The following is a 57,671-nucleotide window of genomic DNA, read 5'->3' as shown; positions in this document are numbered from 1 at the left end:
ATTCCCGAGGAGGACCTGGCCGACCTGCGGCACCGGCTCGATCGGATCCGCTGGGCCCCGGAGCCGCGCGGCGGCGACACGGGCTACGGCGTACCGGTCGCCAGGGTGCGTGAACTGGTCGAGCACTGGCGCCACCACTATGACTGGCGCCACTGGGAGAACCGGCTCAACGCGCACCCGCAGTACACGACGACCATCGACGGCACGAACGTCCACTTCCTGCGCGTCCGCTCGCCGGAGCCGCACGCGCTGCCGTTGGTGCTCAGCCACGGCTGGCCCGGCTCCGTCACGGAGTACCTGGACGTGGCCGGCCCGCTCAGCGACCCGCGCCGGCATGGACTCGACCCGTCGATCGCCTTCGATCTCGTGGTGCCATCGCTGCCCGGCTCCGGCTTCTCCGGTCCGACGACCGACACCGGCTGGGGCCCTCGGCGGATCGCCAAGGCGTGGGCGGTGCTGATGCGACGCCTCGGCTACGACCGGTACGGCGCGGCCGGCAACGACTGGGGCTCGGGGATCGCGGTCGAACTCGGCAGGGAGGCCCCGGAACGCGTGGTCGGTGCGCATGTGACCCAGACCTGGGACCCGCCGCCGGACGACGACCCGAAATGGGTGGCGGAGCTGGGGCCGAAGGACAAGGCGGCGTGGGACGCCTTCCAGAACTACGTCGACAACGAAGCCGCCTACGGGGTCGTGCAGGCCCAGCAGCCGCAGACCCTCGCGCATGCGCTGGCCGACTCACCCGTCGGGCTGCTGGGGTGGAACGCGCAGGCCATGCACGAGCACGGCCTGGACAACGACGCCATCCTCACCCATGTCACGATCCACTGGCTCACCGGCACCGCCGGCTCGGCCATCCGGATCTACGCCGAGCACGCGCGGGAGGAGCCCGCCACCGGCCCCAGCACCGTCCCGCTCGGGGTCGCGCAGTTCCCGGGCGACCTGCCGTCGATCCGGGTCTTCTCCGAACACCACCACGACATCGCGTCCTGGAACGAGTACGACCGCGGCGGGCACTACGCCGCCCAGGACGCGCCGGACCTGCTGGTGCACGATATCCGCGGGTTCTTCACGGGTGTGGCGCCGGACTGAGCCCGGCCGTGCCGCGGGGCGGCCGGGCCTGTGGGCGGGCGGCCGCTCTGCTCAGGCCGCCGCTGCGTCGTCTGAAGGGGCGGGACCGCGCCAGAGGTCGGGACGCGCCCTGTGCAGCGCGTCGGCCAGGCGGCGCAGGTCGCGCCGCATCTGCCGGCCCGGGCCGCCGAAGCGCACCCGGTATCCGCCGGGATCGGCTCCTTCGGACGTGCCGCCCCGCACGTAGCCGCAGGCGGCGAAGAGCGGCAGGCCGGGCACTGGCCGGTGCAGGTGGACGTCGACCGCGGCGCCCGCGCCGTGTGCGGCACCGGGCGTCGCCCGGAACAGGGCTGCGCCCGCGTCGACCGCCCGCACGTCCGCCCAGCCGATGCGGGTGGCCGTGCCGCCGAACCACCACACGGGGCGCTCGACCACCGTGAGCCCGGCGTCGTCGACCGCGACCGCGCGGCGGATGAGGGTCCGCGGGATCCCGAAGGTGTACACGGCGCTGAGCGTCGCGAACAGCAGCACGCACACCGACAGGGCGATCGTCAGGTTCCGGGTGCCCGGCTGCCACAGCGCCGCGGCCAGTCCGTGCCCCTCGTCGAGATGGTCCGGCACGACAAGGGTGAACAGAGGCATGGCGAAGAGGACGCAGAAGACCCCGACCCCCACGAGGGTCCAGAAGCGGAACTCCAGGTCGCTCACCCTGCGGGGCGGGACGCAGCGCAGGCGTATCGACCGTGCGCGTCCGAAAGGCGGGGGGAGGCGCATGAGATGGTCCCTCCAACGGGGCGGAGGCGGATCCGGCCGGCACGGGCCGGGCGGGACCGTCGCCCGGCCGGGGAGACCGCGGCAGGACCTGATCTTCGCCGACATCGCCCCCTGTCCACAACACGTCCGGCGACGCCTCCCGGGTCCGCGACGCCGCCTCGGATCGTGGGTCGTGCATGAGGATGGCGAGAAGAGGCGGCCATCGGATCGCCGCACCGGCGGACCGGATGGCGGAGTGCGGCGCCCCAATATCGTGGATCGCGGGGCCTGGAGGCGCCCGGCGGCACGCCGACCACCATCACCCGCATGCCGCCTCCCCGCAGACCGCTGCCGACCGCGGCCGCATCACCACAGGAGGCGTATGACGATGATCCGTACCCTGGACCTGCGCGTCGCCGTCGACCCCCATTCCGACATCGACCCGGCACCGGACATCACCGCCGCCCTCGACACCGACCCGGTCCGCGACCCCCGCTACCGGTGGTGGAGCCACGGGCACGGCACCGCGCCCAGTACCACCCTCAGCTACGACCCGGGCAGTCTGGCCGCCCCCGCCGTCCGCGAGTGGGCCGGATCCGCCGGGCACCCCGCCGGGTGGGAGATGCGGCTGCGCCCCGCAACCGGGGGCACGCCCATCACCTGCGCACTCACCCGCCTCGGAGCGCTCCACGGTGCCGACCGCGACAGCGTCCTCGACTCCATCGCCGGCCACATCACCGCCCACGGCGAAGGCGCGGCGCTGGTGGTGTTCGGCGACTTCACCACCGGCGACACCGACCGGCTCGCCGCCCGGGTGCCGCTGCGGCCCGCCGGCCCCGGCGACAACCGCGTCCTTGTGACCGACGCGATCACCGTCACCGCCCACGATCCCCACCGCGGGACGGCCGACCTGCGCGTCCGTTCACGACGCGACATGATCAAAGACCGGACGTGGACCCAGGTCGGCGCGGAGGTCGTGCGGCGCCGCTGGTGGTACCAGCCGGAACGAGCGTCCCGGGTGCGATGCGAGAGCCACGCCGAGGCCCAGCGGAAACTCCACGACGACCCGATGGGCGGCGGCACCATCGCACTCGAGTACGTCGTGCAGAACCCCGACGGCCGCCGGATCGAGGCACGCACCAGCGGCACCAGCAGCACGGCAGGAGTCCGCCGCGGGGACCGGGTGCTCGGTTGCCGGTTCCTCGTCGTGGAGGACCGCGGCACCCGCACGACCCGGTTCGAAACCGCGGCCGAGGCGCTGCGCAGCGCTTGGGCGTGGGGCGCCGAATACGTGGCCGAGGAACTCACCATCGGCCGCGACGGCGGCGCGGCGGTGACCGTCCCCGGCGACAAAGTGCGGCTCCACGATGCCTGACGCTCCGCGGCCGACGGCCGTCCGCAATTCGACCCGTATCGACAGGCGTGGACGTATCCCACCGTGCAGTTATTGAGAATGTAAAAAAGAGAAAGGCAAGGAGAAAAAATCTCCTTGCCTTTCTCAAGGTATAGCGCATGGGGGGCCTTGCGGCAAGCCCCTGGGGGAGGCGCACAATCATCGGTCGAGGCCCCATCGCGCGAAAGCAGGGGGGCACGAGGGTCGACGGGGATGGAGACGCCGGTGATTCGATCGGCCGCCGCAGTGCAACGAAGCACGGCTTCCCAGGAGGTAGCGCAATGATCGAGCAGTACGTGGTGGATCTCCAGGAGGCAGACGAGTTTCAGGCCGCGGTCGTCGGCGGCAAGGGCGCGCACCTGGGCGGGTTGTCGCGGATCGACGGCATCCGCGTGCCGGCCGGCTTCTGCGTGACGACGGACGCCTTCCGGCGGATCATGGCGGAAGCACCGTCGGTCGGCGATCCGCTCGATCGGCTTTCGCGCACGGACCCGGACGACAGGGACGCGATCCGCACGCTCAGCGCACAGGTCCGCAGGACCATCGAGGGGACCGCCGTCCCGGATGAGCTCGCAGCGGCGATCGCCCGCGCACTCGCCCGGTCCGGCGAGCACGCCGCCTACGCCGTCCGGTCCAGCGCGACGGCGGAGGACCTGCCGACGGCCTCCTTCGCCGGCCAGCAGGACACGTATTTGAACATCGCGGGGCATGCGGCGATCCTCCGGCACATCAGCCGGTGCTGGGCCTCGCTGTTCACCGAGCGGGCCGTGACCTACCGCCGGCGCAACGGCATCGACCACCGCACGGTCCACATGGCCGTGGTCGTGCAGCGGATGGTCTTCCCGCACGCGGCCGGGATCCTGTTCACGGCCGACCCCGTCACGGGAAACCGGAAGGTCGCCACCGTGGACGCCGGCTTCGGTCTCGGCGAGGCCCTGGTCTCCGGCCTGGTGAACCCGGACGTGTTCACGGTGCGAGACGGCGAGGTCGTCGCCAAGGCGATCGCCGCCAAGCAGCGCGCCGTTCACGCCCTGCCGGCGGGCGGTACACAGGACGTGGCGATCGGCGCGCGGCAGCAGGAGCAGCCGGCGCTGACGGACGTGCAGGCCGTGCGTCTCGTGGGGCTCGGCCGGCGGATCGAAGCGCACTTCGGCCGCCCGCAGGACATCGAATGGTGCCTGGCCGATGACGGCTTCCACATCGTGCAGAGCCGGCCGATCACGACGCTGTTCCCCGTCCCTGAGGCCGATGACCAGGAGAACCACGTCTACGTCTCCGTGGGGCATCAGCAGATGATGACCGACCCCATGAAGCCACTGGGGCTGTCCATGTGGCGGCTGACGGCCATGGTGCCGATGCACGAGGCCGCCGGGAGGCTGTTCGTCGACGTCACCAGCCGCCTGGCCGCGCCCGCGAGCCGCGCCGGCCTGCTGGACGCCATGGGGAAAGGCGATCCCCTGGTCAGGGACGCGCTGGAGACCGTCCTCGACCGCGACGACTTCGTCCCGTCACACCCGGACGCGGACCCCGGCGGGCCCCCGGCCGGTGGCGCGCCGTCCCCGATCGAGACCGATCCGGCCATCAAGACCGATCCGGCCATCGTCGCCGAGCTGATCGAGCGCAGCCGGGCGTCCATCGCCGCCTTGGAGCGCGACATCCAGACGTTGAGCGGGCCGGCGCTGTTCGACTTCCTGCTGGAGGCATTCGAGGAGCACAAGCGCGTCCTCGGTGACCCGCTGAGCCTCCAGGCGATCATGGCGGGGATGGAGGCCACGTGGTGGCTCAACGACAAGTTGCAGGAGTGGCTGGGCGAGAAGAACGCGGCCGACACGCTCACGCTGTCCGCCCCCGACAACATCACGTCGGAGATGGGACTGGCGCTGCTCGACGTCGCGGACGTGATCCGCCCGCGGCCGGAGGTGGTGGCGTTCCTCCAGGGCGTCCGGGGCGTCCGGGGCGTCCGGGGCGTCCAGGGGGTCCAGGGCCTCCAGGGCTTCGAGGACGACGACTTCCTCGACGCGCTGGCGAAGCTCGCGGGCGGGACCGAGGCGCGCGACGCCATAGAGGCCTACCTCGACCGGTACGGCATGCGCTGCGTCGGCGAGATCGACATCACGAGGCCGCGCTGGCGCGAGCGCCCCGCCACGCTCGTGCCCGTGATCCTCGACAACGTCGAGAACTTCGAGCCGGGCGCCGCCGAGCGGCGCTTCGAGCAGGGGCGGCAGAAGGCGCAGCAGAAGGAACGGGACGTGCTGTCACGCTTGCGTGCCCTGCCGGACGGGGACAGCAGGGCCGACGCGGCCAAGCGGATGATCGACCAGGTCAGAGCCTTCATCGGGTACCGGGAGTACCCGAAGTACGGCATCATCAGCCGCTACTTCGTCTACAAGCGGGCCCTGCTGGCGGAGGCCGGTCGCCTCGTGCAGGCCGGCGTGCTCGCGGAGCAGGAGGACATCTTCTACCTCACCTTCCAGGAACTCCACGACGCCGTGCGCTCGAACCGGGTGGACGACCGGCTCATCCCGCAGCGCAAGGACGCGTTCCGGTCGTACCGCGCGCTCACACCGCCCCGGGTGCTCACCTCGGACGGTGAGGCCGTCAACGGGGCGTACCGGCGCGCCGACGTGCCGGCCGGAGCCCTGGTCGGCCTGGCCGTGTCCGCCGGGACCGTCGAGGGACGGGCCCGCGTCGTCCTGGACATGGCGGACGCCGACCTCGACGCGGACGACATCCTGGTCACGGCCTTCACGGACCCCAGTTGGTCGCCGCTGTTCGTCGGAATCGCGGGCCTGGTGACGGAGGTGGGCGGACTGATGACCCACGGCGCGGTGATCGCCAGGGAGTACGGCCTGCCGGCCGTCGTGGGGGTGGAGCAGGCCACCCGGCGGATCCGCGACGGGCAGCGGATCCGCGTACACGGAACCGACGGCTACGTCGAGATCCTGCCATGACCGCCCGCGCAGAGAAGCGGCGGCCCGCCAAGCGGCGGATCCCGCGATCGCGGGATGCGACACGTGAAACCCGCCCGCTACCGAGCGGCGCCGGCGGCCGGGACCTGCCATCCCGTGAAACGCGTGGTGCGAGCCGAGGCGAAGCTCGACTCGCACGAGATCCCCCGGCGGAGTCGCTCAGCAACTGGCGATGCGCGGCCGGGAGAGGCGTTCGGCGGACTGCATGAGCCCTAGGACCTCGTCGTAGTCAGGGGCCCGGACGATGGCCGAGCCGATCAGGGAACTCAGCGCCTCCTCCGGGGGCAGGACCACGTCGGCGCCGATCTCCTTCTCCATCGTGAAGTGCTCGATTCCGGCCAGGCCGAGTACGTCGTTCAACCCCTCGAAGCCGTGGAACACCCCGGGTTCGGTGGCGAGGATGTAGCGGCCGCCTGCGTAGAGGGACCGCGTCGGGGTCATGTGCGGCGCCTCACCCGTAGCCACACGCACCGCGTTCGCGTGGAAGGGGATGCCGGTGCTGGCGGGAATCAGGTGCGATGTGATGTATCCGCCACCGGGGCGGGCACCGATTTCGAGCATGCGGGCGGTGCCGTCGTCCAAGACGCGGCAGTCCAGGTGGAACGCGCAGTTGTCCAGCCCGATGCGCGTCACTACCGCGTCGGTGAGCGCACGGACCGCCCTCTGCTCGGCGTCGCCGAGGCGCGAGGGGTGGACCGCCTGGTACTCGGAGAACACATCGGGTGTCACCCACTTGTCGGTGATACCGGCGATGGACATCCTGCCTTGGTAGACGAATCCGTGGACCGAGTGCTCGGTGCCGCCGAGGCGCTCCTCGTACACGAATTCACCGGGATACTCGCCGAAGTAGGGGTCGCACCGTTCCAGTGCCGTCAGCCGGGTGGCCGTGGCGTACAGCTCGGACAGGTCGCAGCCGTGATCCACGGTCAGGATGGCCTTGCTTCCGGCGGCGCCCGCGGGTTTGAGTACTGCGGGCGCACCGATTTCCCGGGACGCCGTTCGCAGGTCTTCCAGGCTGCGGACGAGGCGGAAGTCGGGAATCAGGTCGGGCCGGTCCTTGAGGGCCTGGCGCATCGAGTGCTTGTTCCTGGCGCGGTGCGCCGCTTCCGGGCTCGGTCCGGGCCAGCCGAATTTCTGGGCGATGGCCGCTGCGAGTTCCACGTAAAGCTCCGACCAGGTAATGACACCCTGGGCGTTCGTCCGGTCGGCCAGCCGCAGTGCGGCCTCCATCGCTTGAGCGCGGTCGCTCATATCGACGATCTCGATGTCGTCCAGGGCAGCCGAGGAGAACAGAGGTGGGGCCGATGACAGGAGTGCCACCTTGTAGCCGGCTTCCAATGCTCCGAATGCCGCGGGGATCACCTCGGCAGGGAGGAATCGGGTTCCGGCGAAGATTACCGAGCGACTGGTCATGGTGGGACAGGTACCCCTGGGCCCCCGGCCGCACACCTTGCATTTATCCGACGTCGCCCACATTTCGGCACACATGGTGCAGTGACGCATGGGGACGGAGTGTCCTGGTGTCTATTGCTGGCCCCTTCTGCGCCTGACGTTCAAATAGGCCACCCTTTTCGATCCCTCGGGCTTCGCCGCACACCTTGCATTTCTCCGATGTGACCCATATCGTGCTTTAGCGCATGGGGAAGAAGTTTCCTCGCGTCCATTGCCGACCCCTTCTACGCCTGACGTCGAGATCAACCACCCCTTTCCGGCACCGCGACCTTCGCCGCACACCTGTTTCTTTCATGTGCGCGCGGTCGTCACCGGCGAGACGGAGGGTTCATGAACGAGAAGGCAGCGCCTGGTGGCGGCGGACCGACCAATGGTCCGCTGCCGCCAGGGATTCCCGACGGTTTCTCGGGCCCTATCGACCGGACGGCGCAATTCGAGTCGGTCAACGGGCAAACGGGCGAGAACATGCGCGCCGAGGCGCCACGGCCGCGCAAGCGGGACACGGACGGCGGGGATCCGGCGAGGAGTCGGGAATTCGATCTGCTGGGCATCGGACTCGGCCCGTTCAACCTCAGCACCGCCTGCCTGGCGACCTCTGTTCCGCAAATGCGCACCCATTTCCTGGAGCAGCGGGCCGACAACAGATGGCACCCGCGCGTCCTCTTCCCCGAGTCGGACCTGCAAGTGTCATTCCTCAAGGACCTCGTGTCCTTGGTGGAGCCCACCAATCGCTTCAGCTTCCTCAACTTCCTTGTGCACACCGGACGCATCCACCGTTTCGCCAGCACGCCGCAGGTCCCGGTGCCGCGCTGGGAGTTCGCCCGGTACTACGCATGGGCGGCCGGGCAGTTGGCCAACGCCGAATTCAGCCGTGGCGTGACGCACGTGCAGTTCCTCTCGGATTCCTTTCACGTGCACACCGAACAAGGGGTGTACACCGCACGGAACCTATCCGTCGGAGCGGGACTGGTCCCGTCGATCCCCGCTTGCGCGAAATCGCACGTCGGACCCCGGGTCCTGCATTCTTCCGACTTTCTCGCGGCGCGTGAACGCATGGTCGGCCAGCATGTCGCAGTAGTCGGCGGGGGGCAGAGCGGCGCGGAGATATTCTCGCATCTGCTGGATCGGCCGCCCGCGCGGCGGCCGGCCTCCATCACGTGGATCACCAGACGGAACACATTCGCGTGCATGGACGACTCCGCATTCACCAACGAATTCTTCCATCCGGACTATGTCCGTTACTTTCACCAACTGGCCCCGGAGCGGCGCCATGACCTCCTGAGCCGGCAGCAATTGGCCAGCGACGGGATCTCGACCGCTCTGCTTCAGCACATATATCGCCGGTTGTACGAGAACGACTTCGCCGACCCCGACCCCATCCGCTACCGGTTGCTGCCGGGGAACGCCCTGCGCGACATGAGCCCGCAGGGAACCGGCTGGCACCTGGGGCTGCTGCATCAGGACTCCGGGACCCGGGGCGGGTCCATCGTCGACACTGTCGTACTCGCCACGGGCTACGAGTTCGCGCTGCCCGACTTCCTCGCTCCGCTGGCGGACCGGCTTCCCGACCCCAGCCCGCTGGGTCTCCCGCTGCGGGACGACTACTCGGTGCCCTGGGCAGGCCCCGACCGCAACCGGATCTTCTTCCTCAACGCGGGACGCCACTCGCACGGAATCGCCGATCCCAACCTGAGCCTGGCGTCCTGGCGGGCCGCGCATATCCTCAACTCCCTGGTCGGGACGGCTCATTTTCGAACCGGAGGACGGACGTCGACCTGTGAATGGCCGGGCCTGCACACCGCGAACGAGACCACCGCGGTGGACGGCGCCTACCTGGACGTGACGGTGCCCGCGGAAGGGCGGCGGGGCTGACGTGGGCGCGCCGCAATGTGTGCTCGTGGGCTGCGGTCCCATGGGTATCGCCGCCGCCGACAACCTCACCGAGGACGTGCGCGACGGCCGCCTGCGCCTGCTGCTGGCCGATCGCGATCCGGACCGGGCCGCACACGCGAGGACGCGCTACGCCGAGCTGGGCGGCTCGGTCGAGGTGGTGCACGGCACCGCGGAGCAGGAGCAGGTGCGGCGGGCGGTAAGCCGCGCGAACGTGCTAGCAACGGCGCTGACCTGGAAGGACGCGGAACCGATCATCGCGTATGGCCTCGGCCGGGGTGTGCCGGTGACCGGCATCGGGCAGCCGCCGGGCGACCCCCGCCAGTTGCTCGGCGAGTCGGCCCGGGGCTGCCGGGCGCTGCTGCCCGTGGGCCTGGAGCCGGGGCTGACCGAGATCCTGGCCACCGAACTGCTCGCCCGCCTCGGCGACGGCACCGGACTGAGCGTCCTGTGCGGCGGCGTCCCACAGCAACCGCGCCCCCCGTTGGGGCACAGCAGCTGGTTCGGCACCCGGCTCACGATCGACCAGCGCCGGGCCCATGCCGTCCGCCGGGGCCGGATCGTCGAGGTCGAACGCTTCACCGGAACGGAGCTGGTGGAGGTACCCGGTGTCGGCGTCCTGGAGGCGAGCCATGACGCGATGCAGACGTGGCCGGCCGACGGACCGCTGCTGTCCGGCGTGTCGGACATGACGCAGAAGACCCTGCGCTGGCCCGGGTTCGCCGAGAAGGTGCGGCTGCTCGCGGCCGTCGGCATGCTCCAGGAGTCCCCTGTGCGCGTGGGCGGCGTCCACGTGGTCCCGCGCGACGTGCTCGACGCCGTGCTCGCTCCCCGGATCACCCCTCGTGCCCGGGACCGGGACGTGACCGTCCTCGTGGCCGAGGGGGTCGCGCGGCACGGCCCGAAGCCCGAACGCAGGTCCCTCCTGGTCCTCGCGCGTGGCGGCGACCGCTCGGCGGTCTCGGGCATGGCCCTCCTCACCGGCGGCGCCCTCGCCGAGTCGGTCCGGGTGCTGCTGCGCGAGAACCCGGCGCTGCCCCACGGCGTACTGCGCGCGGCCGAGGTGTTCACCGGCCACCTGCTGCGGGACCTGCTCGGCCGGTTGCGGCGGCACGGAGCCACGATCGTCGAGACCGACGGCCCCGCCGTACACCGCATCGCTCCCGCGAGAACCGAGGGGGGCCCATATCGAAGGTCGTTCGCGACAACAGACCGCGGGCCTGACGGCCCCTGAAGGAGGAATGGTGATCACCAGACTGCGCGTGGACCTTGCTTCCGCCACACCCGAATTCGGCCTGTTCTGCCAGCGGATACTCCCGTGGTCCGGCGACGCCCCGGAACCGCCCTTCGGCGCGATGGCGCTCTGGGTCGAGCCCGGCGGCCGCTCGGGAGTGGACTACCACACCCAGGAGGAGATCATCCTGGGCCTGTCCGGCTCGGGAATCGTCCACATGGACGGGCACGAGGACGAACCCTTCTCCGCCGGGGACATGCTGGTGCTCCCGCCCCGTCACCGGCACGTCGTCAGCAACCCGGGCTCGGAGCGGCTCGCCTTCCTCGACCTCTACTGGCCCGTGCACGAGATTCCGGACGAGGAGCCGTCATGAGCGCGCGTGTATGGATCACCGTCCCCCAGCCCGCCACCAACGGCGAGATGCATATCGGCCACCTAGCCGGCCCCTACATCGCAGCCGACGTGCTGCACCGCTTCCTGCGCGCCGAGAACGTGCCGTCGGTGCTGACGACCGGCCTGGACATCACCGAGAGCCATGTGGCCATGCGGGCGCTGAAGGAAGGGGTCAAGCCGATCGAAGCAGCCGACGAGTACTGCGGCCTCATCGTGCGGGCGTGGTCCGAAGCTGCTATCGACTTCGACGAGATCGTCGTTCCGCAACGCGACCCCGGCTACGAGTCGTTCGTCCAGAGGTTCTTCGGCCGACTGTACGAGCAGGGGGTGATCGTGCCCCGCACCCGGCCACTGCCGTACTGCGCAAAATGCGAGCGGTGGCTGCACGACGCCTACGTGAGCGGAGGCTGTCCGCACTGCGGCAGCGAGTCCGGCGGCAGCATCTGCGAGATCTGTAGCATGCCCAACGACAACGCGGACCTGACCGCCCCCCGGTGCGCCATCTGTGAGCGTCCCGCACAGCTGCGGTCCTGTGAGCGCCTGTTCCTGCCGCTCGCGCCCTTCGAACAGCGCCTGGCCGAATTCTGGGAGCAGGCCGACATGACCCCCCAGGTGCGCGCGCTGTGCGAGAACCTCACCGCCGAGGGCCTGCCCGAACTCGCGGTTAGCCATCCGGTCGACTGGGGTGTGCCGACGGCAGTGCCCGGCTTCGACGACCAGCGGATCCTGCCGTGGGTGGAGATGGCGCCCAGCTACCTGCGCCAGCTCCCGGCGAGCCATGGGCCGCCGCCGGCCGACACCGTGCAGTTCTTCGGGATCGACAACAGCTTCTTCCAAGCCGTGCTCATTCCCGTGCTGTTCTCGGCCTACGCGCCTGCCGGCAACCTGCCCTCCAAGCTCGTCACGAACGAGTTCTACCTGCTCAACGGTGCCAAGTTCTCCACGTCGCGACGCCACGTGGTCTGGGCGCTGGAGGCGCTGGACGCGTTCGGCGCGGACACCGTCCGCTTCCACGTGCTGGCCGACCGGCCGACCGGGCGCCAGACCAGTTTCACCGCCGCGGAACTCGAACGGACTTCCGACCACTTGCGGCACCGGTGGAGCGGGTGGCTGCACCGGCTGCTGACCGCGGTGGAGAGCGACTGCGGCGGCGTTGTGCCGGATCTGCCGCCCTCCGGTCCGGCCTGGTCGGAACTGGCTGGGCGCTTGCGCCGATGCGTGGCGGAGCTGTCCGAGGCGTATTCGATCAACGGCTTCGACCCGCGCCGCGCGACCGCGCTCCTGGACGAGATCGTGGCCTGCGCTGAGGACTTCGGACACGTCCAGGCCCACCACCGTGACCGCCCCCAGGGCAGGAGCGCTTATGAGCAGGCACTGGTCGCCCAACTGGCGGTCGCGGCGGGGCTGACGGCGTGGGCGGCACCCGTGCTGCCCCGAGGCGCGGAACGACTCGCCGCACTGCTGGGTCTCCCCCATTTCGGGCCCGTACACGTCGACGCGCTCCGCCCGCCCGTACCAGGCACCCGACTGCCGGTTCCGGCAGAACCCGTCTTCGGGAAGCGGCGGTCTGCGTGACCGAGTGGGATGTCCGCCCCAGGTAACCGCCCCCCGCCTCCGTCCGGGTCGGCGAGCGGACCGTTCTACGCGGCTGCGGCGGCACGGGTTCTTCGAGGGGCGCCATCACGACCGGATCCCCTCCACGATCACCGCCGCACACCCCGTACCCGGGCTCAGGCCGAGTCGCCCCCTTCAACGAACCACCCGAAAGGCAGGTCGAGATGACGCAGTCCGCCCCCCACGCGCCGAGCGTGTTCGACAAGGCCATCAGGACGACCTCGTCGGAGAGCCTGATCACGCGGTACTACCAGGGGATTCAGCTCGCATCGGCCGAACTGGAGAAGAAGCGGACCGGGAACGGCTTCTGCCCGCCGTTCGAGTACCCGGACCTCACCGACGACTGGGAGCAGTACTTCAGTCCGGCAGGCGCCTCGTGGGAACACCTCGACGACTACGGCGGGAAACGCGTGGTGCTGCTGGATCTGATGAAGAATCCCGAAGTCCGCACCACCAAGACCACCGCTTCCCTGCTGATGGTGGCCCGCGCCGTCCACCACATCCGCCGCACCGGCGAATCGATCCTCATCTTCTGCCCGTCTTCGGGGAACAAGGCCGTGGCTCTGCGCGACGCCGTGGCACGCGCGATCGACCTCGGGCTCGCCGCCCCGGACGAACTGCGCATAGCGACGTTCACGCCGGCCCGCACGACGTACAAGTTCCGCAGGAACCTGTTGACCGAGTCGGAGGAACTGCGCCGCCTGAACCCGATCCTGGTCCTCGACGGACCGCAGCCTGCCGCGGTCAAGGAGTTGGGCCAGGAGTTCGTCCGCGCCGCACAGTTCGGGGGGCCCCGCACGTGCCGCGTCTGGTACACGCTCGACATCGCCAACTACAAGGTCGCCGACGCCTGCCGGGCGTTCTTCGAGTACGAGTTCGGCGGCGCCGACCCGGCGCACCGGCGGCGGTTGCACGCCCATGCCGTGTCCAGCGCATACGGGCTGCTGGGATATCAGCACGGGCTCGGCGTCCTCGCGCGCCTCGGCCTGCCGATCGCCCAGCCCGGGTTCCTCCTCGTCCAGCACCTGGCGACGAGCGACATGGTGGCCCACCACCTGAGCGGCGGCGCGGGCTTCGAGATGGACATCGACTACCAGCCGGACCCGGAGACCGGTCTGCTGCGTCAGCAGGCGTCTCCGCACTTCCCGTACGCCACCTGGTCGTTGGGGGAGGACCTCGAACCCACCTTCTACACCAAGACGCCGGTGACCTCACCCGAGATGACCGGACTGATCGCCGCACACGGCGGCACCGGCATCGTGGTGTCACTGTACGAATGCCTCACCCGCTACAGCCTGGCTCGCCAGATGCTCGCCCTCAGCGGGTGCGAACTGCCGGCCGATCCGCGGACGCTGGCCGAGTGGTCGCTCGTCATGGTGCTCACCGGCATGACCAATGCGGCCGACCGTGCACTGATCGACCAGTTCAACGAGGTCGTCGTGCACGGCTCCGGGATGTATCCGCACCACTCGGAGCACGCGGTGAGTCGCGCCCAGACGGTCGAGGTGGGCTGCCTCGCCGACATGCTGCGCGCGGTCCCTGGCACCCAGGAGCACGGCAGGATCTGACCCCTGCCGCGAGGAGTCGAACGACTACCACCCAGAGGAGAGAACCGTGCAGCGCGAACTCATGAAGTCGAAGATCCACCGCGCGACCGTGACGCAGGCGGACCTGAACTACGTCGGATCCATCACCATCGACCTGGACCTGATGGAGTCGGCGGACCTCCTTCAGCACGAGAAGGTCGACGTCGTCGTCCTCAACAACGGTGAACGCTGGACGACGTACGTGATGCCGGGCCCGCGCGGCTCCGGCATCATCGGCATCAACGGTCCCACCGCCCGGCTGGCCCTGCCCGGGGACATCGTGATCATCATGGCCTATGCCTCGGTGACCGCGGACGAGGCCAAAACCCACGAGCCCACCGTCGTCTTCGTCGACAGCGAGAACAGGGCCGTGTCGATCGGGCACGACGCCGCGGCGGCGGTCCAGCCGGACACCATGCGCGGAGACGAGTCGCACCGGTGACTCCGACGACCGCCGCTTCCTCGGGCGGTCGCTCCACGAACCCGCCGGAGCCGCCGGAGGCGAACCGCCGGAACGTGTTCGCGGAGCGCGCGAAAAGCGGCGACCCACCATCGGCGGACCGAGTGCGACAGGGGTGACAGTGTCAGAACGTGATGTGCTCATCGTCGGCGGCGGATCGCTCACCAGAGCCGTCTGCTATGCGCTCGCCACCATCGGTACCGCCGCCTGCACGGTGACGGTGGTGTCGAGGACCGGCTCCAATGCCGCAGAGGTCTGCTACGTTGCAAATGTACGCGCGGCGCTGAGCACATCCCGTGTGCGGTTCCGGCCGGTCACGGTGGAGCGGTACTCGGCTGGCACCTTCGGCCCGATCCTGCGCGAACTCTCACCCGCCATTGTCCTCAACTGCGCCTCCCACCAATCCCCATGGGAAGGCACGCACACGCCGTCGGCCTGGACCGATCTGGTCCGCCGGCGGGGCTTCGGGTTCACCCTCCCGTTGCAGGCCGCGATCGCTGTCGAGCTGTCCCGAGTCATCGCCACTGCCGATGCCGCGACACAGTTCCTCAACGCGTGCTTTCCGGACGCGGTCAACCCCGTCCTGAAGGCAACGGGCCTGCCGGTGCTATGCGGCATCGGCAACGTGGCGCTGCTCGCGGCCACCCTCCAGGCACGGCTCGGGCTCCGGGACCAGGCCGGGCTGCGCGTCCTGGGACACCACTGGCATCTGCACACCCCGCACCGCGCGGACCACGAGGCGAAGGTCTGGCTCGACGGCGCGTCCGTTCCCGGCGTCACCGGACTCCTCGCCCCCCAGCGCTCTGCATCGCGTGCGGAGTTGAACATCATCAACGGCCATGTCACCGCGCTCGTCCTCGACGCACTGCTCAGCGGCCGCGAGTTCCTGACCAGCCTTCCGGGCTTCGCGGGCCTCCCCGGCGGATATCCGGTCCGAGTCCGGGACGGCGATATCGAACTCTGCCTGCCCGATACCGTCACGCTCGAAGAGGCCATCGCCCTCAACCAGCGGTGGACCGCCCTCGAAGGCGTTCAGATCTCCGAGGGCGGCGCGGTCAGCCTCTCGACCGACGACGTGCACCCGGTCGCCGAAGCCCCGGAGATCCCCGACCGGCTCCACGTCACCGACCTGCCCGAGGTGTGCCGGCAGATGCTCCAGCTCAGATCGCGGCTGCGCCGGCAGGACGCCGGCCGCGAATACTGACGGCATGCGGAACGCGGAGGGGCCATGCCCGTGAGCCCGCGCTGCCGGGCCGGAGGGCTGCGCGCGACATCAGCCGCCAACGCTGGGAGGGACTCCGAAGGCAAGCGGACCCGTAGCAGCGCGTCCACTCAGCCGGAGGCGTAGTCATACCCTGGTGGCGCCCTCGCCCGTGTGCCCTACTTGTCGCGGAGTGAGTCCAGGAGCCTTCCAGTGGCGCCCGCCAGAACCGCCAGCCGTCGGTGTTCGCCGAGATGGCCCCGCATCGCCGCGGACCGTGGCAGTTCCGCGTGAGGGTGGTGGGCCGAGTCCATCGCGCACCGCCGCGGAGCTTGGCAGTTCCGCGTGGGGGTGGTGGGCCGAGTCCATCGCGCACCGCCGCGGAGCTTGGCAGTTCCGCGCGGGGGTGCGGGCCGAGGCCACCCCCCACCGCCGCGGACCTCGGCAATTCCGCACGGAGGTGGCGGGCCAAGACCACCCCCACCACCGCGGAGCTTGGCATGGCTGCCTGGAGGCTGCGAAGCAGCTACGGCCGATACGCGTCGTGATTCGTGATCGCCAGGCCCTGGCCGCACTTGGAGTCGGCCGCTGGCCGAACCGCCCGTCACCTCGGCTGCTGTGCAGGCTTCGCGGGACCTGGGCCCGATGCTGCTGTCCGAGGCGGGGGCCTGCACCTCGACCTCGGTCTTCGGGCGGGGTCTGGTTGCCACGCGTCGGGGTGTGCTTCGGCCGTAGCTGCTTCGCAGCCTCCAGGCAGCCTTGCCGAGGTCTGCTGTGGTGGGGGTGGTCTCGGCCCGCGCTTCCTCTTACGTGGCCCCGCCGACTACAGCGGTGCGGGGCGATCCCGGCGGGGATCCTCCCCTGGTGTCGCGGTGTCGCGGTGGTGTCCAGCAATTCGGCCACCGTGCGGCGGGGGCGGCCGTCGCCGCTGAGAATGTCGGGCTCGCCTCGGAAACGGCGCAGCAACTCCATCTGGACCCGCGCACCGTTGCCTTGCGCGACCGCTGTACGGAAGGCGGTGAGCTGTTCGTACTCGCCGTAAGCGTCGACGACGGCCCGCTCGACCAATGCATCCAGTTCGGCTTTGCTCGGTTTCACCACATGCGGCACCCTGCCGGCGGGGTGGGCGGGGTGGGCGGGGTGGGCGGGGATGTCGCCGTCGCGGGAAGCGCCAGGCAGGGTCCGTCACTCTCCCCTCCTCCGCCGCATTCTCTGCGCGCCCCGGCGGAACGCGGTGGCTGCACAGAGCCTGAATCAGTGCTGGTCGGGATTTTGTCCGGGTGTCGCCACGGCTCCGATGGCCTGCGGTGCCGCGTCGGCCCATCGGTGCGGGGAGGGTTCGTTGCATTCCGGTCATGGGCGGGGCCCGTGGAGTGCTCGTCAGTCGGGCCATGAGCGCAGGGCGGCGCGGGCGAAGGCGGAGCCGTGGGGGAGGGTGCGGAGTTGCGGCGGCCACCCGTCGGTTGTGGCGGCGCCGATGCGGCTCAGCACGTCGGTGGTGTCGCGGGCGGCGCCGGACGCGTCCGTGTGGACAAGGGGGGTATGGCCGTCGAGGCGCCAGCCGATCCCGTTGAGGATGTCGGCGGCCACCTGGAAACCGCCACCGCGTTCGGCGGCAACGGCCAGGAGCAGGAGCAGTCCGGCCTGCCGTTCGTGCACGTGTCCGGTCTTGAGCGGCAGGCGCTGGGCCAGATGGTTCCAGAGGGTCGAGGGGTCGCTCTTGGCTCTTCTGCCGGCCGGGGTGGGCAGGAGCCGGCCCCGGTGCTTGCGCAGCAGTCCCAGGGCCTGGGCCGATGTGCGCAGGTGGAACACCGGGTAGGTCTGGATCTCCCGGTTGAGCTTGCCGATCCACTCTTTGCCGAGGTCGAGCTCTGCCGCCGCGGCCTCGACGCTGGCGGGCGGCAAGTAGCCGGCGCCGGTGAGCTTGATGCCCTCGGTCCCGACGTGGTCCAGCAGCCAGGCATAGGGGTGCACCATCGCTGCCGCGTCGGTCGGGTCGATGTCGGCGGGCTCCCCAAGACCGGCTTGGTCGATCAGCTCGTAGAGGCGGCGCGCGGCGGCGGGGTCGCGAGTGGCGGCCACCAGGTCCGCGACGGGACCGGGCAGGTTGGTTGGAGGAGGTGTGGACAGCGCGGTCAGGGCGGCGTTGGTCGCGTCGATCTCGAACGGTGCGGGCGCGAACTCGCCCGGATCGGACTCCTCACCGAAGGAGGCGCGGTACTCGGCGAGCGCCGCGGTGTGGTCGGGATGGCCGGGATCGGTGGCCGCGACCTGGAGTTCATAGCCGCCTATGCCCCCGCAGTCTTCGGCTGGAGCGGGGCGCTTGCCGTCGGTGCACCTGGCTTTCGGTACGTTCTCGGTGCGGGGCAGTACCGCCTGGAGGGTGATCAGGTGCTCCCAGTCGTCACCGAAGTCGTAGAGGTAGAACAGCCGGTCTCCCGCCTCGGCCAGGACCTCGTCCAGGCGCACCTGTTCCTCGGGGATGCCCGTCTCGCCTTCGGCGGCCTCGAACGGAGCCAGGTAGTACTCGGTGTCATCGCTGTAGTACAACGGGCCGCTGGCGAAGCGGTGCAAGTGGTAGTCCTGCCAGCCGAAGACGGTCTGGAGGATGCCGTGGACCTCGTTGAGGAACAGGTCCGAATCCAGCTCCAGGCGCCGCCACAGGGGCGGGTTCGTCCCCGTGAGCTCCACCCGCACCCGGTAGGTGGCGACGTCGCCGCGGCGCGGCCGCCGCTGTGAGGCGGGCGCGGGTCGGCCGGATGGGTCGACGGAGCCGCGCAGCGCGGCGATCAGGCCGTCCGCCGACCCCGGCCCGCCCCCGCCTTCAGAACCTGCCACGCTCCGCAAGGAAGCATCCACGCCGTCGGGAACACCATTGTCGTCAGCACCGTGTGCCATAGGGGCAGCCTATGACGTGGTCCGGCTCTCGATGAGCAGGCGGTTCACACCTGCTCGGTGGTGGTCAGGCGCCGATCCGGGCCGATAGCCGGTCTCCTATATCAATGACGGCTATGGAGGTGCGCCGAGCCTGGGCCGGCAGTGCTGGACGCGGCCCGGTGAAACGCCGGCCCCGGGCGGCTACCGTACTTTTCGCGGGCTGAGCGGATTCATGGTCGCGGGACACGCGAAAAACTGTTGCCGTCGGAGTAGACATGATCCAGGTCGGTTGCTAGGTTTCCTGTCGTGGCCGAGAAAACAGGCTGCGGATGGCCGCCAGGAACGCAGTGGCGGAGCAGGTCGGCTCGACCGGTGCGCACGTGCGACAAGGCGCCGGGGGCCGGTAGTAGCGCAGGACCGAAGTAGATGCAGTTGCAGGTTGTGAGGACGAGAGGAGTAGATGCCATCAGGATCGCCCGGGCGAGGAACGTCGCCGCTCGGGTGCCGCAGGACCCTGGTTCGGAGAGAAGGTGGTCCCCGGTCACACAACCGCGATCCCCGCATTCCCGTCGCAGTAGGTTCTCGGGAATCGGCAGACCGGCCCTCAGAGCCGGTAGGTAGATGGTGTTGAACTCTCGGGCCCCGGCGCCGCAATGGCGCCGGGGCCCTCGACGTGCTCCCGGAGACGATGACGAGGTGCTGTGACGGGTTCCGATGCCGCAGGGCGGCTGGACGACGACGATTTTCCCGCGTACACCATGGGCCGGGCGGCGGAGCTGATCGGCACCACGCCGGCGTTCCTGCGCGCCCTGGGCGAGGCCCGGCTGATCGAACCACTGCGCTCGGCGGGCGGGCACCGGCGCTACTCCCGGTACCAGTTGCGTATTGCCGCCCGGGCCCGGGACCTGGTCGATGAGGGTACGGCGATCGAGGCGGCCTGCAAGATCGTGATCTTGCAGGACCAGTTGGCGGAGGCCCAGCGGATCAACGAGGAGATCCGCGGCACCGACCAATAGGAATCAGAACTCTCCGTTGCCTTTGAACTCAGCCCGGGAAAAGCCATTGACCCGCGGCGGCCAACGTCATTGGCAAGACCGGCCGAGTAGCGCGGCGGCACAGGGCCGGCCTGCAAATCAAGATCAAGGAGGCGCACACCGCCTTCGACCCGCTGGTCGGTCTGCCTACCGAGAGCATTCACGAGCTTGTTCCGAACCGGGCATGGGTTCTGCACCTGCCCGATTCGGCCGGGGCGGGACGTTCCAGGGCCCTTGCCGAAGTAGGGACGACAGGCGCGCTTTCGACAACGCGGCGGTGTGAGTCGCCCGGGAGCCCGTTGGAGGGAGTGGGGGACGTGAAGAGTCTTCGTGACACCTCTCCCTCGAATGGCAAGAATTTGGCGCGACCTCGTCGGTGTCGGCCTCTTTTGCCCGTCTACGCCTCTCCTTCGGGTCGCCGACCTGCTTGAGTGGTGGGGGAACCGAGCTCTGGGCCAAGATGGTGCCGTGAGCGCAATCTGCAATTCCTCCTATGGGCCCGTATCGGGGACCCTGGTCCAGATCGGCACGCTCAACGGCTCCGTGGACCTCGGCCAGCCGCGGCGTCGGGAAGTCCGTCTTCTGCCTTCGGTGACCTCAGCATTCCAGGACCGCACACAGGAATTCGGTGAACTCGACGGCTGGGCGGATGAGGCTGACGTCAGCGGACGCCGGCTGTGGAATGTCACGGGCCACTCCGGGGTCGGTAAGACGACGCTCGCCCTCACCTGGATCAACGAGAACCGCCACCGTTTCGGCCACGCTCAGATCGCGATGGAGTGTGGTGGCGGTGCCGGTGGCGGCCGCGGCAGGGGCATCGAGGAAGTGTGCGAGCGCTACTTCGCCTTGACCGGATTCGTGACAGAGGGACGCACGCTGGAGGGCCCTGCCGCGAAAGTGGACTTGTTCCGGTCGTTGATCGAGGAGCGCCCAGCCGTGGTGCTGTTGGATGACGTCCAGTCGGCGGCACAGGTCTGGCCGTTCCTGACCAACCTCCCTGGTCTGCTGGTGATCGTCACGAGCCGGGTCCCGATCACCGGGCTCGCCCAGGAACGGCCGCGCCGACTGGACCTGAGCCCCATGATGGACGAGGCCGCGGCGGACCTGTTCGTGGAGATCCTGGGTGCGGAACGCACCGCGGCCGAATCCGGCGCCTTCGCCGAGTTGGTGCGGGTGTGCCAAGGCCTCCCGCTGATCGTCAGTCACGCGGCCGGCGTGCTTTACGACCGGCCGGACCTGATGATCGGCGAACTGGTCGCCAGGATGGCCGATCGCGGCCGCTTGGCCGCGCTTGAGGACGGGAACGAAGACACCATGACCCGCCCGTCCACGGTGTTCGATGTGTCCTATGGCGAACTCGGCTCTGCGGCGGCCGAGGTATACCGAGCCATCGGCCTGCATCCCACGCGCGACTTCGGGGCCGGATTGATCGCGGCGCTGTTTCCCGCCTCCACCGCGCACAGCGAAGCCGGGTTGCGTGAACTGCTGCACCGCGGCCTTGTCAAAGAGGACCGGCGCGGCCGCTACCTCATGGAGGACCTCACCTACGAGCACGCGGCGCTGCTTGCCCAGCGGACCACCGGCCCGGGTGAACGCGCACGGTTGCGCGAACGGATCGCCGACTTCTATCTCTACGGCGCCATCGCCGCCGATAAGCAGATCACCCAGCGGTGGCGGCTCAGCCCGCTGTACGCAGAGCGTCCCCCGCTCGTGCCACCCGTCTTCGCGGACGCACCGCGCGGCACCTCCAGTCGCGAGTGGCGCCGTGGTGAACCGCCGACGCCGATGGAGTGGTTCGGCGACAACCTCGACGCGATCATGGCGTGTATGGAGCGGTCCGCTCGGATCTGGGCGGACGGCTCGCCCGCTCCTGGCTACGGGTGGCAGATGGCCGAGGCGACCAACGGCTACTTCACCGCCAACGGGCGCGACGACGAGCGCGCCACCATCCTCTCCTGGGCCGAGCAGGACGCGGAGGCGTGCGGGGACCCCGACGCGCAAGCGCGCATCCAGGCCCAGTGGGCCGAGATGATGCTGGGCAGGGGTCGGCTTGACGATGCGCAGGAGCGGTTCCGCCGCTCGCTGGAGGCGGCCCAGGCCGGTACCGAATGGCGCGGGGTAGGTGGGGCCTTGGAGGGCCTGGGCATCACCGAGCGCCGCCGCGGTCGAGCCGGGGAGGCCCTTGACTTCTTCGACCGGTCGGAGCCGTTCCTCGACCCCGAACGGCCGCGCAGCCAAGCCCTGCACCGCATGCACCGGGCCGACGCCCACGTCGTCAACGGGGATTCCGCGGCGGCGCTGGAGAGCTACGCCGCGGCCTTGGTGTACTTCCGTGAACATGCGCGGGTGAAGCGCGACCACGCCAACGAGGGCAAGGTCCTGCTGCGGCAGGCGGAACTCATGTCGCAGGCGCAGCCGCGCCAGGCGCGAGCGTTGGCGGCGGAGGCGCTGAGCCTGTTCCGCACGTCCCAACGCCCCTACCAGGAGGGCAAGGCACTAGAAGCCTTGGGGGATCTCGGTGGCCACGACGACGCCGAGGCGAGCCCACTGGGGCACTGGCGGGCGGCGCTGGAGATCTACACCCGCATCGGCAACACTGAGGCGGCCGAGCGCATAGGCGCCAAGTTGAGAGCGGCCGGTGCCGTCGAGGACGGGTGAACCGTTACCCCGTCGGCCCCAGCGTGGTGCGGAACTCGGCGGCGATGGTGCGGTCCGGCGAGACGTTGAGCCGCAGCTGTCTCAGCGCCGCAACGTCCTCAAGAGCACTCTCGTCGCCGAGGGCGCGTTCGGCCAGCACGGCGAACACCAGTTCGGCGTCACCAGGGTGGGTGATCGATTCGAGGGCGATTGAGGCCACCCGGCCCTCGCGTGAACGCACCTTGGCGCTGCCGCTGTCGTGGACGACGGTCAGCCGGACCCCGAAGCGGTGCTCGAAAATGCTGTGCGACCACGTCACTTCATCAGCCGGTAGGGCTGAGCGGGCGATGCCGACAATGTCGGCCATGCTCGAAAGCCGGTGGTCCAGCTCCCCGTCGGAGACGATCAGTACCCCCTCCGCGCCATGGGCGGGTATCGGAGCTTTGTTGGCGACGGCGGCCGGGGTCCGCCGTACGTCGAGGTCGCTGGGTCCGCCGCCACCGTTGGTCTGCTCGACGTGCATCCACAAGGCAGAGGGTATGGCCGCACCGATCTCGGGGTCGGGGAGGGCGAGAAGCACCGGTTCGGCCGTGGGCGCCGGCGTGCCCATGAGCCGGTAGGCCGCGTTCCGTATCAATGCGAGGGCGTGGCCGGGAGCAGAGCTGACCCAGGTCTCGGCAAGAGCGTGCGTCTGGGCACGAAGGTCATCGGCGAGCCGCAACTGCGGTGTGATGGGCGCCAAGGGGTCGAGAGTGGGCGCCACGTCGAAGAGCCTGCCGAGCCCGGACCTCGGATCGATCGCGGACCAGGCGCTCTTCTCCAGCAGCACCGGACGCCCCAGAGCGGCGGCGTACATACTGACGGACCCATGATCGGAGACCACCCAATCGGCAGCGATGACAGCCGCCCGCCAGCCCTCGTTCGGTGGGATCAACAGCAGGCCGGCGCGGCGCGCATCGAAAAGCCATGACTCGATTTGGAGTCTGCTATGGGAGGCCCAGATATTGGGATGCAGAATGAGAGCGATCCGGAACCCGTCATAGGGCAATTGTTCGAGAAGACGCGGGATGAGCATAGGGTCGATCCCGAAGAGGGAGTCATATTTCCACGTGGAATTGACGGTGATGAGCCGCTGGCCGGGGTGCAGCCCGAACGCGTGGCGGTAATTGAGTCGGCGGGGGAGGCTTGCGATGAGTCGGTCGTAACAGGGGTCACCCGCGATAAATGCCCGCGGAAGAGCATCGGGACACCCTTCAGCGAGCCGATCCAACTGCTCGAAGTGAGAAAGCCCGATAGCAGATGGAACGACGCGATCGCCGTACTTCAACGTGTCCTCGGTCAACCCGAAGGCTCCCGGCTCCCGGCTCCCGGCTCCCGGCTCCCGGCTCCCGGCTCCCGGCTCCCGGCTCCCGGCTCCCGGCTCCCTATTACTATACTTATTATAACCGTTTCCGTGCGCTAGGCGCAGAATCGGAGATTTTATTTCGTGGAGGTTGTCGCCGAGACTCGCTGCAATGACAAGATCGAAATCGATGCTCATTGCCTGTTCCCAAGACAAGCAGAGGAATCCGTACTCGCTCATGTATTCCTCGACACCAGCAGAGAACATGGCATCGCTGGTCTGCGTGCAGAAGAGTTGCACACGTCGATCATAGAAGGCGGGTAGCACGTCGGTGATGCGCGTGGCCGCGGTGACACTGTGGAGGACACAGAGCACTCGAAGTGATGTTCGGTTGGTCCGCCAACCGGGTTGTAGAGCGCTGACGCGGCGAACCGCTGATGGGAGATTCGCCGTGGTTTCTCTCACAAGCGCTAAAGTATACTGGTCAACGGGGCAACCCGGCAAAATCGGACACGTGAGCAACTCTGAACCGCCCGAGTGCAACCGGCGCCTGCGGGCTGGCGTGCCGGGACTGCGGCCGGCGGATGGATGCGCACTGGGCCAACGATCGGGCGGGGTATCGCTGTCGCCACGGTCACAGCAGTGCCCGGCCGCATGGCGTCGGTCGGACGAAGGGACTGCATGTGCGCGAGGACCGGCTGCTGGAGGCATTGCCGGGGGCTTTCCCAGGGCGCGAACCGCTCGATGTCGTCCGGCACTTGCGTGCGACCGACCTGATGATCGTGTGCGACCGAGCGACCTGGAGGGTTGCGTCGGCGGGAGACGTCGCGGTCCCGGCTTCAGGCGACCTGAAAGTTCAGCCGGGACCGGGCTTGTACCCGCTCATGGGGTAATTCTGTGTCCGAGGGGGGAGACCAACCTCTGGCACATGCCTTCGACCTGGCCACGTCCTTTGCGCTGGACAGGCGGTGACCTGCAATGGACACTTCCCGCTGGTCCCGCCGGACAACCATCGCCTCCGTGCTCATGCTGGCCGCCATCGCGGCCGTCGTCTCGTACAGCCACATGTTCGATCTGGCCCAGCGCCACGGGGAGCCGCCTTGGCGCGCGGCCCTGTTCCCGCTGTCGGTCGACGGGATGATCGTCGCATCCTCGATGGCGCTGCTGGCCGATGCCAGGCATGGCCGACGCGGAGGAATGCTGCCGTGGACACTGCTTGTCCTTGGCAGTGTCGCGTCGCTCGCGGCCAACATCGCTGTCGCCGACCCCACCGTGTGGTCGCGGGTGATCCACGCTTGGCCCAGCTTCGCCCTGATGGGCGCCTAAGAACTGCTCATGCGTGAGTTCCGCATCGACGCCCGCAGCGTACGCACCGCGAACGCAGACGATGAGCAAGCGGTACGCATCGCTGAGGACGATCCGGCGGATCCGAAGACACCCGTGAACGCAGAGGAGTCCGGGCCCGCCAGTGACGGTCGTCCGCGGCTGCATGTGGTCGATGCGGCGGAGGAGCCTTGGATGACCACAGCCACGGAGACCGTGAACCCGTCGGATGCAGTGCCGGAGGTCCAGATCGAGGCATGGTACTCGGCCCTGGCCAACCGCAGAGAGGACGGCTCCCTCCCCACCGGACGCGAGATCGCGGCCCGCTTCGATCACAAGGATCGCTGGGGTCGGCTGATCAAGCAGTGGGGTGGGCAAGGACGCTTCGCTGACGCAGCGATGTAGGCGTCAGGTCGGCAGCAGCCTCCCGCAGAACGCCCTCTTCTTCGGATGAATGATGCTGCGCTTGGGGCAGCTTGTTCATCCAGGTTGGGTCCTGAGATGGGCGGGAGGGCGATCACTTCTCAGGGCGGGCTGGAACCGGACGGTTCGGAGGAGTAGTACGGGTGTCGAACTTCGTGCTCGCCAAGGCGCGCTCTGTCAGTGTGATCAGATCGAACACCTCGCGGGCGAGGTAGGCGGTGGCCCCACGTTCGATCGACTTGGTCCGCAGAACCCCGGCCTGATGCAGCTCATCCAGGGCGGCGCTCGCTGCGGGGAACGAGATATCGAGGATCTTCGACAAGGTCGTTGCTGTAACCACAGGCGCCTCGGGAAGTTGGCCCAACAAGCGCGCAACGGCTGAATCCGCGCGCGGCGTTGCGCGTAGGCCGACAGATTTTCGATAGGTCGACAAGCGACTGGTCCAGTCGGAACGGAGATCCTCGATCTGTTCCATAAGCGTCTGCGATTGTTCGACAGCGACAGCGGAGGATTGAACGAAGGTCGCCAGCCATCCATTGATTGATGCACTCGCGTCCACGCTGGCAGCAGGCGCATCGTGCCGGTACGCGTTCAGCCCGGTGATGTAGGTGTCTCGCAGTGTGGCGAGTACAAGGCTGATCGGTAGAACCGCGCGTTCGGTCAGCCCGCGACGAGCCAGGACTGTGTGGATGAGCGCACGGCCCACGCGCCCGTTGCCGTCGGTGAAGGGGTGGATCGTCTCAAATTGAGCATGGACGACAGCGGCTTGGATCAACGGAGCATGGGCGGCCCCGTTCATGTAGTCGATGAGGTCAGCCATCAGCTCAGGTACCCGCTCGGGATCCGGCGGGACGAAGTCCGCCCCGATCGGGCTCCAGTCCGAGCCACCGATCCAGTTCTGCACTTTGCGCAGGCCGTGGTGCCGCGGCTGGTCGGGAAGCAGTGACTGATGGAGCCAGACGACGTGGTCGACCGTCAAGGTGTCGACCTCGGCAAGTCCGGTCGTCGACTGCCGCACGATCGTCATGTTGTTGGCGACGACTTGCGCCTGTTCGCTTACACCACGAACGGCCGCAGACTGGCCCAGTTCAGCGAGGGCGACCTGCTGTGCCGATGGGCTGATGCCTTCGATTCGTGAGCTGGCGATGGCCTCGGAGCGCAGCAGGAACCGTGCAATGCCGGACAAGTTCTCCGCCCCCAGGCTGTTGAGGGCGCGGATACTTCGCTCGATAGCAGTAACCTCCCGCGAGAGGCCGCCGTCGATACCCAGTGCGAAGCCATCGATGGTGTCAGGAACATACCGCTGGTACGGCCCGGAGCGTTGCGCCGAGCGCGGTAGGCCAGCGTCCACGCTGGACTCCCAGTGGGCCTCTTCCCACCTTGCCATCAGCGGATTTTCCTTTCGCGGGACTGTCCTCTATCAAAGGATAGTGGCCTTAAGTTTGACAGGTGCGCAGTCTGTTCAAGGATCTCTGCGAGTCCCTCTGTGCTGCCAGAAGGCATGTGGAACGCAGAGGGAACATGCCGGTGAGCCACGCTGCCGGGCCGGAGTGCTGCGCGCGACATCAGCCGCCAAGAGTTGTGAGGGGTTCCGAAGGCAAGCGGATCCGCATCAGGCGCGCCCGCTCAGTTGGAGGTGCGGCAATACCTGGTGGCGCCCGCGCTCGTGCTGCGCCACTACCGCGACGGCGCACCTCTCGCTTGCCTGGCCCGCGACGTCGGCATCGGCCGCTTCACCGCCTACCGCTACGCCGATGAGGGCACCGGCGTGCTCGCCGAGCAGGCACCAGACCTGCACCAGGTCCTGGACGAGGCACGCGGGCACGCAACCTCCCACCTCGTGCTGGACGGGGCCGATCCCGATGACAAAGCCGACCTGTATCGCAAGCTCGGTTTGAAGCTCACGTACGAGCCTTCCGAAGAGAAAGTGCGGACTGAAGTACTCTTCAGCCCGCACATCATAGGAAATTCGAGGGTGTCCGAGGGGGGAGACCAACCTCTGGCACATGCCTTCGACCTGTCCACATCCTTCGCGCTGGACAGGCGGTGACCTGCAATCCGCGGTCGCCGGGCAAGATCGCGTCGAGCAAGGTCAGTCGTGCCGCTGTACACGAACGGATCGTCGACGCGGGATGGCGTGCCGGGCTTGCCGCCGCTCAGCTTCGGCGCTGGACCTCCACCTGCCGGATCCGGTTGCCTGAGGTCTCGGTGACGCGGAGGACGCGGTCGCCGACTGTGACCGTGTCGCCTTGGCGGGCCAAACGGCGTAGCCGCGTGACGATGAAACCTGCCACCGTCTCATAAGGGCCCTCGGCGAGCTCGACCCCGGACTGCTCGGTGAACTCGTCCAGGCGCAGCCCGGCATCGTAGGTGTCGGCGCCGTCGGAGTCGGTCGCCGGAGCCTCGACAGGGTCGTACTCGTCGCGGATGTCACCGATGAGTTCCTCGACCAGGTCTTCCAGGGTGACGATCCCGGCTGTGCCGCCGTACTCGTTGACGACCACGGCGATATGGGTGCCCTCGTTGCGCATGTCGGTCAGTGAGGGGAGCGTGAGGTTGCTGGTGGGCAGGGCGACGATGGGCCGCATCACCTCGCGCAGTGCCGTCTCTGCCGGGTGGTCGGTGAGCAGGTCGCGCACATGCAGGAACCCGATGACGTCGTCGGTGTCGTCGCCGGTGATCGGATAGCGGGAGTAGGGCTGGCCCGCCACGTGCCGCTTCGCCTCCGTCGGCGACATGTCGGCCGGGAGGAACGCGACTTCGACGCGGGGGCGCATGACCTCGCGCAGCGTCCTGTCGGCGACCTGGAACACGTCGGCGACGATGTCGCGTTCGTCGCGGGCCAGGTCCTCGTTGGCCGAGACCATCTCGCGCAGTTCCTCACGGCTGACCTCCTCGCTCCTGGTGGTGGGGTCGCCCCCCAAGAGGCGGACCACCATGTTGGTGGAGACCGACAGCAGCCAGATGACCGGGCGCATCAGGATGGCGAACCGGTCCAGGGGCGGGGCGACGACCAGCGCGATGCCGACTGAGCGCTGCAAGGCGAAGCGTTTGGGCACCAGCTCGCCCAGGACGAGCGAAAGGTAGGCGATGAGCAGGGTGAGCGCCACCAGGGCCGTGCCGTCGGCAGCGCTCTGCGGGAGTCCGGCACCGACCAGCAGCGGGGCGAAGTCGGGCGCCAGGGTCGAGGCGCCGTAGGCGGCGGAGAAGAAGCCGGTGACGGTGACACCGATTTGCACTGCCGAGAGGAACCGGTTGGGGTTGCGCGCGACGGCGGCGACCTTGGCCCCGCGCGCGTTCCTCCGCTCCAATTGGCGCAACTGGCTCTCCCGGAGAGACACCAGCGCGAGTTCCGTACCGGCGAACAGTCCACCCAGAAGGACGAAGGCGACGACGAGCGCGATGTTGACCCACGTTCCGGCGTCCATCAGGCTCGGTCCTCACGCGCGGTCGACTGCTGAGAGTGGATGCTGCTGTCTGCGGGCTCGGGCACCGTAGTCCTGATTCCTGATTCCTGGAGACGGGTCGGTTCGCTTCATGCGAGGCCGGTGCGGGGCGCCGGAGGTGGTGGGGCAGCCGGGCCGGGACCCGGGCCTGGCACCGGGGTAACCGCCCGCGAGGCACGTGACTCATCCCCACCGTACTGCCCACAGGGTTCCGGAGCGTCCCTGGCGTATTGGGCGGTGGCTGAGCGGGTAGTAAGGCGGGCCGGTACGCGGAACCGATCGGAGTGGGGTGTTCGAGCTGCCCAGCCCTCCGTGGCCGCTGGGGTGGAGCATTGCGTTGTTCGTGATCGCAGCCGCGGCCACGGTGGTGGGGAGCGTCCGGATGGCCGGGCTCGGCGATGTGCTGGCCGACCGGACGGGATGGGGCGAAGCGGTCTTCGGCGCGGTGTTCTTCGGGCTCGCCACGTCGTCGTCCGGAATCGTCATGACAGCGGTGAGCGCGGCGTCGGTTCAGCCGGGGCTCCGCGGCGCTGGTGCGTTGTGGGCGCAGTTCATCGCGGTCGGGGCCGTTGTGGCCGCAGGGGGCTGGATCATCGCCGAGGCCGCCGAGGTGATCGTGGCCTCGACCGGGCTCAGTGCGGGCTTTGTGGGAGCCGTGTTCATGGGGCTGGTCAACGCATTGCCGGAGACCGTGACGGCGATCGCCGCAGTGCGCCGAGGTGCGATGATCCTGGCGGTGTCGGCCGTCATCGGAGGCAACAGCCTGGACGTGCTCAATCTCGCGGTCGGTGAACTCCGAGCGAAGCTGATCTTGGGCCGCGCCCGCCGGTTGCGGTAGCGCACATAGGCACCGATCGCCGCGTTCCGCTCCGCGTGACTGCGGTGATCGGTGCCGTTGAGCGCGTAGTAGCGCAGCGCGGCGATCTCCGACTCGATCCGGTTCAGCCACGACCCATAGGTCGGCAGGAACACCAGTTCCACGTCGTTGTCCGCGGCCCAGGCCCGGACCTGCGGGTGACGATGCGGGGAGTAGTTGTCCAGGACCACATACAGCCGCTGGCCGGCGCGCAGCCGCGCTGGGCGTCCCTGCGGCCGCCACCGCTTGCCCGAGCGCGGCATCAGGTTCAGCGGCCCGAACTCATCGACGCAGACCACCCGCCCGCCGGCGGGCGGGTGCTCGTCCAGTTCCAGCACCCGCTGCATCTTGGCGAGGAAATCGGGGTCGTTCGAGGTCTTCCACGTGGTGGTGGACTGCCAACTGACGCCTTGGTCACGCAGGATCCGGCGCAGGTGCTCGCGTGTCCTGTCACTGATCGCCGGGGCCGGGACTCGGCTCCATTTTGGGTCCAGCGCTTCGAACCCCGCTCGTTGAACGTGTGGACCACCTGGCGCACGTAATCGGAGCTGACCTGCATGAGCGGGGTGATGTCGGGGACTGATTGTCCTTGGACCGACATCATCACCACGATCGCGCGGCGCAGTTTGACGGGGTCCTTGGCGGTGCGGGAGGTCCGCTGGAGCCTGCGGTCGCTCGGGGCCGCGACGACCATGCTCATCGCCGGCAGCGCGCGCAGGCGCGTCATGGCCCGGAACACCCGCGCACCCAGTGTGGTGCGGCGCCAGACGCTGCCACGGTTGCCACGTAGGGCGAGCTTGGGCAGGAGTACCGAGGCCGCAAGGGCTGCCGGGGCGATGAAGCCGGCCACGGTCACACCCGCTCGTTGTCCCCGTTCCATCGCAACAAGGATCACAAGAACTTCGGACCCTTCATAGTCACGAGACCGCAAAAGAGCAGTTCAGGAATGTTTTCCCGCGTTGGCTGAACGGAAGACACAGGAGTACGGCAGACTACGCCGACCGTTTTCACGAAGGAGTCGGGCATGGTCGACAACACGGCCGCCCCGTCGAAGGTGCTCGTGGGGGTCGACGGATCGTCCCCAGCACAGGAGGCGCTGATCTGGGCGACAGCACAAGCCGGTCGGCGAAACGTTCCTCTGGTCGTGGTCTACGCCCTGTCGGTGCCGCTGGCGCAACTGGAGAACACCGGGGTGTTCCGCTTGGCCCCGTCCGACACGGCGGTCGCGCACGCCGAGCACGTTCTCGCAGAAGCGGCCGAACACGCGCGCACACAGCGGTTCACCGGACCGGTCGAGACGCTCCTGGCCTTGGAGAAACCTGCTGTGGCCCTGATGCGGCAGTCCACGCCCGCGGACCTGGTCGTCGTCGGCTCACGCGGCCTGGGCGCACTGGGCACGGCCTTCCTGGGGTCGACGAGTGTCCGGCTGGTCGCTCAGGCCACCTGTCCGGTGATCGTGGTCCACGGTACGCGCGGCAGGGCCCCCAGCACCGAGCCGAGACGGACCGTAGTGGGGGTGGACGGCTCCGAGTGCTCGCAGCGGGCGCTGGTATTCGCCCTGGAGCAGGGGGCCGGGACCGCGGACGCCTCTTTGGTGGTGGTCAACAGTATGGAAGCGCCCACTCCGTTCGCTGCCCAGTCACTGGTCTCTATGGGAGGGCCCGCGCCCGACAGGCTGCCCGAACACCTGTCGAAGGATCTGGTCGCGGACATGATCGCGGAAGCAGGGGAAGCCACCACCCACGCCATCGACATCACCGTGCTCTGCACACGAGCGGACCCAGTGGAAGCGCTTCTGGCCGAGGGCGCCAAGGCGGACCTGGTGGTTCTCGGATCCCGCGGCCGGGGCGGTGTCCGCGGTCTCTTCCTTGGATCAGTGAGCCAGCGTGTGCTTCGCAGTGCCAGCGTTCCCGTCGCCATCGTCCCCCACGGCGTCCGGGGGGTCGGAACGGTCGGCAAAGACTGAGGGCCACCGGCAGCGGAACCACAATGATCCGACAGGCGGACGAACTCTACTCAGGGCTCGATCTGCGACTGACCTACATCCCGTGGAACGCAAAGTGCGAGCCGAGGCGAAGCTCGACTCGCACGAGACGTACAAAAGCTTGTGTCCGAGGGGGGACTTGAACCCCCATGCCCCGTAAAGGGCACTAGCACCTCAAGCTAGCGCGTCTACCTATTCCGCCACCCGGACCGGAGGCGTCGGCGCTGTGCGCCGGACACGGATAACCATAGCAAACCTCCTGGGTTGCCCGAACCCGGTTTTCGGGGAGGCGGCAGCATGGTGGGTGTCTTGCACGTGATGGTGAGTGAGGAGTTGATCGGGCATGGCCGGCGACAGTGTGCGGGCGGCGGAGGACGAGGTGGTGGACCTGTGCCGGGAGCTGATCGCGATCGACACGTCGAACTTCGGGGACCACTCGGGGCCCGGGGAGCGGGTGGCGGCGGAGTACGTCGCGGAGAAGCTGGACGAGGTCGGGGTGGAGTCGCGCATCTATGAGCGGCACCCCGGCCGGTCCAACCTGGTGGCGCGGATCGCGGGGGCCGATCCGTCGCGGCCGCCGCTGCTGATCCACGGGCACCTGGACGTGGTCCCCGCCCACGCCGCCGACTGGACCCGCGACCCGTTCGGCGGGGAGGTCGCCGACGGCTGCGTGTGGGGCCGCGGCGCCGTCGACATGAAGGACATGGACGCCATGATGCTCGCCGTGGTCCGCGAGCGCATGCGCGCCGGGCGGGTGCCCCCGCGCGACATCGTGCTGGCGTTCCTCGCCGACGAGGAGGCCGGGGGGACGTGGGGCGGGCAGTTCCTCGTCGAGGAGCACCCGGAGCTGGTCGCCGATTGCAGCGACGCCATCAGCGAGGTGGGCGGTTTCAGCGTCACCTACGGCGCCGACAAGCGCATGTACCTCATCGAGACGGCGGAGAAGGGCATCGCGTGGATGAAGCTGACCGCGCGCGGCACCGCCGGGCACGGCTCGATGGTCAACGACGACAACGCGGTCACCGAACTCGCCGAGGCCGTCGCGCGCCTGGGCCGGCACGAGTTCCCCATCCGGCTGACCAAGACCGTGCGGGTGTTCCTCGAGGAGGTGTGCGAGGCGTTCGGCATCGAGTTCGAGGAGGACGACGTCGAGGCGACCGTCGCGCGCCTCGGCCCGATCGCCAAGATGATCGGCGCGACGCTGCGCAACAGCGTCAACCCCACGGTGCTCGACGGCGGCTACAAGGCGAACGTCATCCCGGGGACCGCCACCGCGCAGGTCGACGGCCGGTTCCTGCCGGGCCTGGAGGACGAGTACTTCGCGGAGATCGACCGGCTGCTCGGCCCCAAGGTCAGCCGCGAGTTCATCCAGTGCCTGCCCGCTGTGGAGACCGAGTTCGAGGGCGGCCTCGTCTCCGCGATGTCGGCGGCGCTGCGCGCGGAGGACCCGGGCGCGCTCACCGTTCCGTACTGCCTGTCGGGCGGCACCGACGCCAAGAGCTTCCAGAAGCTGGGGATCCGCAACTACGGGTTCTCGCCGCTGAAGCTGCCGCCGGAGCTCGACTTCGCCGGCATGTTCCACGGCGTGGACGAGCGTGTGCCGGTCGAGGGCCTGCGGTTCGGCGCGCGCGTGCTGGACCGGTTCATCGAACTGAGCTGAATTTTTCGCGGCCCCGCCCGGGCCGGACCGGAACGCGGGAATCCCTGCCGCGCAACGGGTCCGGCCCACCGGGGCGCCGGGAGCGGTGGGACGCGCCGGACTTCTTTCGGCGTGTTTCCTCGTTCCGCTTGCGCCATGCGCGGACGGTAATGCTACGGTTACTTTCAGCTCAAGAGGTTGCTCTCCGTGATTGCGGACGGGCCCTCGCGGGCACACCGACTTATTCCGTTCGGAGGAGTATCCATGGCGGTCACGAACCGAAAGCGGCGGGTCAGTCCCGTGCGCGCGGTTCGCTCGCTCATGGGTCCCACCGTGCGGCGCGTGATCACCCTGGGTGGTGTCGCGGCGGCCGGATGGCTGCTCGTCGGCGCCGCGCCCGCGTTCGCCGACGGCCTCGACGCCGAGGCGCCCGGGCAGCTCTCCTCGCTCGTCCAGCCCGGTCCGCAGGACCAGGCCGAGCAGGGGGGCGTCGAGGCGGCACCCGCACCGAAGCCCGCGGCGCAGCCCGCCGCTCCGGCGCCCCAGCCGCAGCAGCAGGAGTCAGCGCCCGAGCCGCAGCAGCAGGAGTCCGCGCCCGAGCCGGCACCCGAGACCGAGCCGGCACCCGAGCCGGAGCAGGCCGCCCCGCAGGGCGGCGGCCCCGCCGAAGGTTCGGCCGTCGGGCGCACGCTCGGGGCCGTCACCGACACCGAGCGCGCAGCGTCCTCGCTGTCCACGGTCACCACCGGGACGGGCAAGGCCGCGCGGTCGACCGTCGACTCCACCGCCAAGGGCGCCGGCGAGGTCCTGACCTCGACCGTCCGCGCAGGCTCCGATGTCGGCGACCGCGCCGAAGGAGCACTGGGCAAGCCCGGTCTGACCGGCAAGGTCGCCGACGGCCTCTCATCGTCCAAGGGACTCGGCCCCGGCCTGGGGCGCGAGCTCGAGAACAGTGAGGCGGGCTCGGCGGTCGGGCACATCACGGGCCTGACCCGCGGCGATGGCAACGGCGGCGGAGGCAGCGGTGCCGAGCACCGCGACCGGCCCGAACGCCCGGCCCAGCACGACACCCGTACCTCGCGGTCCGCGGCGAAGAAGCACACCGCGCACACCGCAACGCTCGACCGCGCCGCGAAGCGCGACCTCTACGCCCAGTTCGCCGACGCCACGTCGGCGGACCCCGGGGACCACCGCGACGGCGGTTCCGGCGACGACGCCGGTGCGGCCGACCCCGGTGCACCCCACTGGAACAAGGGCGCCGAGTCCACCGGCGCCGTGTCCTCCTCTGCCGCGCCGACCATGGCGGCAGCAGCGGGCTTCCTCACCCACCGGGCCGACGCCCGCAAGCCACTGGCACTCGGTGCCGTGCTGCCCGGTGACCCGACGCTGGTCGTGCGCGACGCCGCCGACGACCCGTCGTTCTCCCCCGACTAGTTCCGCTCCTCTCCGGCACCGGCCGGCACACCCGCGCGCACCTGACCGCGGCGGCCGCCACGCGGCCCGCTCGCCAGGACGGGAAACCCTTCCCCGCGCAGTGTGCGCCGCCCGCCGGACCTCCGCAGCGCCCCGCCGCGCACATCCGCCGGCGCAGGGACGCGGCAGCTCTCTCACGGAATTTCCCAGCTCACTCGAAGGGCACCACCATGTCTCGCACCGCCACGACCGCAAAGGCGACCCTCGTCGCAGGGCTCATCGCGATCGCCCCGGTCTTCGCGTCGGCCCCGCCGGCGCTCGCCGACAGCTCCGGAGACGTCATCGCGGAGGGCCTCTGCGGCAACGCGGTGTCGGGCATCGGGCTGACGGGGGCCGCGTGCGACGGGGCCGGTGCCGTGCCCGTCCAGCAGGAGCGCCCCGCCGTCCCGGAACGGTCCGCGCCGGAGGTGCCCCGCGTCCACACCATTGCCCCGGCCTCCCCGCAGCAGGGGGCCGAACGAGAGGAGTCCAATGACGAATCCGATTCTGCCCCGGCCGCGGCGCCCCGAGCGGACGCCCAGCCCGGTGCCGCCGGTTCCCCGGCCCCGATGACGGCCGAGTCGCCGCTGCTGCCGCTCACCGGGTCGAACCTGATGGCGCTGGTGGCGGTGGCCCTGACCGCGGTGGTCGGCGCGGCAGGAGCGCTCCTGCTGGGCCGCGGGCGCCGCTCGGCCGCCGGATAGCACCACCGCCGGTTTCCCGGTCGAGCCGACCGGGGGCCGTCGTGAGTCCCGCGCCGCGGCATCCGATGTCGCGGGACTCACGTCGGCAGCCGCCCCACCAGGGCGGAACCGACACGGCGTGCATCTCCCCCCAGCGTGGAGGCGTTGCGCGCCCGCCCGTCCGGTGGCGGCACATCCGCCAGGTGTGTCGGATCAGCGGATGATCCCAGGTTTCTGCGGCCTGCTCCGGCCAGGAGCACCCGACGCAGCGACCGCGCACGATTCCATCTCATTTCAGAACACCGCTTCGAAAGGAAATCCCACATGCGTAAGTGGGTTCGTACCTCCGCCAGGACCGCCCTGCTCACCGCCGGCTTCGTCGCCCTCGGCAGCGGAATCGCCATGGCGGACTCCGAGAACGAGTCCTCGGGCGACGGCTCGGTGCTGAGCGGCAACCAGGCCGTCGTCGAGGGCAACGTGCCCGTGAACGTGTCCGGCAACGCGGTCGCGGTCCTGGGCCTTGCCAATGCCAACGCCAACGACACCGGCTCGGCGGTCGTCCACCAGCGCGGCGGCGACGAGAACGAGTCCTCCGGCGACGGCGCGGTGGGCAGCGGCAACCAGATCGTCGGCGACGTCAACGTCCCCGTCAACGCCTGCGGCAACGCGGTCGGCGCCGTGGTCGGCCTGGCGAACGCCAACTGCAACGGCAGCGCGGCGATCGTGCACGACCGCGGGGGCGACGAGAACGAGACCTCCGGCGACGGCGCGGTGCTCGGCGGCAACCAGGTCGTCGGCGACGTCAACGTTCCGGTGAACGTGTCCGGCAACGCCGTGTCCGTGATCGGGCTGACCAACGCCAACGCCGACAACACCGGTTCGGTCGTGCACCAGAGCGCGGGCGACGAGAACGAGACCTCGGGCGACGGTTCGGTGCTGAGCGGCAACCAGCTGGACCTGGAAGCCAACGTTCCGGTGAACGTGTCCGGCAACGCGGTCGCGGTCCTGGGCCTTGCCAATGCCAACGCCAACGACACCGGCTCGGCCGTCGTGCACCAGAGCGCGGGCGACGAGAACGAGACCTCGGGCGACGGTTCGGTGCTGAGCGGCAACCAGCTGGACCTGGAAGCCAACGTTCCGGTGAACGTGTCCGGCAACGCGGTCGCGGTCCTGGGCCTTGCCAATGCCAACGCCAACGACACCGGCTCGGCCGTCGTGCACCAGAGCGCGGGCGACGAGAACGAGTCCTCCGGCGACGGCTCGGTGCTGAGCGGCAACCAGCTCGACGCCGAGGCCGACATCCCCGTGAACGTGTGCAGCCTCTCGGTGGCCGTCCTCGGCGCCGCGAACTCCAACTGCAACGGTGCGGGCGCGGCCGTCGTCGAGACCGGTCACGACCATGACGACGACGACCGCATGCACCAGCGCGCCGGGGGCCTGTCCACGGACAAGCTGGGCTCGGTCAAGGGCATCGTGCACCAGAGCTCCGGCGACGAGAACGAGTCCTCGGGCGACGGCTCGGTGCTCGGCGGCAACCAGGCCGACGTGGACGCCGACGTCCCCGTGAACGTGTGCGGCAACGCGGTCGGGGCCGTCATCGGCCTGGCGAACGCCAACTGCAACGAGAGCGGCACCGCGGTCGTCCACCAGAGCGGCGACGAGAACGAGTCCTCGGGCGACGGCTCGGTGCTCGGCGGCAACCAGGCCGACGTGGACGCCGACGTCCCCGTGAACGTGACCGGCAACGCGGTCGCGGTCCTGGGCCTGGCCAACGCCAACTCCAACGACAACGGCTCCGCCGTCGTCCACCAGAGCGCGCCCGCCGCGCCCGTCGAGATGTCGGGCATGCCGATGCTGACCGGCCCGCTGGGCGGCGTCGCCAAGGGCCTGCTGTAACAAGGGCCTGCTGTGACCGGGTGTCCGTCGCGACAACGGACGCTCGGCCGTAGGACACGACGAAGGGCGCGAACCGCGCGGGTGGGCCAGACCCGTCCCGGCCCGGCGCGGTGAGCGGACCCGGTCCGGTGGGCCCCCTTGGGAGACCAAGGGGGCCCACCGCTGCTGCGCGCCGCAACGGGGCCCTGCGGCCTATGTGCGCCTATGCGGGCCGACGCGCCAACGATGGCGAATGCGATGTGATGAATTTCACATTATTCGTCTTTGGCGGATGATCCTCCTGCGCAGCGTGACGACGCGCCTGCCGTCCCCGTACAGCAGCACACGGGCCAGCTCCCAGCGCCCGTATTCGGCGTGGTCGGCCATGACCTGCCGCGCCGCGTTGCGCGAGGTCCCGCGCGGCAGCCGGATCTCCCAGTACTCGTACTCAAGCATTGGCCCTATTCTGCGACCGTCGACAGGGTTCGTGTCATACCGTGTGCTCTCACGCGGGCCTTGGAGGGGGGCCGCGCACCGCCGGGACCCTCCGACCCGGGTCCCTGGCCGGAAGAGGCCGCCCCTGCCAAGGCGTTGGAACGCCACGGGGTCGGTTACCGTCGGTTGCCGGGGGCCCGACGCGAACGGCAGAGATCTCCGCCGGGTGAGCGGCCGGACCGGCGCCGCACGATTGCAGCATGTGATGCCGCCCGCAAATGACGACGCAAGGTGAGACGTAGGGGTATTGAGCGTGCCAGCCAAGAAGGGCAGCGCCGGAACGAACGGCTCGAACGACACCGCCGCGAGCGGAGGCAACCGCCTCGTCATCGTGGAGTCGCCGACGAAGGTCGAGACCCTCGCCGGCTACTTGGGCCGCGGTTACGTCGTCGCGTCCAGCATCGGACACATCCGCGACCTCCCCACCAAGGCCGCGGAGATCCCGGCCAAGTACAAGGGCGAGTCGTGGGCCCGGCTCGGCGTGGACGTCGAGCACGGGTTCGAGCCGCTCTACGTCGTCAACGCCGACAAGAAGTCCCACGTCAAAAAGCTCAAGGACCTCCTCGCCGAGGCCGACGAGCTCTACCTCGCCACGGATGAGGACCGCGAGGGCGAGGCCATCGCCTGGCACCTGCGCGAGGAGCTCAAGCCGAAGATCCCGGTGCGGCGCATGGTCTTCAACGAGATCACCGGGGACGCCATCAGGCACGCCGCCGAGAACACCCGCGAACTCAACCTGCGCCTCGTCGACGCCCAGGAGACCCGGCGCATCCTCGACCGCCTCTACGGCTACGAGGTCTCGCCGGTCCTGTGGAAGAAGGTCATGCCGAAGCTCTCGGCCGGCCGCGTCCAGTCGGTGACCACCCGGCTCGTCGTCGAGCGCGAGCGCGAGCGCATCGCGTTCACCCCCGCCGGCTACTGGGACCTCAAGGCCGTCTTCGACACCCTCGGCGGCAGCGGCGCGGGCGACCCCGCCACCTTCCAGGCCCAGCTCGTCTCGGTCGACGGCGCGCGGGTCGCGCAGGGGCGCGACTTCACCTCCGACGGCGTCCTGCGCTCCGCGAAGGGCGTCCTGCACCTCGACGAGGACGCCGCCCGCGGGCTGGTGTCCCGGCTGGCAGGGGCCGACTACTCGGTCGGCGCCGTGGAGCGCAAGCCGTACCGGCGCTCGCCCTCCGCCCCGTTCCGCACGACCACCCTCCAGCAGGAGGCGTCGCGCAAGCTCGGCTTCTCGGCCAAGCAGACCATGCAGGTCGCGCAGCGCCTCTACGAGGGCGGCCACATCACCTACATGCGCACCGACAGCACCACCCTGTCGACCAGCGCCATCGCCGCTGCGCGCGACCAGGCCGTCCGCCTCTACGGCGCCTCCTACGTCCCCGACAAGCCCCGCGTCTACGCCGGCAAGGTGAAGAACGCCCAGGAGGCGCACGAGGCCATCCGGCCGGCGGGCGAGTCCTTCCGCACCCCCGCCGAGAGCGGCCTCACCGGGGCGCAGTTCCGGCTATACGAACTCATCTGGAAGCGCACCGTCGCCTCCCAGATGAAGGACGCCGTGGGCGAGTCGGTGACCGTCAAGGTCGTCGGCACCTCCAGCAGCGGCGAGCGCGCCGAGTTCAGCGCCACCGGCAAGATCATCACCTTCCACGGCTTCCTGAAGGCCTACGTCGAGGGCTCCGACGACCCCGACGCCGAGCTCGACGACCGCGAGCGGCGGCTGCCCCCGGTCGACGAGGGCGACCCCCTCAAGGCCGAGAGCGTCGACGCCGAGGGCCACAGCACCCGGCCGCCGGCGCGCTACACCGAGGCGTCGCTGGTCAAGGAGTTGGAGGAGCGCGAGATCGGCCGCCCCTCCACCTACGCGTCGATCATCGGGACCATCCTCGACCGCGGGTACGTGTTCAAGAAGGGGTCGGCGCTGGTACCGGCCTTCCTCGCGTTCGCCGTCGTGCAGCTCCTGGAGCGGCACTTCGGCAACCTCGTCGACTACGACTTCACCGCCCGCATGGAGCAGATGCTCGACGAGATCGCGCGCGGCGACGCCGAGCGCATCCCGCTGCTGCGCCGCTTCTACTACGGCGCGAGCGACGAGACCGGGCTGAAGGAGCTGGTGGGCGACCACCTCGCCGAGATCGACCCCAAGGAGGTCAGCTCCTTCCCCCTCCCCGGCACCGACATCATGCTGCGGGTGGGCCGCTACGGCCCCTACATGGAGCGCGACGGCGAGCGGGTCAACGTCCCCGAGGACCTCGCGCCCGACGAGCTGACCAAGGACAAGGCCGAGGAGCTCTTCGCGCAGCCCAGCGGCGACCGCCAGTTGGGCACCGACCCCGAGACCGGGCGGGCGGTGCTCGCCAAGAGCGGCCGGTTCGGCCCCTACGTCACCGAGGTCCTCGACCTGCCCGAGCCGGAGCTCGACTCCAAGGGCAAGCCGAAGAAGCCGAAGAACGCCCCGAAGCCGCGCACGGCGTCGCTGCTGAAGTCCATGACGCTCGACACGGTCACCCTCGACGACGCCCTGAAGCTGCTGTCGCTGCCGCGCACGGTCGGCGAGATCGACGGCGACGAGGTCACCGCGCAGAACGGGCGCTTCGGCCCGTACCTCAAGAAGGGCACCGACAGCCGCTCGCTGGAGACCGAGGAGCAGATGTTCACGGTCACCCTCGACGAGGCGAAGGCCATCTTCGCGCAGCCCAAGCAGCGGGGGCGCCGGGCGGCGGCAGCCCCGCCGTTGCGCGAGGTCGGCACCGACCCCGAGACCGAGCAGCCCATGGTCATCAAGGACGGCCGGTTCGGCCCCTACGTCACCGACGGCACCACCAACGCCTCCCTGCGCAAGGGCGACGAGGTCGAGTCGATCACCGTGGAGCGCGCGGCGGAGCTGCTCGCCGAGCGCCGCGCCAAGGCCCCGGCCCCCAAGAAGGCGGCCCCCAAGAAGGCGCCGGCGAAGAAGACGGCCGCCAAGAAGCCGGCCGCGAAGACCGCGGCGAAGAAGCCGGCGGCGAAGAAGGCACCGGCCACGAAGGCCGCCGCCGCGCCGCGGGGTGCCGCGGCGGCCAAGTCGGAGAACGACGAGGGGTAGTACTGCCCCCGCATCCGCAGTACAGTGCCGCGAGCCCCGTTAGCATCGGGGCGCGCGGCACTGCCGCGTCGGGGGTGTGAACCGCCAATTCCCCGGCACCGCTGCGATCGATCCGCGCACCGTGCCGGCGACGACATCAGGAGAGCGCCGGAAATGCCCGTACCGTCCCCGGGCTGGTCCCGCCCGCCCGCATCGCGCATGCGCGAGTCCGCTGCGCGACCCACGTCCTGCCCGAACGCCCTGAACGGGCTCGAATCGTCAGTAACCTCATGAGTATGAGCAGATCTGCCCCAATCGGTGCGCCCGGCGAGGCGCGCAATGTCCTCGCGATCAAGCCGTTCCGGCGGCTCTGGATCTCGCTGTCGCTGTCCAGCCTGGGGGACTGGCTCAGCCTGCTCGCGCTGATGTCCCTCGCGACGATCCTCACCGAGGACAGCGGAACCGTCGTGCAGTACTTCGCTGTCAGCGGCGTCGTGGTGCTGAAGCTGCTCCCGTCGATCGTGCTGAGCCCGTTCGCCGGCTGGATCGCCGACCGCGTCGACCGCCGCCTCACCATGGTCGTCGGCGACATCGTGCGCGGCCTGCTGTACATCTCGATCCCCATCGTGGGGCGTATCGAGTGGCTGCTCATCGCCAACTTCCTGGCCGAGTGCGTCGCCATGTTCTGGGCGCCGGCGAAGGACGCCACCGTCCCGAACCTGGTGCCGAAGAAGAAGCTGGAGCAGGCCAACCAGCTCAGCCTCTTCACGACCTACGGCTCGGCCCCGGTCGCGGCGCTGCTGTTCGCGGTCCTGGCGTCCTTCAGTTCGGTGCTGGGGCGGCTCATCCCGTCGCTCAGCACCCCTGAGGCCGACGTCGCCCTCTACATCAACGGCGTCACGTTCTTCATCGCGGCCGCCGTGATCTGGCGGCTGCCGATTCCGCGCAAGGACCGCGCCCCGCTGGAGGACTCCAACGTCCTCAAGACCATCTGGGAGGGCTGGCGCTACGTCGGCGGCACCCCACTGGTGCGCGGGCTGCTGCTGGGCATGCTCGGCGCGTTCGCCGCGGGCGGCGCCGTGGTCGGCGTGGCGCGGCTCTTCGTCGACACGCTCGGGGCCGGCAACGCCGGGTTCGGTGTGATGTTCGGCGCCGTGTTCACCGGCATGGCCCTCGGCATGTTCGCCGGGCCGCGGATCCTGAAGGACTTCAGCCGCCGCCGGCTCTTCGGCCTGGCCCTCGCGATGTCGGGCATCGCGCTGATCCTGGTCGGGCTCATCCCCAACATGGTCATGGCGGCGCTGCTGACCACGGTCATGGGCGCCGGGGCCGGCATCGCCTGGGTCATCGGGCTGACCATGCTCGGCAACGAGGTCTCCGACGAACTCCGCGGCCGCACGTTCGCCTTCCTGCACGCCGCGTCCAAGGTCGTGCTGATGGCGTCGGTCGCCGTCGCACCGCTGCTCGCCGCCGCCATCGGCGACTACCACTGGGAGCGGGCCGACCTCGCCTACGACTTCTCCGGCGCGGCCGGGGTGCTGATCCTCGCGGGCGTGCTGGCGAGCGTGGTCGCGTTCGTCTCCTACCGGCAGATGCGCGAGAGCAAGGAAGCCGAGGTGCCGGTCCTCAAGGAGCTGTCGGCGTCGCTGCGCGGCGTCCCGCTGGAGCCCGAGACCACGGAGACCGAGCGGCTCCCCGGCACGTTCATCGCGCTGGAGGGCGGCGAGGGCGCCGGAAAGTCCACCCAGGCGCACCGGCTCACGGTGTGGCTGCGCGACGAGGGGTTCGAGGTCGTCACGACCCGCGAGCCGGGGGCGACCAAGCTCGGCATGCGGCTGCGCGCGCTGCTGCTCGACCGCGACAACACCGGCATCTCCCCGCACACCGAGGCGCTGCTCTACGCGGCCGACCGCGCCGAGCACGTGCACTCGGTCATCCGCCCGGCATTGGAGCGGGGCGCCATCGTCATCACCGACCGCTACGTCGACTCGACGCTGGCCTACCAGGGGGCGGGGCGCGAACTCGACCCCGCCGACATCGAGTACGTCAACTCCTGGGGCACCGACGACCTCGTCCCCGACCTCACGGTCCTGCTCGACCTCGCGCCCGAGGCCGGCATGGCCCGCGTGGGCGACCCCACCGACCGCCTGGAGGCCGAGCCCGCCGACTTCCACCAGCGGGTCCACCAGGGCTTCCGCGCGCTCGCCCAGCGCGCCCCTGAGCGCTACCTGGTGGTCGACGCGGCAGGCGAGCAGGGCGACATCACCCGCCAGATCCAGCGCCGCCTCCGCCCGATCATGCCCGACCCCGTCCCCAAGGACGCCGAGGCGCCCACGGGGATGATGCCGATCATCAAGGAGTGACGACCACCGGCGGCCCCGGCCCCCAACAGGGGCCCGGGGCCGCCGGCGGTCCGACCCGGAAATCAGGCCCCTGGGCTACGGCACCCCTGGGTTACGATGGCGCCCCCTTCACCGTGGACGGAGACGCGATCGTGGCTCGCCCCTGGGAAGCCGACTCCTCGGCCCGACTTGTTCGACGCCTGGGAAGGTCCCCGAGTGAACTCGGCAATACGGACAAGATCAGCGGGTGCCCCGATCTGTGGGAACTCAGCAACGGCGACATCGCGGTCGTCGGCCGCGACCTGACCGATCGTTACCGCGATGACATGCCCGATGACCTGAAGATCGCCGCCGACGAACGCCTCGTCGTCATCCCCCGCAACGTACTGACCGCAGCCGAGGACGACATCGCCGATGCTTGAACGCGTCGTCGCTCAACCCGGGCGGCATTTGGAGCTGGCCGACTACCTCGACGATTTCGATTCCCGGCTCCCGCACGCCGCCGACGAAGGCGTCTGGAAGCTCGAACGCCGCCAGAGCTTTCGCCAGCCCGAGAACGCCAGTTGGGCTGCGTTCGACCGCGGCTCATGGGACGAAGCGCTCAGGCTGCTCGAAGCCGCGAGCGCGGATACGGCGAACGAGCTGGCCACGCTCGGCGGTATGGGTGTCCAGGCACACCGACTGCGCATCGCCGAAGAACCCCTTTCGCCGTACCTCCAGTGGGAGTTCCACGCGCTGCACATCCGGCACCGCCACGGCGAGGACATCCGCGTGGGCGGTGCCGATCTGGTCGTCGCGCTGGAGTCCGCGGGAGAACTCCCCGAGGTCGTCGCCATCGGGAGTGCCGTCCTTTACCGGATCCGCTACTCGGAGGAGGGGGTATTGTGCGGCGCAACGGCCCACGATGATCGGGGACTCGTCGTCGCCTGCCGCGAAGAGATCGCCCGCCTCCACCGTGTCGGGACACCGCTGCCCGGGTACTTCGACCGGCACGTCGCGCCGCTCGCTCCTCCCAGCGGAAGTTGACCGCCCGGCCATGCCTGACGACGGCCGGCCTCCGCGGGACGTCCGGTCCTCGATGGCCGGCGCCTTCGGACAGGCGGTCCAGGCGGGGAGCGTCAGTGGAGGCGTCCACTTCCATGGCCCCGAAGCCACACGGTTCCCCGGCCCGCGGCAGTTGCCCGGCGGGGTGCGGGACTTTGTGAACCGTTCCGACGAGATCGCGCAGCTCGATTCGTGCATCGGAACCGACGGCTCCGGCACCGTGCTCATCGCCGGAACGGCAGGAGCGGGAAAGACGGCTCTCGCGGTCCACTGGTCGCACCGTGTGAAGGAGCGGTACCCGGCCGGACAGCTCTACGCGAACCTGCGGGGATACGATCCCCAGGAGCCCGTGACCGTCGAGCGCGTCATCGACGGGTTCCTGCGCGCACTGGGCGTCCCGCCGGCCGCGGCGCCGGCCGCCATCGAGGACCGTACTGCGCTGTACCGGTCGATTCTGGCGGGCGGCGGCTTTCTGGTCGTCTTGGACAACGTCTCCTCTGCCAGGCAGGAGCGCCCGTTGCTGCCCGGCGCCGGCTGCGCGGTCGTCGTGACCACGCGCGGCCGCCTGTCCGGCCTGGTCGCGAGGGACGGTGCCCGTCGGGTCGAAGTCGGTACGCTCTCGGCCCCGCAGTCCGTTGCTCTGCTGCGCACGATCACCGACTCCGCCCGAGGTAAAGACGCGCCGGCCGAGCTGGCCCACCTCGCCCGCCTGTGCGCGCTGCTTCCCCTCGCGTTGCGGATCGCGGCCGAACGTGCCGCAGTACGGCCTCATATGCCACTGGCCGACCTCATCAACGAGTTGCAGGACGGAACGGGACCATGGGAGAGCCTCGTGGTGGATGAGGACGAGCAGGACACGATCGATGCGGTGTTCGCGTGGTCGTACCGTGGCCTGCCGGACGATGCGGCACGACTTTTCCGGGTGCTCGGCCTGATGCCCGGTACGGATTTCAGCGTTCCGGCCGCCGCCGCTGCGGCCGACCTCCCCGTCAGGGCGGCCGCCCGCTTGCTCGATGCCCTGGCCGGAGCGCATCTGCTGGAGCAATCGGGGGCGGAGCGGTTCGAGTTCCACGACCTCCTGCGCGCATATGCCGCAGAACTCGGACGACGCCACGACGCCGAGGAGATTCGGGTGGCCGCTCTCCGGCGGGTGCTCGACTGGTACCTGCGTACCGCGCACCACGCGGCCTCGTTCATCGACACCCAGTTCCGGACGCCCGAGTGGCCCGTACTCGACGATGCTCCACCCCTCGCGTTCGCCGACCGCGCCGCGGCCGTGGAGTGGCTTGAGCAGGAGAAATCCAACCTCGTGGCCGCTGTGAAGCGCGCCGAGGCAGCGGACCTGCCCGAGCCCGCGTGGCGGTTGGCCGCGACGCTGGGCCGGATTTACGCGTCCCGGCCGCACATCGAGGACTGGATCGACACCGGTCGGGTCGGCCTCAGCTCGGCCCGGGAGCGCGCGCCTGCCGCCGCCGTCGCCGACCTTCTCGACAATCTCGGTATGGCCCTGGTCCAGGCCGGGAAAGGAGAGGACGCACTGGCCCACCACGAAGAGGCGCTGGCGATCCGGACCGCAGAGCACGACCTCTTCGGTCAGGGCGCGTCGCACAATGCACTCGGTCTTGTCCGGCTGCGCGCGCATCAGATGGCGGACGCGCGGACGCATTTCGAGGAAGCCCTGACCCGGTTTCGCGAACTCGGCGACGAACGTTGGGAGGGCATCGCCCTTGCCAACCTCGCGGATGCCCTCCTGGAAACGGGCGAACTCGCCGCTGCCGAAAGTGCCGCGCACACGGCGCTGTGTCTCCAGAGGGCCACGGGGAACCGGCTCGGTGAGTTCTCGACGCTGATCACGCTCGGCCGCACCGCGCAGGAGGGCGGAAGGGGCGAGGAGGCACGTGAGCACACCATCCATGCCTTACGCGTCGCGGAGGAACTCGAGAACAGTGTGCGTATCGCCTACGCGTCACTGGAACTCGGCCGGCTGCACGCCGCGGAGGGCGGGGTCGATGCGGCCCTGGAGGCGTTCTTCCTGGCAGCCGCCATGCATCGGGACCTCGGTGAGGTCGACCGCGAAGCCGAGTCCCTTCTGGGAGCCGCCGAGGTCCAGAGAAGCGCCGGACGCATTGGAGAGGCCGTCGAGCTGTGTCGAGAAGCGGTTTCCAGCTGTCGAAGGCACGGGGCGCGGCGCCGACTCGCGTTCGCGCTTGCGCGGCTCGGTCGGCTGCTCGCCGGATCGGGGGAGCTCTCGGAGGCGGGTGCGGTCCTTCGCGAAGCGCACGCGCTGCTCGACACGCTCGGTGACCCGGAGGCGCAGCGGGAGCGGGAGAGAGTGGCGCTCGCCATCCAGGGCATTGCCGGGAGGTGAGTCTCCCCAAGGACGCCGAGGCGCCCACGGGGGATGATGCCGATCATCAAGGAGTGACGACCACCGGCGGCCCCGGCCCCCAACAGGGGCCCGGGGCCGCCGGTGTCTTCGTGTGGGTCAGCTCGCGGGGTCTGGTGCGGGTTTGCGGGTGTAGGTCTGGCCGAACACCGCCAGCAGCAGGGAGCCGAGCAGGGCGATTCCGGCGGCGACGCTGAACATGCCGCCCCAGCCGAGGGACGAGTCGACCAGGTAGCCGGTCGCCATCGGGGCGATGATGGACGCGGTGGTCGCGAACATCTGCACCGCGCCCGACACCGAGCCGTAGACCGACGACGGCACGGCCTCGCCGACGATGATCCAGTACTGGGCGCCGGTGAAGTACAGCAGGAACACCACGACGGTCATCAGCGCCACCGCGCCCGGCTCGCTGCTGACCATGGGCACCGCGCCGAACAGGGCGCCGGTCGCCGCGAGGCACAGCACGACCGTCCAGCGGCGCGGGCCCGCCGTGAGCCCGGTGCGGCGCACGAGCCAGTCGGTGAAGATCCCGCCGAGGGCGAGGCCGATGCAGCCGCCGATCCAGGGGATCGAGGCGCTCACGGCGAGGCCGTCGAGGTCGATGCCCCGCTCTTCCACGAGGTAGGTGGGGAACCAGTTGAGGAAGGTCCACAGGATCCACGCGTAGCCGAAGAACGCGATCGCCGTCGACCAGACCGCGCGCAGGCCGAGGAAGCGCCACCAGCCCTTGTTCGCGGCCGGGTCCTTCTCGGTGGACGGGGCCTCGGTGTCCTGGCGGATGTGGCTGAGCTCAGCGGGGGAGACCCGCGGGTGCTGCTCCGGCGTGTCGCGGACGACGACGAACCAGCCGATGGCGCACAGGATGCCCAGCGCGCCGAAGATGATGAACGGCAGCCGCCAGTTGCCCTGCGTCGCCCCCATGATGGCGACGACGACGGGCGTGCCGATCGCGCCGCCCAGCGGGGTGGCGGCGTTGGCGATGCCGACGGCCATGCCCAGCTCCCGTTTTGGGAACCAGTTCTGCATGATCTTGGCCGTGACGGTCGCCTGCGGTCCTTCGCCCGCGCCGAACAGCAGCCGGATGATGAGCAGGCTGACGAACCCGGTGCCCGCGGCGGTGAGGGCGGTGAACGCGGACCACGCGATGGCGGCCCAGCCCATGACGTTGCGCGGGCCGAACTTGTCCGCGAGCCAGCCGCCGATGAAGCCGAACGGCGAGTAGGTGAACGCGAAGGCGGCGAGGATCCAGCCGAAGGCGGCCTTGGAGAACCCGAACTCGGCGATGATCAGCGGTGCGGCGACGCCGATCACCGCGCGGTCCGCGTAGTTCAGGGCGAGGATGACGAAGTCCGACGCGAGGACCGCGAAGCGGGTCCGCGTGCGGCGCCCTCCGACAGCGCTCTGTGCAGTCACGGGAAGTGTCCTTTTGACGGTGGATGGTGTCGGGTGCGGGGTCAGAAGTAGCAGCGGGCGACGGCGGACACCGTGTCGTCGCCGGTGGCGATCAGCGCGGTCAGCCAGCGGTCGTGCGCCGTGCAGGGGTGGGAGATGCCGAGGCGGACGAGGTCGCCGGGGGACAGATCGAGCGACGCGGGCACGCGCAGGTAGGCGTGCTGGTCGTTGAGCGCGGTGACCTCGCAGCCGGTGAGCGGGCGCGGCGCGCCGCCCCGGTGGTCGCGCGCCGCAGCGGCGGTCGGCATGCCCTCGTCGAAGTTGAGGTCGCGGCGCCCGGCGCCGAGGATCACCAGGCCCGGTTCGGGCCGGGTGAGGACGGGCGCCCACACCTCGATGGCGGGGAGCAGCCGCAGCGCCGGGTCGGCGCTCCCGGCGTCGCCGTCGAGCGGCGACAGGTCGTGGTACAGGCCCTCGTCGTGGGTGAGGTAGGCGCCCGGACGTGCCACGACGCGCCGCTGCTTGCCATCGGCGGGGCCGCCGGTGAGGACCTCGGCGACGAGGTCGAAGTAGAGGCTGCCGCCCGCGGAGACGACGAGCTCGGGCAGGGCGGGGTGGGCCAGCGGGGCGACGGTGCGGGCGGCGGCGTCGAGCCGCCGCAGGTACGCGCGGACCGCGTCGAGTCCGTCGGCCCCGCGGGAGTGCGACACCGACCCCTCGTACCCGGAGACGCCGGCGAGCGCCAGTTCGGGGTGGCTGCGGACCGCCTCGGCGACCGCGCGGACCGCGTCGCCGGTCCGGCAGCCGCCCCGGCCGCCCTCGTGGCCGAGCTCGACGAGGACGGGCAGGGGGCGGCGGGGCGCCGCACCGGTGAAGGCGTCGGCGAGCAGGGCGGCGCCCTCGGCGGAGTCGACGTAGCAGTAGAACTCCCGCTCGTCGTCCGCAGCGAGCCACGCCGCCGCCTCGCGGGCGAAGGCGCGGTCCACGAGCTGGTTGGCGAGCAGGACACGGGTGCACCCGGCGGCCATGAACACACGCGCCTGGAACGGGGTGGCGACGGTGACGCCCCACGCGCCCTCGTCCAGCGCGTAGCGGGCGATGTCGGGCGAGGACGTCGTCTTCAGGTGCGGCGCGAGGGAGAGCCCCCGCTCATCCGTGTAGCGGGCCATGAGCGCGGCGTTGTGGCGCAGCGCGGCCTCGCGCAGGACCAGCGCCGGGAAGGTGAACCCGCCGGCGAAGAGGTTCCGCCGCTCGGCGCCGATCTCGGCGAGGGTCAGGTCGGCCGCGTCGGGCGGCAGCCCTTTGAAGCGGAGACCGACGGCGCCGTCGTCCAGCGGGGACGCGTCGCCGGGGGAGCGGCCGGGGGTCGCGGCGGAGCCGGTCACAGCGCACCTCCGATGGCGGGGGCGAACGGGGTGCGCAGCGCGGCGGCGACGACCTTGTGCGCCTCGTGCAGCTCCGCCAGCGGCACGAACTCGTCGGGCATGTGCGCCTGGGCGATGGCGCCGGGGCCGAAGACGACGGACGGCACGCCGTCGAGCGCGATCTTGGACGCGTCGGTGCCGTGGCCGACCCCCTTGGGCGCCGGGTCGAGCCCGTGTGCGCCGAGGACCCCGGCGAAGCCGCTGACGAAGGGGTCCGCGGGGTCGGTCTCCAGCGCGTAGTCCACGACGTGCGGCTCGGCGACCTCGACCTGCGCGCCGAAGCGGGCGGCCAGCAGGTCGCGCAGCTCGGCCCAGACCGCGTGGGGGTCCTCGCCGACGACGGTGCGGCGGTCGACGGTCATGGTCACGCTCTCGGGCAGGACGTTGGGCCCGGAGCCGCCCTCGATCATGGTGACCGTCATGGACGGCGGGCCGATGAGGGGGCGCGGGTTCGCGTCGAGCTCGGCCGTGTGCTCGCCGTGCAGGAAGTCGATGATCCGGGCCGCGGTGTCGAAGGGGTTGGTCTTGCCCCAGGGCTCGGAGCTGTGCCCGCCGGGGCCGCGCGCGGTGATCCGGCAGCGCATGCACCCCTTGTGCGCGGTGACCATGCGCATGGAGGTGGGCTCGCCCACGATCGCGCCGAACGGCGCGAGGTCCATGGCGCGCATGGCCTGCACGCCGCGGTAGACGTGCTCCTCGTCCACGACGCCGGCGAGGGTGACCGTCTGCGGGCGGGGGCCGGCGGCGGCGAGGTCGGCCATGGCGGTGAGGAACACCGCCAGCGGTCCCTTGGCGTCGCAGGAGCCGCGCCCGTACAGGCGGCCGTCGGCGACGCGGGCCTCGAACGGGTCGACCGTCATGCCCTCCGTCTCGACCGTGTCGAGGTGGGTTTCGAGGAGCAGCGGGCGCTCGGTGTCGCCGGGGAGCGTGGCGATGACGTTGCACCGCCCGTCCGCGACCTCGTGCAGGCTCGTCTCCAGGCCGTGTGCGCGGCCCCAGTCGGCGACGAACTCCGCGAGCGCCGTCTCGGCGGGCTCACCGGCGCCGCGCGGGTTGACGCTGGGTATCCGGATCATCTGCGTGAGCAGATCCTCAAGGTGGGACACGGTGCTCCTGTGCGGGGCTCGGGGCTCGGGACTCGTGGTCGCGGGTGCGGGCCGGGCCTGCGGCGCGCGCTGCCACGGCGATTCGATCGATGTGCAACATGTGCAACAAGCATTGCACTATTAGCTAGGAAGTTCTTATCATCCGGCATTAGTGCTGGTCACGTCGTAGTGACGAAGATCATGGCTGTGATGTGGTGGTGAACTCCGCGTGAACGTGCCACGGCCGCCCCGCGCCCCAGCCCCGCGCCCTCGCGCCGTCCCCCGCCCCGGCGGCGATCCGGCCGCACATGTCCGGCCCGGCTCCTATGCTTGTCGTCGATGAGCGTCTTCGACGACCTGGTCGGCCAGGACACCGTGATCACCCAGCTCCGCGCCGCGACGGCCGCGGCAGGGGCCCAGCTCGCCGGCGCCCCCGGCGCGGGCATGACCCACGCCTGGCTGTTCACCGGCCCCCCGGGCGCCGGCCGGTCCGCAGCCGCCCGCGCCTTCGCCGCCGCCCTGCAATGCCGCGACGGCGGCTGCGGGCACTGCCCCTCCTGCCACCAGGTCCAGGCCGGCACCCACCCCGACGTCCTCTTCGTCAAGCCGAGCGGGCTGAGCTTCGGCGTCGAGCGCACCCGCGAACTCGTGCTCCGCGCGGCCTCCAGCCCCACCGGCGGCCGCTTCCGGGTCGTGCTCTTCGAAGACGCCGACCGCGCCACCGAAGCGGCGTCCAACGCCCTCCTCAAAGCGGTCGAGGAGCCCTCGCCGCGCACCGTGTGGCTGCTGAGCACGCCCACCGCCGAAGACCTCCTCGTCACCATCCGCTCCCGGTGCCGCCTCGTCACCCTGCGCACGCCCGCCACCCGGGCGGTCGCGGCGCTCCTCACCGGCCGCCACGGCGTCGAACCCGCCCTCGCCGAAGAGGCGGCCGTGGCGTCGGCCGGCCACGTCGAGCGCGCGCTGCAACTCGCCACCGACCCCGAGGCGCGCGAACGCCGCGCCGAGGTCCTCGGCATCCCCGCGCGGCTCGACGGCATGGGCGCCTGCGTCGTCGCGGCCGCCCGCCTGTACGAACTCGCCGAGGCCGAGTCCAAGTCGACCACCGCCGGGCTCGACAAGGAGGAGACCGACAGCCTCAAGGCGGCGTTCGGCGAGGGCGCCACCGGCAAAGGCGTCGCCAAGGCCGTGCGCGGCGCCGCCGGCGCCCTCAAGGACCTCGAAGAGCAGCAGAAGCGCCGCGCCACCAGGATCAAGCGCGACACCTACGACATCGCCCTGATGGACCTCGTGGCGTTCTACCGCGACGTCCTCGCCGTCCAGATGGGCGCCACCGTCGAACTGTCCACCCGCGCCCGCGAGGCCGACCTCCGCCGCGTCGCCCAGGGCAGCACCCCGCAGTCCACCCTGCGCCGCATCGACGCCATCATGCGCTGCCGCGGCCGCATCGGCGCCAACGTCCACCCCCAGATCGCCATGGAGGCCATGACCTCCGCACTCCTCATCGGCTGAGCCGGCCCGCCGCCGCCGGCCCCTGCCCGAAAACCGCATGGCGGCGGGCCCGCGCGCCGTAAGGTGACCGGGTGGCCGAGGAGCGAGCGGGGCGGAACCGGGCGGGCGCCGGAGCGGCGGTGCTGTGCGCGCTGGCGCTCCTCGCGGCGGCGGGGTGCACCGCCGACGCCGCCGGCGGCGCCGCGGAGCCCACCCCCGGCCTCGCGCGCTTCTACGACCAGCAGGTCGACTGGCGCGACTGCGGATCCGGGTTCCAATGCGCGGGCGTCACCGTGCCGCGCGACTACGACCGCCCCCGCGGGGCCACACTGACCATCGCCGCGAAACGGCTGCCCGCCGCGGGCGACCCGCTCGGCTCGCTGGTGGTCAACCCCGGCGGGCCCGGCGGGTCCGGCGTCGACTACGTCGCCGGCGCGGCGGGCATCGTGTCCGAGGACGTCCGGCGGCACTTCGACATCGTCGGCTTCGACCCCCGCGGCGTCGCCCGCAGCAGCCCCGTGTACTGCCTGGACGCCGCCGGGCTCGACGCCTACCAGGGCGCCCGGTTCGACACCCGCGACGGCGACGGCGACCAGAGCGAGCTCACCGCCAAGGGCGTGCGCCAGATGCAGCGGGAGGTCAAGACCTTCGTCGCGGCGTGCGAGGAGAACTCCGGCGCCATGCTGGGCCACGTCGGCACCGCCGACGTCGCCCGCGACCTCGACGTCCTGCGCGCCGCCCTCGGCGACGACGCGCTCACCTACCTGGGCAAGTCGTACGGGACCGCCATCGGCGCCCACTACGCCGACCGGTTCCCCGGCCGGGTGCGCGCCCTCGTCCTCGACGGCGCGATCGACCCCGCCGCCGACCAGCTGGAGCTGAGCGTGCAGCAGGCCGAAGGGTTCGGCACCGCGCTCGACGCCTTCGTCGCTGACTGCGTGCGCCGCACCGACTGCCCGCTGGGCGGCGCGGACGACGGCGCCGGGTCCGCCATGCGCCGGCTGCACGGGCTGCTGGCCGACACCGGCCGCACCCCGCTCGACAGCACCCTCGGCGACGGCCGCGAGGTCACCCGCTCCCGGGTGGAGACCGGGCTCCTCGGCGCGCTCTACAGCGAGGACCTGTGGCCCCAGGCCCGCACCGCCCTCGCCGACGCGTTCGACGGGGACGGCACCGGGCTGCTGCGCCTCGGCGACCGCGTCTACGGCCGCGGCGAGTCCGACCGCACCTACCGCAACTCCGCCGCCGCACTGGTGGCGGTGAACTGCGCCGACAGCGCGAGCCCCCGCACGGTGTCGGCGTACAGGGAGGCGGCCGAAGAGCTGCGGACCACGTCCCCGGTGTTCGGCCCGGGCCTCGCGTGGAACGCGATGGCGTGCGCCTACTGGCCCGAGGACGCCGTCGCCGCCCCGGCGTCCCTCACGGCGAAGGGCGCCGACCCGATCCTGGTCGTCGGCACCACCCGCGACTCGGCCACCCCCTACCGGTGGTCGCGGCGCCTCGCCGACCGCCTGGACTCCGGCGTCCTGCTCACCCGCGACGGCGACGGCCACACCGGGTACCGCATGGGCGACTCCTGCGTCGACACCGCCGTCGACCGCTACCTGATCAAGGCGGAAGCCCCCGACGAAGGCACAGTCTGCCGCTGAACCCGCCCGCCCGCGTCCGTAAAGCGCGCACAAAGCCGACAGCAACGATCACTACGGAACCGGTCGGCTGCTGCTGCGGGCCGGATCCGCGGGTCGCGTGTTCACCGTGCGTCGGCAAAATCTGGCAAAAGAACGTGTCAACCCTGGATCACGGCCCCGACCTGGGGGAAAGTCCGTTCAGGGGGATCACATGCAGCGTGGCAAGCATTCCGCGCCAACGGCGACGGTGCGGACGGGCCGGCGGGCCTCCGCGGGGTGGATGAACGGGGTCGCCGGACCCTCGCGCCCGGTACCCGGCCTGAGCGCCTTCCTCACCGCATACCCGCAGTACGGCGGCACGGCGTGCCTCGACGGGGTACGCGCCGAGGACTACGACTACCTCGACTCCGGCGGGCACGTGTACCTCGACTACGCGGGGTCGGGGCTGCCCGCGCAGTGGCAGCTGCGCGCCGGCATCGACCCGCCGGGACGGCACGCGCCGCCCGCCACCGCGGCGGTCTGCCCCATGTCCCCCGCGTCCTCGCGGCTGGTCGACCGCACCCGCGAACGCGTCCTCGCGCACTTCGGGGCGTCCCCCGACGAGTACACCGTCATCTTCACCGGCAGCGCGACCGGCGCCTGCCGGATGGTGGGGGAGGCCTACCCGTTCCGGGCCGGCACGCGGTTCGTGCAGCTCGTCGACAACCACAACGCGGTGAACGGCATCCGCGAGTTCGCCCGCGCCCAGGGCGCCGCCATCGAAACGGTCGGCCTGGCAGAGGCCGACCTCCGCGGCGACGACGATGCCATGCACGCCGCGCTGCGCAGCCCCGCGTCCCGCTTCGGCATGCTCCGCCGCCGGTCCGGGGAGACCCGCGGGCTGCTGGCGTACCCCGCGCAGAGCAACTTCACCGGGGTCCGGCACCCACTCGGCTGGATCGAGGCGGCACACGCGCACGGTTACGACGTCCTCCTGGACGCCGCGGCGCACGTGCCCACCGACCCGCTGGACCTGAGCCGGATCAAACCCGACTTCATGCCGGTGAGCTGGGCGAAGTTCTTCGGCTACCCCACGGCGCTCGGCTGCCTGGTGGCGCGTCGCGAGGCCCTGGCGCGCCTGGAGCGGCCCTGGTTCTCCACCCGCGACCGGTCCTCGGGGGCGATCGGCGACTGGTTCCAGCTGACCAGCGACGACGCCGCCGCGCGCAACGGGGCCGCCGGGTACCGTTCCATCCCCGACATCGAGGTCGGCCTGTACCGCCTCGGGCAGATCGGCGCCGACACCATCCGCACCCGCGTCCGGTGCCTGACCGGCTGGCTGCTGGACCGCCTGACATCGGCCCGCCACTCCGGCGGCGCGCCGCTCGTCCGCGTCTACGGCCCCGCCGACCTCACCGACCGGGGCGGGACCGTGGCGTTCAGCTTCCTCGACGAAGGAGGGCTGGTCGTCGACGAGCGCCTCGTCGCCCGCGACGCGGCCGCGCACGGCATCACCCTGCGCACGGGCTGCTTCGCCAACCCCGGCGCGGCGGAGTCGGCGTTCGCCGCCATCCAGGCCAAGGACCGGTCGCTGGCCTTCCGGCCCTACCCCGACTTCGCAGAGGACCACCTCGACGGCCTCGCCGCACCCAGCGGCGGCGCCGTCCGCGTCTCCATCGGCCCCGCCACGGACCTCGCCGACATCGCCCGCTTCCTGGAGTTCGGCTTCGCCACCTACCTCGACCCCACCAGGGCCGCCCGCAAACCTGTACGCTGACGGTCGGCACAGGCGCTAGAATTGTGCCCGCTACGCCGCCTTAGCTCAGTCGGCCAGAGCGACGCACTCGTAATGCGTAGGTCATCGGTTCGATTCCGATAGGCGGCTCCCAGGTGAACGGCCCTCCCCGGATTCGGGGAGGGCCGTTTTGCTAACACCCTTGCTAACAGGCGCGTTCAGTCTTCTTTGAGCGCCTGCGCGAAGATGTCGGCCGCAGCCGTCTCGGCGGTGCGCACCACGTGTGCGTAGACCCGCAGGGTGATCGCCGGATCGGCGTGCCCCAGGCGAGCGGCCACCACGTGTACGGGCACCCCTGCCAGCAGCAGCGTTGTCGCGTGCAGGTGCCGGAGGTCGTGCAGCCGCGCCAGCGGCAGTGGGTCCGGGCGCACGGGTTTGCCCTTGGGCTTGTTGTACGCCTTCACGAGGGTCCGGATCAGCCCGGTCACGGTGTCCGGGTAGATCGGCTCACCCCACGCCGTCGTGAACACGTGGCCGCCCTCGTCACCCTGCCAAGCGTCGTCCGCCGTGTCGGCTTCGTCGGACTGCCGAACGCGGTGCGCCCGCAGGACCTCAACCGTCGAGTCATCGAGCGTCACCACCCGGGACCGGCCGCTCTTGGTCGTGCCGTCCACGCGGGTTCCCCCGATCACCGACGTCGATCCGGTGATGGTGATCCGCTTGCCGTCCAAGTCGACGTCCGCCCACCGCAGGTGGAGCAGTTCGCCACGGCGCGCCCCCGTGTAGGCGGCCAGGTGGAAGAACGCGAACAGGCGGTGACCCCGAGCGGTTTCGAGGAACCTCCGAAGCTGTGCCTTGGTCCAGATCGTGCCCGGTTCCCGGTAGGCGTCCCGAGGGCGTTTGGCGCGTTCGACGGGATTGCCGGACAGCAGTTGGTCAACGACCACGGCGTCCCGGAACGCCTTGCGCAGGATGGCGTGCAGGTGGGTCACCGTGCTCACAGCGAGCGGCTTGCCGTCCCTGCCGCCACCGGACCGAAGGTCCCGGTAGAGCTTGGTGAACATGCTCGGCCGAAGCGCCTGGACCTTCACCGCTCCGAGTCGCGGGGTCACATACAGCCGGATGCAGTTCCGGTAGTCATCGAGCGTGCGCGGCTTCACCTCCAGAGCGTGCCCGTCCAGCCAGTCGGTCAGGTACTCCGAGACCGTTACGCTCGACCGGTCGATGTACTCACCCCGCCGAGCCTTGACACGGGCCTCGTCACGGGCGGCCTTTGCATCGTTCTCGGTCGGGAACCCGCCGACCCACTTGGGTTTGCTCACCCCGGTTTCCGGATCGGTCACCCGGACCACATAGGACCAGGTGTTACCGCGTTTCATCACTCCGTCGCGCAACCGGCCCATCAGGCGGCCCTCGTCTCGGCGCCCAGCAGGCCGGAAACGTACTCGTCCAGCGCCGCCATTGGGATACGACGGGAACCGCCGATGCGCAGCGAGCGGACCGTGCCGGAGGAGAGGAGTTCGTAGAGCTTGCTCCGTGAGATGGACAGTGCGTGTGCCGCTTCGGGAACGGTCAAGAGGAGGCGCGGAGCGTTCATGAGACTTCCCCGGTCGCCGGAGGGAGTGGGTTCCGTATTGCGTCGAGTTGGGCGCGCCGTTTGAGCGCATCGCCCACAGAGCGCAGTAGGCGTAGTTCGCGAGGAGGGACGTCCGGGTCAGTGGGACGGGCGAGTTGCCATGCGAATTCGTTGCCGGCCCCTGCTTGCCGATCGGAGTCCGCCGAGGGATCGACGCCGAGCACGTTCAACACCCAGGCAAGGCGGTCGGCCTTGTGATCGGTCAGGGTTTTCCCGGACCACTTGCGCGAGACCAGGACGCGGCGGCCCGCGTAGCCCAGGTGTTCGCGCTTGTGCGCCTTGGAAGAGCAGTAGCCCGGTCGGAGTCCCGCCTTGGCGTCCTGCGGCTGGACGCCGTAGCGCAGCCAGTTCGCGCAGCGAGGTGAGCACGGTTCGAACCGCAGTAC

The 57,671-nt window shown here is 70.2% G+C and carries 42 protein-coding genes, 2 tRNA genes and 1 pseudogene (2 of these 45 running past the window's edge); 30 read left to right on the top strand and 15 right to left on the bottom strand.

The window, feature by feature from the left end; genetic code table 11:
* Nucleotides 1-1,092, top strand: partial view of an epoxide hydrolase family protein gene (locus tag CLV63_RS25485; RefSeq protein WP_106585741.1) — the 3' portion only. 39 nt of this gene lie to the left of the window's left edge; only the last 1,092 of its 1,131 coding nucleotides appear in the window; its start codon lies beyond the left edge, outside the window; its stop codon occupies nucleotides 1,090-1,092.
* 51 nt (nucleotides 1,093-1,143) lie between these two features.
* Here the strand turns inward: CLV63_RS25485 and CLV63_RS25480 are convergent, their stop codons facing one another.
* Nucleotides 1,144-1,779: a hypothetical protein gene (locus CLV63_RS25480; RefSeq protein ID WP_106585740.1), complete on the bottom strand. Its 636-nt coding sequence runs from the start codon at nucleotides 1,777-1,779 to the stop codon at nucleotides 1,144-1,146.
* 427 nt (nucleotides 1,780-2,206) lie between these two features.
* Here CLV63_RS25480 and CLV63_RS25475 point away from each other — a divergent pair, with 427 nt between their 5' ends.
* On the top strand, nucleotides 2,207-3,199 hold the full coding sequence (locus CLV63_RS25475; RefSeq protein ID WP_106585739.1) for a hypothetical protein: 993 nt from the start codon (nucleotides 2,207-2,209) through the stop codon (nucleotides 3,197-3,199).
* A 299-nt stretch (nucleotides 3,200-3,498) separates the two neighbouring features.
* The gene (gene rph, locus CLV63_RS25470; protein WP_106585738.1) at nucleotides 3,499-6,168 is read left to right on the top strand and encodes a rifamycin-inactivating phosphotransferase; all 2,670 of its coding nucleotides are present in this window, start codon (nucleotides 3,499-3,501) and stop codon (nucleotides 6,166-6,168) included.
* Nucleotides 6,169-6,345: 177 nt separating this feature from the next.
* Here rph and CLV63_RS25465 read toward each other — a convergent pair whose 3' ends face one another.
* On the bottom strand, nucleotides 6,346-7,506 hold the full coding sequence (locus CLV63_RS25465) for an ATP-grasp domain-containing protein (RefSeq protein WP_211301461.1): 1,161 nt from the start codon (nucleotides 7,504-7,506) through the stop codon (nucleotides 6,346-6,348).
* A gap of 462 nt (nucleotides 7,507-7,968) precedes the next feature.
* On the opposite strand from CLV63_RS25465, the gene CLV63_RS25460 reads away from it, so the two are divergent.
* The 7 genes from CLV63_RS25460 to CLV63_RS25430 all read left to right on the top strand — a co-directional run bounded on the left by CLV63_RS25460 (nucleotide 7,969) and on the right by CLV63_RS25430 (nucleotide 16,019).
* A complete protein-coding gene (locus CLV63_RS25460; RefSeq protein ID WP_106585736.1) occupies nucleotides 7,969-9,510 on the top strand; it encodes a lysine N(6)-hydroxylase/L-ornithine N(5)-oxygenase family protein in 1,542 nt (513 codons plus the stop codon).
* A gap of 40 nt (nucleotides 9,511-9,550) precedes the next feature.
* Entirely contained in the window at nucleotides 9,551-10,762 is a 1,212-nt protein-coding gene (locus tag CLV63_RS25455) for a saccharopine dehydrogenase family protein (RefSeq protein WP_106585735.1), read from the top strand.
* A 7-nt stretch (nucleotides 10,763-10,769) separates the two neighbouring features.
* Entirely contained in the window at nucleotides 10,770-11,135 is a 366-nt protein-coding gene (locus CLV63_RS25450; protein ID WP_106585734.1) for a cupin domain-containing protein, read from the top strand.
* A complete protein-coding gene (locus CLV63_RS25445) occupies nucleotides 11,132-12,730 on the top strand; it encodes a class I tRNA ligase family protein (protein ID WP_106585733.1) in 1,599 nt (532 codons plus the stop codon). Before CLV63_RS25450 ends, CLV63_RS25445 begins: the two co-directional genes overlap by 4 nt.
* A gap of 203 nt (nucleotides 12,731-12,933) precedes the next feature.
* A complete protein-coding gene (locus CLV63_RS25440; protein ID WP_106585732.1) occupies nucleotides 12,934-14,337 on the top strand; it encodes a DUF6002 family protein in 1,404 nt (467 codons plus the stop codon).
* 61 nt (nucleotides 14,338-14,398) lie between these two features.
* Nucleotides 14,399-14,797 carry an aspartate 1-decarboxylase gene (panD, locus tag CLV63_RS25435; protein WP_394339811.1) on the top strand — a complete coding sequence of 133 codons (399 nt, stop codon included), beginning with the start codon at nucleotides 14,399-14,401 and terminating at the stop codon, nucleotides 14,795-14,797.
* A 139-nt stretch (nucleotides 14,798-14,936) separates the two neighbouring features.
* Complete coding sequence (locus CLV63_RS25430; protein ID WP_146165662.1) at nucleotides 14,937-16,019, top strand: potassium transporter TrkA; 1,083 nt, start codon at nucleotides 14,937-14,939, stop codon at nucleotides 16,017-16,019.
* A gap of 1,377 nt (nucleotides 16,020-17,396) precedes the next feature.
* Here CLV63_RS25430 and CLV63_RS25420 read toward each other — a convergent pair.
* Nucleotides 17,397-18,854 (bottom strand): plasmid pRiA4b ORF-3 family protein, encoded by a 1,458-nt coding sequence (locus CLV63_RS25420; RefSeq protein WP_170134319.1) that lies wholly within the window; start codon nucleotides 18,852-18,854, stop codon nucleotides 17,397-17,399.
* A 797-nt stretch (nucleotides 18,855-19,651) separates the two neighbouring features.
* Between CLV63_RS25420 and CLV63_RS25415 the strand changes: the two genes are divergently transcribed.
* Nucleotides 19,652-19,909, top strand: a complete 258-nt coding sequence (locus CLV63_RS25415) for a MerR family transcriptional regulator (protein WP_106585760.1) — start codon at nucleotides 19,652-19,654, stop codon at nucleotides 19,907-19,909.
* 486 nt (nucleotides 19,910-20,395) lie between these two features.
* Nucleotides 20,396-22,585: a tetratricopeptide repeat protein gene (locus tag CLV63_RS25410; protein WP_170134318.1), complete on the top strand. Its 2,190-nt coding sequence runs from the start codon at nucleotides 20,396-20,398 to the stop codon at nucleotides 22,583-22,585.
* Between the two features lie 4 nt (nucleotides 22,586-22,589).
* Here CLV63_RS25410 and CLV63_RS25405 read toward each other — a convergent pair whose 3' ends face one another.
* Entirely contained in the window at nucleotides 22,590-24,206 is a 1,617-nt protein-coding gene (locus tag CLV63_RS25405) for a hypothetical protein (protein ID WP_146165661.1), read from the bottom strand.
* Between the two features lie 726 nt (nucleotides 24,207-24,932).
* On the opposite strand from CLV63_RS25405, the gene CLV63_RS35065 reads away from it, so the two are divergent.
* Nucleotides 24,933-25,232, top strand: coding sequence for a DUF2637 domain-containing protein (locus CLV63_RS35065; protein ID WP_394339810.1), 300 nt, complete (start codon nucleotides 24,933-24,935; stop codon nucleotides 25,230-25,232).
* A 9-nt stretch (nucleotides 25,233-25,241) separates the two neighbouring features.
* The gene (locus CLV63_RS35060; protein ID WP_281260762.1) at nucleotides 25,242-25,634 is read left to right on the top strand and encodes a hypothetical protein; all 393 of its coding nucleotides are present in this window, start codon (nucleotides 25,242-25,244) and stop codon (nucleotides 25,632-25,634) included.
* Nucleotides 25,635-25,746: 112 nt separating this feature from the next.
* On the opposite strand, the gene CLV63_RS25390 is transcribed toward CLV63_RS35060, so the two are convergent.
* Nucleotides 25,747-27,039 (bottom strand): Fic family protein, encoded by a 1,293-nt coding sequence (locus CLV63_RS25390; protein WP_106585724.1) that lies wholly within the window; start codon nucleotides 27,037-27,039, stop codon nucleotides 25,747-25,749.
* A gap of 264 nt (nucleotides 27,040-27,303) precedes the next feature.
* On the opposite strand from CLV63_RS25390, the gene CLV63_RS35315 reads away from it, so the two are divergent.
* Nucleotides 27,304-27,702 carry a hypothetical protein gene (locus tag CLV63_RS35315; protein WP_146165660.1) on the top strand — a complete coding sequence of 133 codons (399 nt, stop codon included), beginning with the start codon at nucleotides 27,304-27,306 and terminating at the stop codon, nucleotides 27,700-27,702.
* A gap of 106 nt (nucleotides 27,703-27,808) precedes the next feature.
* Here CLV63_RS35315 and CLV63_RS25380 read toward each other — a convergent pair whose 3' ends face one another.
* Nucleotides 27,809-29,080 carry a hemolysin family protein gene (locus CLV63_RS25380; protein ID WP_106585722.1) on the bottom strand — a complete coding sequence of 424 codons (1,272 nt, stop codon included), beginning with the start codon at nucleotides 29,078-29,080 and terminating at the stop codon, nucleotides 27,809-27,811.
* 361 nt (nucleotides 29,081-29,441) lie between these two features.
* On the opposite strand from CLV63_RS25380, the gene CLV63_RS25375 reads away from it, so the two are divergent.
* Nucleotides 29,442-29,936 carry a hypothetical protein gene (locus CLV63_RS25375; protein ID WP_245929051.1) on the top strand — a complete coding sequence of 165 codons (495 nt, stop codon included), beginning with the start codon at nucleotides 29,442-29,444 and terminating at the stop codon, nucleotides 29,934-29,936.
* A gap of 53 nt (nucleotides 29,937-29,989) precedes the next feature.
* On the opposite strand, the pseudogene CLV63_RS34700 reads toward CLV63_RS25375, so the two are convergent.
* Nucleotides 29,990-30,217: pseudogene (locus CLV63_RS34700) on the bottom strand (transposase); the annotation flags it as partial.
* Nucleotides 30,218-30,978: 761 nt separating this feature from the next.
* On the opposite strand from CLV63_RS34700, the gene CLV63_RS25365 reads away from it, so the two are divergent.
* On the top strand, nucleotides 30,979-31,920 hold the full coding sequence (locus CLV63_RS25365; protein WP_106585721.1) for a universal stress protein: 942 nt from the start codon (nucleotides 30,979-30,981) through the stop codon (nucleotides 31,918-31,920).
* Between the two features lie 142 nt (nucleotides 31,921-32,062).
* On the opposite strand, the gene CLV63_RS25360 is transcribed toward CLV63_RS25365, so the two are convergent.
* Nucleotides 32,063-32,148: transfer RNA gene (locus CLV63_RS25360), tRNA-Leu, on the bottom strand.
* A 133-nt stretch (nucleotides 32,149-32,281) separates the two neighbouring features.
* Between CLV63_RS25360 and CLV63_RS25355 the strand changes: the two genes are divergently transcribed.
* From CLV63_RS25355 to CLV63_RS25340, 4 genes are all read left to right on the top strand, one after another.
* A complete protein-coding gene (locus CLV63_RS25355; RefSeq protein WP_106585720.1) occupies nucleotides 32,282-33,598 on the top strand; it encodes a M20/M25/M40 family metallo-hydrolase in 1,317 nt (438 codons plus the stop codon).
* A gap of 321 nt (nucleotides 33,599-33,919) precedes the next feature.
* The gene (locus CLV63_RS25350) at nucleotides 33,920-35,011 is read left to right on the top strand and encodes a hypothetical protein (protein ID WP_146165659.1); all 1,092 of its coding nucleotides are present in this window, start codon (nucleotides 33,920-33,922) and stop codon (nucleotides 35,009-35,011) included.
* Between the two features lie 209 nt (nucleotides 35,012-35,220).
* Nucleotides 35,221-35,733: a hypothetical protein gene (locus CLV63_RS25345; protein WP_106585718.1), complete on the top strand. Its 513-nt coding sequence runs from the start codon at nucleotides 35,221-35,223 to the stop codon at nucleotides 35,731-35,733.
* A 303-nt stretch (nucleotides 35,734-36,036) separates the two neighbouring features.
* The gene (locus CLV63_RS25340) at nucleotides 36,037-37,608 is read left to right on the top strand and encodes a chaplin family protein (protein WP_106585717.1); all 1,572 of its coding nucleotides are present in this window, start codon (nucleotides 36,037-36,039) and stop codon (nucleotides 37,606-37,608) included.
* 249 nt (nucleotides 37,609-37,857) lie between these two features.
* On the opposite strand, the gene CLV63_RS25335 is transcribed toward CLV63_RS25340, so the two are convergent.
* Nucleotides 37,858-38,043, bottom strand: coding sequence for a DUF5703 family protein (locus tag CLV63_RS25335; protein ID WP_106585716.1), 186 nt, complete (start codon nucleotides 38,041-38,043; stop codon nucleotides 37,858-37,860).
* A 292-nt stretch (nucleotides 38,044-38,335) separates the two neighbouring features.
* Here CLV63_RS25335 and topA point away from each other — a divergent pair, with 292 nt between their 5' ends.
* The 5 genes from topA (at nucleotide 38,336) to CLV63_RS25315 (ending at nucleotide 46,897) form a co-directional block, all read left to right on the top strand.
* Complete coding sequence (gene topA / locus CLV63_RS25330) at nucleotides 38,336-41,164, top strand: type I DNA topoisomerase (RefSeq protein WP_106585715.1); 2,829 nt, start codon at nucleotides 38,336-38,338, stop codon at nucleotides 41,162-41,164.
* A 275-nt stretch (nucleotides 41,165-41,439) separates the two neighbouring features.
* On the top strand, nucleotides 41,440-43,506 hold the full coding sequence (gene tmk, locus CLV63_RS25325; RefSeq protein ID WP_106585714.1) for a dTMP kinase: 2,067 nt from the start codon (nucleotides 41,440-41,442) through the stop codon (nucleotides 43,504-43,506).
* Between the two features lie 131 nt (nucleotides 43,507-43,637).
* Nucleotides 43,638-43,907: a hypothetical protein gene (locus CLV63_RS25320; protein ID WP_106585758.1), complete on the top strand. Its 270-nt coding sequence runs from the start codon at nucleotides 43,638-43,640 to the stop codon at nucleotides 43,905-43,907.
* A complete protein-coding gene (locus CLV63_RS33745; protein WP_170134317.1) occupies nucleotides 43,900-44,511 on the top strand; it encodes a DUF6879 family protein in 612 nt (203 codons plus the stop codon). Before CLV63_RS25320 ends, CLV63_RS33745 begins: the two co-directional genes overlap by 8 nt.
* A 175-nt stretch (nucleotides 44,512-44,686) precedes the next feature.
* Nucleotides 44,687-46,897, top strand: a complete 2,211-nt coding sequence (locus CLV63_RS25315) for a tetratricopeptide repeat protein (RefSeq protein WP_170134316.1) — start codon at nucleotides 44,687-44,689, stop codon at nucleotides 46,895-46,897.
* A 117-nt stretch (nucleotides 46,898-47,014) separates the two neighbouring features.
* Here CLV63_RS25315 and CLV63_RS25310 read toward each other — a convergent pair whose 3' ends face one another.
* Genes CLV63_RS25310 through CLV63_RS25300 form a run of 3 tightly spaced genes read right to left on the bottom strand, consistent with a single transcriptional unit; the run spans nucleotide 47,015 to nucleotide 50,837 of the window.
* Nucleotides 47,015-48,328, bottom strand: coding sequence for an MFS transporter (locus CLV63_RS25310; protein WP_211301459.1), 1,314 nt, complete (start codon nucleotides 48,326-48,328; stop codon nucleotides 47,015-47,017).
* A 41-nt stretch (nucleotides 48,329-48,369) separates the two neighbouring features.
* Complete coding sequence (locus CLV63_RS25305) at nucleotides 48,370-49,692, bottom strand: alanine racemase (RefSeq protein ID WP_106585712.1); 1,323 nt, start codon at nucleotides 49,690-49,692, stop codon at nucleotides 48,370-48,372.
* Complete coding sequence (locus CLV63_RS25300) at nucleotides 49,689-50,837, bottom strand: M20 family metallopeptidase (RefSeq protein WP_146165658.1); 1,149 nt, start codon at nucleotides 50,835-50,837, stop codon at nucleotides 49,689-49,691. Before CLV63_RS25300 ends, CLV63_RS25305 begins: the two co-directional genes overlap by 4 nt.
* Nucleotides 50,838-51,155: 318 nt before the next feature.
* Between CLV63_RS25300 and CLV63_RS25295 the strand changes: the two genes are divergently transcribed.
* The 4 genes from CLV63_RS25295 (at nucleotide 51,156) to CLV63_RS25280 (ending at nucleotide 55,799) form a co-directional block, all read left to right on the top strand.
* The gene (locus CLV63_RS25295; protein WP_106585710.1) at nucleotides 51,156-52,328 is read left to right on the top strand and encodes a DNA polymerase III subunit delta'; all 1,173 of its coding nucleotides are present in this window, start codon (nucleotides 51,156-51,158) and stop codon (nucleotides 52,326-52,328) included.
* Between the two features lie 71 nt (nucleotides 52,329-52,399).
* A complete protein-coding gene (locus CLV63_RS25290; protein ID WP_245929047.1) occupies nucleotides 52,400-53,956 on the top strand; it encodes an alpha/beta hydrolase in 1,557 nt (518 codons plus the stop codon).
* Nucleotides 53,957-54,215: 259 nt separating this feature from the next.
* Nucleotides 54,216-55,691 (top strand): aminotransferase class V-fold PLP-dependent enzyme, encoded by a 1,476-nt coding sequence (locus CLV63_RS25285; protein ID WP_106585709.1) that lies wholly within the window; start codon nucleotides 54,216-54,218, stop codon nucleotides 55,689-55,691.
* A gap of 34 nt (nucleotides 55,692-55,725) precedes the next feature.
* A tRNA-Thr gene (locus tag CLV63_RS25280) sits at nucleotides 55,726-55,799 on the top strand.
* 68 nt (nucleotides 55,800-55,867) lie between these two features.
* Here CLV63_RS25280 and CLV63_RS25275 read toward each other — a convergent pair.
* The 3 genes in view from CLV63_RS25275 to CLV63_RS25265 are tightly spaced (at most 23 nt apart) and all read right to left on the bottom strand, a layout consistent with a single transcriptional unit that may run on beyond the window.
* Nucleotides 55,868-57,028, bottom strand: a complete 1,161-nt coding sequence (locus CLV63_RS25275) for a tyrosine-type recombinase/integrase (RefSeq protein WP_106585755.1) — start codon at nucleotides 57,026-57,028, stop codon at nucleotides 55,868-55,870.
* 23 nt (nucleotides 57,029-57,051) lie between these two features.
* Nucleotides 57,052-57,246 carry a helix-turn-helix domain-containing protein gene (locus CLV63_RS25270; RefSeq protein WP_106585708.1) on the bottom strand — a complete coding sequence of 65 codons (195 nt, stop codon included), beginning with the start codon at nucleotides 57,244-57,246 and terminating at the stop codon, nucleotides 57,052-57,054.
* Nucleotides 57,243-57,671, bottom strand: the 3' portion of a protein-coding gene (locus CLV63_RS25265) for a replication initiator (RefSeq protein ID WP_106585707.1). 1,221 nt of this gene lie beyond the right edge of the window; the window shows 429 of its 1,650 coding nt (coding positions 1,222-1,650); the start codon falls outside the window, past its right edge — the gene reads right to left on this strand; it ends in the stop codon at nucleotides 57,243-57,245. Before CLV63_RS25265 ends, CLV63_RS25270 begins: the two co-directional genes overlap by 4 nt.

Origin of the sequence: Murinocardiopsis flavida (genome assembly GCF_003014485.1) — a bacterium.
GTDB classification, from domain to species: domain Bacteria; phylum Actinomycetota; class Actinomycetes; order Streptosporangiales; family Streptosporangiaceae; genus Murinocardiopsis; species Murinocardiopsis flavida.
This window is presented reverse-complemented; position numbering and strand designations above follow the sequence as displayed.

What these genes read in the sequence shown, in the direction of transcription:
- CLV63_RS25475 (WP_106585739.1), top strand. Translation starts at nt 2,207, where the DNA reads ATGACGATGATCCGTACCCTGGACCTGCGCGTCGCCGTCGACCCCCAT.
- rph (WP_106585738.1), top strand. Translation starts at nt 3,499, where the DNA reads ATGATCGAGCAGTACGTGGTGGATCTCCAGGAGGCAGACGAGTTTCAG.
- CLV63_RS25460 (WP_106585736.1), top strand. Translation starts at nt 7,969, where the DNA reads ATGAACGAGAAGGCAGCGCCTGGTGGCGGCGGACCGACCAATGGTCCG.
- CLV63_RS25455 (WP_106585735.1), top strand. Translation starts at nt 9,551, where the DNA reads ATGGGTATCGCCGCCGCCGACAACCTCACCGAGGACGTGCGCGACGGC.
- CLV63_RS25450 (WP_106585734.1), top strand. Translation starts at nt 10,770, where the DNA reads ATGGTGATCACCAGACTGCGCGTGGACCTTGCTTCCGCCACACCCGAA.
- CLV63_RS25445 (WP_106585733.1), top strand. Translation starts at nt 11,132, where the DNA reads ATGAGCGCGCGTGTATGGATCACCGTCCCCCAGCCCGCCACCAACGGC.
- CLV63_RS25440 (WP_106585732.1), top strand. Translation starts at nt 12,934, where the DNA reads ATGACGCAGTCCGCCCCCCACGCGCCGAGCGTGTTCGACAAGGCCATC.
- panD (WP_394339811.1), top strand. Translation starts at nt 14,399, where the DNA reads ATGAAGTCGAAGATCCACCGCGCGACCGTGACGCAGGCGGACCTGAAC.
- CLV63_RS25415 (WP_106585760.1), top strand. Translation starts at nt 19,652, where the DNA reads ATGGGCCGGGCGGCGGAGCTGATCGGCACCACGCCGGCGTTCCTGCGC.
- CLV63_RS35065 (WP_394339810.1), top strand. Translation starts at nt 24,933, where the DNA reads ATGCTGGCCGCCATCGCGGCCGTCGTCTCGTACAGCCACATGTTCGAT.
- CLV63_RS35060 (WP_281260762.1), top strand. Translation starts at nt 25,242, where the DNA reads ATGCGTGAGTTCCGCATCGACGCCCGCAGCGTACGCACCGCGAACGCA.
- CLV63_RS25390 (WP_106585724.1), bottom strand. Translation starts at nt 27,039, where the DNA reads ATGGCAAGGTGGGAAGAGGCCCACTGGGAGTCCAGCGTGGACGCTGGC.
- CLV63_RS25380 (WP_106585722.1), bottom strand. Translation starts at nt 29,080, where the DNA reads ATGGACGCCGGAACGTGGGTCAACATCGCGCTCGTCGTCGCCTTCGTC.
- CLV63_RS25365 (WP_106585721.1), top strand. Translation starts at nt 30,979, where the DNA reads ATGGTCGACAACACGGCCGCCCCGTCGAAGGTGCTCGTGGGGGTCGAC.
- CLV63_RS25355 (WP_106585720.1), top strand. Translation starts at nt 32,282, where the DNA reads ATGGCCGGCGACAGTGTGCGGGCGGCGGAGGACGAGGTGGTGGACCTG.
- CLV63_RS25345 (WP_106585718.1), top strand. Translation starts at nt 35,221, where the DNA reads ATGTCTCGCACCGCCACGACCGCAAAGGCGACCCTCGTCGCAGGGCTC.
- CLV63_RS25340 (WP_106585717.1), top strand. Translation starts at nt 36,037, where the DNA reads ATGCGTAAGTGGGTTCGTACCTCCGCCAGGACCGCCCTGCTCACCGCC.
- CLV63_RS25335 (WP_106585716.1), bottom strand. Translation starts at nt 38,043, where the DNA reads ATGCTTGAGTACGAGTACTGGGAGATCCGGCTGCCGCGCGGGACCTCG.
- tmk (WP_106585714.1), top strand. Translation starts at nt 41,440, where the DNA reads ATGAGCAGATCTGCCCCAATCGGTGCGCCCGGCGAGGCGCGCAATGTC.
- CLV63_RS33745 (WP_170134317.1), top strand. Translation starts at nt 43,900, where the DNA reads ATGCTTGAACGCGTCGTCGCTCAACCCGGGCGGCATTTGGAGCTGGCC.
- CLV63_RS25295 (WP_106585710.1), top strand. Translation starts at nt 51,156, where the DNA reads ATGAGCGTCTTCGACGACCTGGTCGGCCAGGACACCGTGATCACCCAG.
- CLV63_RS25285 (WP_106585709.1), top strand. Translation starts at nt 54,216, where the DNA reads ATGAACGGGGTCGCCGGACCCTCGCGCCCGGTACCCGGCCTGAGCGCC.
- CLV63_RS25275 (WP_106585755.1), bottom strand. Translation starts at nt 57,028, where the DNA reads ATGAAACGCGGTAACACCTGGTCCTATGTGGTCCGGGTGACCGATCCG.
- CLV63_RS25270 (WP_106585708.1), bottom strand. Translation starts at nt 57,246, where the DNA reads ATGAACGCTCCGCGCCTCCTCTTGACCGTTCCCGAAGCGGCACACGCA.